Annotated in this window: 54 protein-coding genes and 1 other annotated feature (2 of these 55 cut by a window edge); of the genes, 17 read left to right on the forward strand and 37 right to left on the reverse strand. The window is 66.6% G+C overall.

Going from position 1 to position 55,851, the window contains the following annotated elements; translation table 11 throughout:
- From ftsA to ACK41U_RS00580, 13 genes are all read right to left on the reverse strand, one after another.
- A protein-coding gene (gene ftsA, locus ACK41U_RS00520; protein WP_409674387.1) for a cell division protein FtsA crosses the window boundary here: on the reverse strand, nt 1–746 show its 5' portion. The gene continues 589 nt to the left of window position 1, outside the view; 746 of the gene's 1,335 nt are visible here — the first part of the coding sequence; its start codon is at nt 744–746; its stop codon lies beyond the left edge, outside the window.
- Nucleotides 747–765: 19 nt separating this feature from the next.
- Nucleotides 766–1,704 carry a cell division protein FtsQ/DivIB gene (locus ACK41U_RS00525; protein WP_409674389.1) on the reverse strand — a complete coding sequence of 313 codons (939 nt, stop codon included), beginning with the start codon at nt 1,702–1,704 and terminating at the stop codon, nt 766–768.
- Nucleotides 1,692–2,627, reverse strand: coding sequence for a D-alanine--D-alanine ligase (locus tag ACK41U_RS00530; RefSeq protein WP_409674391.1), 936 nt, complete (start codon nt 2,625–2,627; stop codon nt 1,692–1,694). The genes ACK41U_RS00525 and ACK41U_RS00530 overlap by 13 nt, the downstream gene beginning before the upstream one ends.
- A gap of 145 nt (nt 2,628–2,772) precedes the next feature.
- A complete protein-coding gene (gene murB, locus ACK41U_RS00535; protein ID WP_409674393.1) occupies nt 2,773–3,705 on the reverse strand; it encodes a UDP-N-acetylmuramate dehydrogenase in 933 nt (310 codons plus the stop codon).
- Between the two features lie 52 nt (nt 3,706–3,757).
- On the reverse strand, nt 3,758–4,609 hold the full coding sequence (locus tag ACK41U_RS00540; RefSeq protein WP_409674395.1) for a universal stress protein: 852 nt from the start codon (nt 4,607–4,609) through the stop codon (nt 3,758–3,760).
- A gap of 11 nt (nt 4,610–4,620) precedes the next feature.
- Complete coding sequence (locus ACK41U_RS00545; protein WP_409674397.1) at nt 4,621–6,117, reverse strand: SulP family inorganic anion transporter; 1,497 nt, start codon at nt 6,115–6,117, stop codon at nt 4,621–4,623.
- Nucleotides 6,118–6,183: 66 nt separating this feature from the next.
- Nucleotides 6,184–6,239 (reverse strand) — a sequence feature (sul1 is cis-regulatory element that is thought to sense ions involved in sulfur or methionine metabolism; They are found in Alphaproteobacteria).
- Nucleotides 6,240–6,341: 102 nt separating this feature from the next.
- Nucleotides 6,342–6,689 (reverse strand): hypothetical protein, encoded by a 348-nt coding sequence (locus tag ACK41U_RS00550; RefSeq protein ID WP_409674399.1) that lies wholly within the window; start codon nt 6,687–6,689, stop codon nt 6,342–6,344.
- A complete protein-coding gene (locus tag ACK41U_RS00555; protein WP_409674401.1) occupies nt 6,686–6,952 on the reverse strand; it encodes a DUF2484 family protein in 267 nt (88 codons plus the stop codon). Before ACK41U_RS00555 ends, ACK41U_RS00550 begins: the two co-directional genes overlap by 4 nt.
- Nucleotides 6,949–8,376, reverse strand: a complete 1,428-nt coding sequence (gene murC, locus ACK41U_RS00560) for a UDP-N-acetylmuramate--L-alanine ligase (protein ID WP_409674403.1) — start codon at nt 8,374–8,376, stop codon at nt 6,949–6,951. Before murC ends, ACK41U_RS00555 begins: the two co-directional genes overlap by 4 nt.
- Nucleotides 8,373–9,458: a UDP-N-acetylglucosamine--N-acetylmuramyl-(pentapeptide) pyrophosphoryl-undecaprenol N-acetylglucosamine transferase gene (locus tag ACK41U_RS00565; protein ID WP_409674405.1), complete on the reverse strand. Its 1,086-nt coding sequence runs from the start codon at nt 9,456–9,458 to the stop codon at nt 8,373–8,375. Before ACK41U_RS00565 ends, murC begins: the two co-directional genes overlap by 4 nt.
- Nucleotides 9,458–10,621, reverse strand: coding sequence for a putative lipid II flippase FtsW (ftsW, locus tag ACK41U_RS00570; RefSeq protein WP_409674407.1), 1,164 nt, complete (start codon nt 10,619–10,621; stop codon nt 9,458–9,460). The genes ACK41U_RS00565 and ftsW overlap by 1 nt, the downstream gene beginning before the upstream one ends.
- 214 nt (nt 10,622–10,835) lie before the next feature.
- Nucleotides 10,836–11,579 (reverse strand): cytochrome c biogenesis CcdA family protein, encoded by a 744-nt coding sequence (locus ACK41U_RS00575; RefSeq protein ID WP_409674409.1) that lies wholly within the window; start codon nt 11,577–11,579, stop codon nt 10,836–10,838.
- A gap of 121 nt (nt 11,580–11,700) precedes the next feature.
- The gene (locus ACK41U_RS00580; protein WP_409674411.1) at nt 11,701–14,250 is read right to left on the reverse strand and encodes a ribonuclease E/G; all 2,550 of its coding nucleotides are present in this window, start codon (nt 14,248–14,250) and stop codon (nt 11,701–11,703) included.
- Between the two features lie 604 nt (nt 14,251–14,854).
- On the opposite strand from ACK41U_RS00580, the gene ACK41U_RS00585 reads away from it, so the two are divergent.
- The gene (locus tag ACK41U_RS00585; RefSeq protein WP_409674413.1) at nt 14,855–15,772 is read left to right on the forward strand and encodes a hypothetical protein; all 918 of its coding nucleotides are present in this window, start codon (nt 14,855–14,857) and stop codon (nt 15,770–15,772) included.
- Here the strand turns inward: ACK41U_RS00585 and ACK41U_RS00590 are convergent.
- Both ACK41U_RS00590 and ACK41U_RS00595 read right to left on the reverse strand, forming a co-directional pair.
- Nucleotides 15,748–16,380 (reverse strand): inner membrane-spanning protein YciB, encoded by a 633-nt coding sequence (locus ACK41U_RS00590; RefSeq protein WP_409674415.1) that lies wholly within the window; start codon nt 16,378–16,380, stop codon nt 15,748–15,750. The two genes, ACK41U_RS00585 and ACK41U_RS00590, sit on opposite strands and share 25 nt — an antisense overlap.
- A 153-nt stretch (nt 16,381–16,533) precedes the next feature.
- Nucleotides 16,534–17,580, reverse strand: a complete 1,047-nt coding sequence (locus ACK41U_RS00595) for a DUF1223 domain-containing protein (RefSeq protein ID WP_409674417.1) — start codon at nt 17,578–17,580, stop codon at nt 16,534–16,536.
- Nucleotides 17,581–17,853: 273 nt separating this feature from the next.
- Here ACK41U_RS00595 and acnA point away from each other — a divergent pair, with 273 nt between their 5' ends.
- Nucleotides 17,854–20,634 carry an aconitate hydratase AcnA gene (acnA, locus tag ACK41U_RS00600; RefSeq protein ID WP_409674419.1) on the forward strand — a complete coding sequence of 927 codons (2,781 nt, stop codon included), beginning with the start codon at nt 17,854–17,856 and terminating at the stop codon, nt 20,632–20,634.
- A gap of 184 nt (nt 20,635–20,818) precedes the next feature.
- On the opposite strand, the gene ggt is transcribed toward acnA, so the two are convergent.
- The 11 genes from ggt to ACK41U_RS00655 form a co-directional block, all read right to left on the reverse strand.
- Nucleotides 20,819–22,621, reverse strand: coding sequence for a gamma-glutamyltransferase (gene ggt, locus ACK41U_RS00605; RefSeq protein ID WP_409674421.1), 1,803 nt, complete (start codon nt 22,619–22,621; stop codon nt 20,819–20,821).
- A gap of 81 nt (nt 22,622–22,702) precedes the next feature.
- Nucleotides 22,703–23,245, reverse strand: a complete 543-nt coding sequence (locus ACK41U_RS00610) for a DsbE family thiol:disulfide interchange protein (protein ID WP_409674423.1) — start codon at nt 23,243–23,245, stop codon at nt 22,703–22,705.
- Nucleotides 23,238–23,390 carry a heme exporter protein CcmD gene (gene ccmD, locus ACK41U_RS00615; RefSeq protein ID WP_409674425.1) on the reverse strand — a complete coding sequence of 51 codons (153 nt, stop codon included), beginning with the start codon at nt 23,388–23,390 and terminating at the stop codon, nt 23,238–23,240. The genes ACK41U_RS00610 and ccmD overlap by 8 nt, the downstream gene beginning before the upstream one ends.
- Nucleotides 23,387–24,112, reverse strand: coding sequence for a heme ABC transporter permease (locus tag ACK41U_RS00620; RefSeq protein ID WP_409674427.1), 726 nt, complete (start codon nt 24,110–24,112; stop codon nt 23,387–23,389). The genes ccmD and ACK41U_RS00620 overlap by 4 nt, the downstream gene beginning before the upstream one ends.
- 41 nt (nt 24,113–24,153) lie before the next feature.
- Nucleotides 24,154–24,810 carry a heme exporter protein CcmB gene (gene ccmB, locus ACK41U_RS00625; RefSeq protein ID WP_409674429.1) on the reverse strand — a complete coding sequence of 219 codons (657 nt, stop codon included), beginning with the start codon at nt 24,808–24,810 and terminating at the stop codon, nt 24,154–24,156.
- A gap of 10 nt (nt 24,811–24,820) precedes the next feature.
- A complete protein-coding gene (gene ccmA / locus ACK41U_RS00630) occupies nt 24,821–25,450 on the reverse strand; it encodes a heme ABC exporter ATP-binding protein CcmA (protein ID WP_409674431.1) in 630 nt (209 codons plus the stop codon).
- Complete coding sequence (locus tag ACK41U_RS00635) at nt 25,447–25,800, reverse strand: Mth938-like domain-containing protein (RefSeq protein ID WP_409674433.1); 354 nt, start codon at nt 25,798–25,800, stop codon at nt 25,447–25,449. Before ACK41U_RS00635 ends, ccmA begins: the two co-directional genes overlap by 4 nt.
- Nucleotides 25,800–26,789 (reverse strand): protein translocase subunit SecF, encoded by a 990-nt coding sequence (gene secF, locus ACK41U_RS00640; RefSeq protein WP_409674435.1) that lies wholly within the window; start codon nt 26,787–26,789, stop codon nt 25,800–25,802. The genes ACK41U_RS00635 and secF overlap by 1 nt, the downstream gene beginning before the upstream one ends.
- 1 nt (nt 26,790) lies before the next feature.
- Nucleotides 26,791–28,455, reverse strand: a complete 1,665-nt coding sequence (gene secD / locus ACK41U_RS00645; RefSeq protein WP_409674437.1) for a protein translocase subunit SecD — start codon at nt 28,453–28,455, stop codon at nt 26,791–26,793.
- Nucleotides 28,456–28,470: 15 nt separating this feature from the next.
- Nucleotides 28,471–28,803 (reverse strand): preprotein translocase subunit YajC, encoded by a 333-nt coding sequence (gene yajC / locus ACK41U_RS00650; protein ID WP_409674439.1) that lies wholly within the window; start codon nt 28,801–28,803, stop codon nt 28,471–28,473.
- Nucleotides 28,804–28,949: 146 nt separating this feature from the next.
- Nucleotides 28,950–30,116 carry a M20 aminoacylase family protein gene (locus ACK41U_RS00655; RefSeq protein WP_409674441.1) on the reverse strand — a complete coding sequence of 389 codons (1,167 nt, stop codon included), beginning with the start codon at nt 30,114–30,116 and terminating at the stop codon, nt 28,950–28,952.
- A gap of 63 nt (nt 30,117–30,179) precedes the next feature.
- Between ACK41U_RS00655 and mazG the strand changes: the two genes are divergently transcribed.
- A complete protein-coding gene (mazG, locus tag ACK41U_RS00660) occupies nt 30,180–30,998 on the forward strand; it encodes a nucleoside triphosphate pyrophosphohydrolase (protein ID WP_409674443.1) in 819 nt (272 codons plus the stop codon).
- A 4-nt stretch (nt 30,999–31,002) separates the two neighbouring features.
- Here mazG and ACK41U_RS00665 read toward each other — a convergent pair whose 3' ends face one another.
- Nucleotides 31,003–31,812, reverse strand: coding sequence for a sulfite exporter TauE/SafE family protein (locus tag ACK41U_RS00665; RefSeq protein ID WP_409674445.1), 810 nt, complete (start codon nt 31,810–31,812; stop codon nt 31,003–31,005).
- Nucleotides 31,813–31,821: 9 nt separating this feature from the next.
- Entirely contained in the window at nt 31,822–32,820 is a 999-nt protein-coding gene (gene dusA / locus ACK41U_RS00670; protein ID WP_409674447.1) for a tRNA dihydrouridine(20/20a) synthase DusA, read from the reverse strand.
- A gap of 529 nt (nt 32,821–33,349) precedes the next feature.
- Here dusA and ACK41U_RS00675 point away from each other — a divergent pair.
- The gene (locus ACK41U_RS00675) at nt 33,350–34,036 is read left to right on the forward strand and encodes an MOSC domain-containing protein (protein ID WP_409674449.1); all 687 of its coding nucleotides are present in this window, start codon (nt 33,350–33,352) and stop codon (nt 34,034–34,036) included.
- 13 nt (nt 34,037–34,049) lie between these two features.
- A complete protein-coding gene (gene pdxY / locus ACK41U_RS00680; RefSeq protein ID WP_409674451.1) occupies nt 34,050–34,898 on the forward strand; it encodes a pyridoxal kinase in 849 nt (282 codons plus the stop codon).
- A gap of 148 nt (nt 34,899–35,046) precedes the next feature.
- On the opposite strand, the gene ACK41U_RS00685 is transcribed toward pdxY, so the two are convergent.
- Complete coding sequence (locus tag ACK41U_RS00685; RefSeq protein ID WP_409674453.1) at nt 35,047–35,412, reverse strand: DUF983 domain-containing protein; 366 nt, start codon at nt 35,410–35,412, stop codon at nt 35,047–35,049.
- 159 nt (nt 35,413–35,571) lie between these two features.
- Complete coding sequence (locus ACK41U_RS00690) at nt 35,572–36,942, reverse strand: PLP-dependent aminotransferase family protein (protein ID WP_409674455.1); 1,371 nt, start codon at nt 36,940–36,942, stop codon at nt 35,572–35,574.
- Between the two features lie 252 nt (nt 36,943–37,194).
- On the opposite strand from ACK41U_RS00690, the gene ACK41U_RS00695 reads away from it, so the two are divergent.
- The 8 genes from ACK41U_RS00695 to ACK41U_RS00730 are packed head-to-tail and all read left to right on the forward strand — an operon-like array spanning nt 37,195 to nt 43,656.
- Complete coding sequence (locus ACK41U_RS00695; RefSeq protein WP_409674457.1) at nt 37,195–37,677, forward strand: MSMEG_0572/Sll0783 family nitrogen starvation response protein; 483 nt, start codon at nt 37,195–37,197, stop codon at nt 37,675–37,677.
- A gap of 34 nt (nt 37,678–37,711) precedes the next feature.
- Nucleotides 37,712–38,710, forward strand: coding sequence for a Nit6803 family nitrilase (locus ACK41U_RS00700; RefSeq protein ID WP_409674459.1), 999 nt, complete (start codon nt 37,712–37,714; stop codon nt 38,708–38,710).
- Nucleotides 38,703–39,827, forward strand: a complete 1,125-nt coding sequence (locus ACK41U_RS00705) for an MSMEG_0568 family radical SAM protein (RefSeq protein WP_409674461.1) — start codon at nt 38,703–38,705, stop codon at nt 39,825–39,827. Before ACK41U_RS00700 ends, ACK41U_RS00705 begins: the two co-directional genes overlap by 8 nt.
- A complete protein-coding gene (locus tag ACK41U_RS00710) occupies nt 39,824–40,363 on the forward strand; it encodes an MSMEG_0567/Sll0786 family nitrogen starvation N-acetyltransferase (protein ID WP_409674463.1) in 540 nt (179 codons plus the stop codon). Before ACK41U_RS00705 ends, ACK41U_RS00710 begins: the two co-directional genes overlap by 4 nt.
- Nucleotides 40,363–41,334, forward strand: a complete 972-nt coding sequence (locus tag ACK41U_RS00715; RefSeq protein WP_409674465.1) for a sll0787 family AIR synthase-like protein — start codon at nt 40,363–40,365, stop codon at nt 41,332–41,334. The genes ACK41U_RS00710 and ACK41U_RS00715 overlap by 1 nt, the downstream gene beginning before the upstream one ends.
- Nucleotides 41,327–41,605: an MSMEG_0570 family nitrogen starvation response protein gene (locus ACK41U_RS00720; protein WP_409674467.1), complete on the forward strand. Its 279-nt coding sequence runs from the start codon at nt 41,327–41,329 to the stop codon at nt 41,603–41,605. The genes ACK41U_RS00715 and ACK41U_RS00720 overlap by 8 nt, the downstream gene beginning before the upstream one ends.
- A gap of 12 nt (nt 41,606–41,617) precedes the next feature.
- A complete protein-coding gene (locus ACK41U_RS00725) occupies nt 41,618–42,862 on the forward strand; it encodes an MSMEG_0569 family flavin-dependent oxidoreductase (RefSeq protein ID WP_409674469.1) in 1,245 nt (414 codons plus the stop codon).
- A complete protein-coding gene (locus ACK41U_RS00730) occupies nt 42,859–43,656 on the forward strand; it encodes a Pnap_2097 family protein (RefSeq protein WP_409674471.1) in 798 nt (265 codons plus the stop codon). Before ACK41U_RS00725 ends, ACK41U_RS00730 begins: the two co-directional genes overlap by 4 nt.
- A gap of 49 nt (nt 43,657–43,705) precedes the next feature.
- Here ACK41U_RS00730 and ACK41U_RS00735 read toward each other — a convergent pair whose 3' ends face one another.
- From ACK41U_RS00735 to ACK41U_RS00750, 4 genes are read right to left on the reverse strand one after another with little or no spacing between them, the layout of a single operon-like run.
- Entirely contained in the window at nt 43,706–44,791 is a 1,086-nt protein-coding gene (locus ACK41U_RS00735; protein WP_409674473.1) for an ABC transporter ATP-binding protein, read from the reverse strand.
- 4 nt (nt 44,792–44,795) lie between these two features.
- On the reverse strand, nt 44,796–45,722 hold the full coding sequence (locus tag ACK41U_RS00740; protein ID WP_409674475.1) for a carbohydrate ABC transporter permease: 927 nt from the start codon (nt 45,720–45,722) through the stop codon (nt 44,796–44,798).
- Nucleotides 45,715–46,608, reverse strand: coding sequence for a carbohydrate ABC transporter permease (locus ACK41U_RS00745; protein WP_409674477.1), 894 nt, complete (start codon nt 46,606–46,608; stop codon nt 45,715–45,717). Before ACK41U_RS00745 ends, ACK41U_RS00740 begins: the two co-directional genes overlap by 8 nt.
- A gap of 56 nt (nt 46,609–46,664) precedes the next feature.
- On the reverse strand, nt 46,665–47,891 hold the full coding sequence (locus ACK41U_RS00750; RefSeq protein WP_409674479.1) for an ABC transporter substrate-binding protein: 1,227 nt from the start codon (nt 47,889–47,891) through the stop codon (nt 46,665–46,667).
- A 299-nt stretch (nt 47,892–48,190) separates the two neighbouring features.
- On the opposite strand from ACK41U_RS00750, the gene ACK41U_RS00755 reads away from it, so the two are divergent.
- Nucleotides 48,191–49,843 carry a glycoside hydrolase family 3 protein gene (locus ACK41U_RS00755; protein ID WP_409674481.1) on the forward strand — a complete coding sequence of 551 codons (1,653 nt, stop codon included), beginning with the start codon at nt 48,191–48,193 and terminating at the stop codon, nt 49,841–49,843.
- Between the two features lies 1 nt (nt 49,844).
- Here ACK41U_RS00755 and ACK41U_RS00760 read toward each other — a convergent pair whose 3' ends face one another.
- On the reverse strand, nt 49,845–50,552 hold the full coding sequence (locus tag ACK41U_RS00760) for an alpha/beta fold hydrolase (RefSeq protein ID WP_409674483.1): 708 nt from the start codon (nt 50,550–50,552) through the stop codon (nt 49,845–49,847).
- A gap of 82 nt (nt 50,553–50,634) precedes the next feature.
- Nucleotides 50,635–51,627, reverse strand: a complete 993-nt coding sequence (locus ACK41U_RS00765; RefSeq protein WP_409674485.1) for a Bug family tripartite tricarboxylate transporter substrate binding protein — start codon at nt 51,625–51,627, stop codon at nt 50,635–50,637.
- 302 nt (nt 51,628–51,929) lie between these two features.
- Between ACK41U_RS00765 and ACK41U_RS00770 the strand changes: the two genes are divergently transcribed.
- The 3 genes from ACK41U_RS00770 (at nt 51,930) to gcvA (ending at nt 54,370) form a co-directional block, all read left to right on the forward strand.
- Nucleotides 51,930–52,655, forward strand: a complete 726-nt coding sequence (locus ACK41U_RS00770; RefSeq protein WP_409674487.1) for an alpha/beta fold hydrolase — start codon at nt 51,930–51,932, stop codon at nt 52,653–52,655.
- Entirely contained in the window at nt 52,655–53,350 is a 696-nt protein-coding gene (locus ACK41U_RS00775) for a substrate-binding domain-containing protein (RefSeq protein WP_409674489.1), read from the forward strand. The genes ACK41U_RS00770 and ACK41U_RS00775 overlap by 1 nt, the downstream gene beginning before the upstream one ends.
- Before the next feature lie 126 nt (nt 53,351–53,476).
- The gene (gene gcvA / locus ACK41U_RS00780; protein ID WP_409674491.1) at nt 53,477–54,370 is read left to right on the forward strand and encodes a transcriptional regulator GcvA; all 894 of its coding nucleotides are present in this window, start codon (nt 53,477–53,479) and stop codon (nt 54,368–54,370) included.
- A gap of 9 nt (nt 54,371–54,379) precedes the next feature.
- Here the strand turns inward: gcvA and ACK41U_RS00785 are convergent, their stop codons facing one another.
- Nucleotides 54,380–55,851: the 3' portion of an acetate--CoA ligase family protein gene (locus ACK41U_RS00785; RefSeq protein ID WP_409674493.1), read on the reverse strand. Its footprint extends 592 nt past the window's final position; 1,472 of the gene's 2,064 nt are visible here — the last part of the coding sequence; its start codon lies beyond the right edge, outside the window; the stop codon is at nt 54,380–54,382.

A 55,851-nucleotide genomic window follows, 5' to 3' on the forward strand; every position in this document is an offset into this window, starting at 1 on the left:
ATCGTGACGCCGGTGCCACCGCCTCCGAAATCGACACAGGCGGCGCCCAGCTCCTGCTCATCCTCGACCAGCGAGGCGCGGCCCGAGGCATAGGGCGCCGAGGCGATCCCCGCCAGCTCCAGATCGCAGCGCCGGATGCAATGCACCAGGTTGCCGATCATGTCGCTGTCGGCGGTCAGCACATGCATGTCGCAGAACAGCTTGTTGCCGACGTGATCGCGCGGATCGACCAGGGCCGAGCGGTTGTCGACCGCGAAATTCACCGGCTGTGCATGCAGCACCTCGCGACCGCGGCCGAAATCGGGCGTGTCGCAGGCGGCCAGCACCGATGCGACCTCGTGATCGCCGACCTTGCCTGCGGGCAGCGAAATCTCGCCCGCCAGACCGTAAGAGGCAGGCCGCCCCCCCGACATGCAGGCGATGACGTGATCGACCCGCACACCGGCCAGCTTTTGTGCGGCGGCAACGACGGTGCGGATGGCACGCTCGGTCTCGGCCATGGTCTCGATCTCGCCGCGCCGCATCCCGCGCGAGCGGGTCGAGGCGGCGCCGATCACGCGGAAATTCACCTGCCCCGCCATGGGGCCGACGCCATCGGTTTCCCGGAACGTGCCGGTGCCGTCAAAGCGCAGGACCAGACAGGCGATCTTGGAGGTGCCGATGTCCAGAATGCCGATCACGCCGCGCTGCAAGGCGGCACGGCGCATGTTTCGCATTGCGCGCTGCGTCTGATACAGGTCAGTCATTCGCCCTTGCCTCCTTGTCTCAGCTTTCGGTGTCCGGCAGTACATTCCCGTCCGGCCCCAGCAGGGGCTGGTTGCGTGCCTCGCGGATCGTGTTGCGGGCATCAACGCCCAGCCTCAGCACCGGGCGCGAGGGCGTGCGCAGATCGACCACGGCGATGTCGCGGCCCAGCATGTCCTCGGCCCGGTCCAGTGCGATGGCGGCCTCCAGCGCGGTCACGGCGCCGGTCTCGGGCAGCAGGATGCGCTGGTCGAAATCCAGCACCAGATCCCAGCGCCGTTCACCACGCCGCACCAGACCGCGCACACGCGGCAGGATCGGGCCTGCCGCATCGAACAGGGCCAGCGCCTCGGCAATGACCAGATCGGCCCCCTCGCCCGTGACCAGCGGCAGTTCGGGCCGCACCTCGCGCGAGGTGACGCTGGCGACGCGGTGGCCGCCCTTGTCCAGAATCTCGATCCCCCGCGCGTGGCGCCACAGGATCGCCGGTTCGCGTTCCTTGACCACCGCCGACAGGATTCCGCCGGGCTTGATGCGCAGATCAATGCTTTCCACCGCATCAAGCTGCATCACCTGCAGCCGCAGCGCGGGCAGGTCGATGTCAAAGCTGGAGGCGGGCAGATCCACCGGCAGCATGGCGCGCAGGGCGCGGTCGACCACGGGCGAGGCGCCCTCGATCGTCATCATGCGGACCTGAAATTCATCGCGGCTCTGGATCTGGGCCACGACCGAGGTGACGCTGCCGGTCAGCCGGGCGCGGCGATCCTCATCGGCCAGCCACAGCCCGGCGATCATCGCCAGTGCGAACGCGGGCAGCCCCACGCGCACAACGCGGCGATACAGCGGCGTCAGCCACATCCGCTGCAAGCGATAGGTCAGCCGCGAGGGTGCGGGATCGCGCCGCTGAGGGGGCGCGGCGGGCGGGGTGCGATTGGGCCTGTGGTCGATCACGACCGGCACAGCGCGTCCTCCACCATCCAGGCCATCAGCGCGGGAAAGTCGATCCCCGCATGCGCCGCCTGTTCGGGCGCCAGCGAGGTGGGCGTCATGCCGGGCTGGGTGTTCACCTCAAGGATGATCAGCCCCGCCAGCCCGCGCGCCTCGTCCCAGCGGAAATCGGTCCGGGTCAGGCCGGTGCAGCCAAGCGCCTTATGCGCGCGGCAGGCCATGTCCAGACAGGCGGCGCGGATCTGGTCGGGGATGTCCGCCGGGACCACATGGCGCGAGCCGCCGACCGTGTATTTGGCGGCATAGTCATACCAGCCGTCGGTCAGGATCTCGGTCACGTCCAGCGCGCGGGCGCCCATCACGGTGGTGGTCAGTTCGCGCCCCGGCGCATAGGTTTCCACCATCACCCGTGCAGGCATGTCGGGCGACAGATCGGGGGGCGCATTGGCGCCGTCATGCACGATGTAGACGCCGACCGAAGACCCCTCGTCATTGGGTTTCACGACATAGGGCGGCGGGATCACATGGCGGCGGCGCACCTCATCGGCATCCGCGATCACGCTTTCCACCACCGGCAGGCCGGCGGCGCGAAAGGCATCCTTGGCGCGGGTCTTGTCCATCGCCAGCGCCGAGGCCAGAACCCCCGAATGCGTATAGGGCAGGCCCAGCCATTCCAGCAGGCCCTGAACGCAGCCATCCTCGCCCCAGCGGCCATGCAGGGCGTTGAACACCACATCGGGCGCAGCCGCCGTCAGGCGCTGAACGATCTGATCGCCGCGCGCCTTGTCCAGCACGATTTCGGTTACTTCATAGCCCGCCACCCGCAGCGCATCCGCGCATTCGCGCCCTGACGACAGCGACACCTCGCGCTCGGCCGAGGGTCCGCCCATCAGAACAGCGACCGAGTGGGCTGTCCTGCTCGACCTGCCCGCCACGTTTTCGCCTTTCGCGCCCGGTTGTTCCGGGCTTTGTCCGTCTCGCGCAGCCTTGGTTGGCCGCATCCTGTGGCGGGAAGATACAGGCAAAGCGCCAACCGCAAAAGTGATAATTCAGCGCGCTGCACCGATTGTTGCGGCGGGCCTATTCCTCGGGCGCCGGATCACCGATGCGGATGACCTCCCATTGCAGCTCATGGCCGCTGTCTTCCAGCACCCGGCGACGCACCAGCTCGCCCAGGGCTTCCAGTTCGGCAGCCGTCGCGCCGCCGGTATTGATCAGGAAGTTGGGATGCTTTTCCGACATCTGCGCGCCGCCCCAGCTATGGCCGCGCAGGCCCGCCGCGTCGATCAGCGACCATGCCTTGAGGTCATGCGTGTCATCGGCACGCCCGGTCGAACTGAACCCCGCCGGGTTGCGGAATGTCGATCCGGCGCTGCGTTCCTTCGTGGGCTGGCTTTCGTCGCGGCGGGCCAGCTGGTCGGCCATGCGGGCGTGCAGCGCGTCGGTATTGCCGGGCGCGGCGCGCAGCCGGGCCTGCGTGATGACCCAGTCGTCGGGAATGTCGGAATGCCGATAGCCAAAGCGCAGATCGGCAGGGGTCAGCGTCACGCGGCGCCCGTCGCGGGTCACCGCCTCGGCGTCGATCAGGTGATCGGCGATATAGCTGCCATAGCAGCCCGCATTCATCCGCACCGCACCGCCGATGCTGCCGGGAATGGTGCGCAGAAAGGTCAGGTCGCGCCCGGCCTCGGCGGCGCGGCGGGCCACCTGCGCGTCCAGCGCGGCGGCGCCTGCGGTGACGATGTCACCCTCGACCTCGACGGTGTTGAAGGCGCGGCCCAGACGGATCACGACGCCCCGGATGCCGCCATCGCGCACGATCAGGTTGCTGCCGACGCCCATGGGAAAGACCGGCACATCACCGGGCAGATCGGCCAGAAACGCCGCCAGATCCTCGGCATCGGCGGGCTGGAACAGCCAGTCGGCAGGGCCGCCCACCCGCAGCCATGTCAGGCTGTCAAGCGCACGGTCGGGGATCAGGCTGCCACGGGGGGTCGGAAGGTCAGGTGTCATTCCCGACTGGTAGCCAGCAGAGCGGGGGCCGTCAACCGGCCCCCGCCCGGCCTTACCGATACAGCAGCACCGGAATGCTGGCGGCCTGAATCATCGCCGTCGTGGTCGAACCGATGATCAGGCTGCGGATCCGCGAATGGCCGTAAGCGCCCATCACCAGCAGATCGAACCCTTCGTCAACGACCAGCGCGCGCAAAGCCTCGTCCGGCTCGCCCGGCACCACCCGCAGCATGACCCGCAGGCCGGAAGCCGTCAGCTCCAGCATCGCCTCGTCCAGCCGCGTGCGGATCGCGGGCTTGTCCTCGCCCACATGAAGCAGCGTGATCTCCAGCCCCTGAAAGACCGGGCTTTTCGCCATGCGCTGCACCGCCATGCGGGCCGAGGGGCTGCCGTCAAAGGCCAGCAGCACCCGCCCGATCGGCCTGAACGCGCGCGAGGCGACGAAGACCGGCACTTTCGAGGCGCGCACGATCCGTTCGAGGTTCGAGCCCAGATGACCGCTGGCGAAATCCGCAGCCTCGCCCCGCTTGCCGATGACGATGGCGCGCAGGTCGGGCTCGATCTCGCGGACGGCTTCCAGAATGTCGCCCTTGCGCAGATGGGTGCCCACCTCGGCCACGCCCGCCTGTTGCAGGATCTGCTCCGCATCCTCGAGGATCGCGCGGCCCTGTGCCTGCGCCAGACGCGCGCGCTGTTCATCCGCCGCCGCCAGCTCGGCCAGCAGGGCGGATCGCGCGCCGAGGGTCAGCGCCCCCGACAGGTTCTGCTTGCCGCCCGCCTCGCGGCGGCCCAGCACATGCATCAGATCGACAGACGCGTTCAGGCGCCCCGCGATCCAGGCGGTGTGGTGGCAGACGCTTTCGGAATAGACCGAACCGTCGACCAGTGCGAGTATCTTGTTCATCGCCATCCCCCTCAATGCCCCATCAGCTTGTCAAGTGCGCCGGGCTTGTCATGAATGGCAAGCTTGTCCACCAGCGTCTCGGAGGCTTCATTGAGGCCGATCACCTCGACCTCGGCCCCTTCGCGGCGCAGTTTCAGGATCGCCATGTCCAGCGCCTGAACCGAGCTGATGTCCCAGATATGGGCGCCGCTGACATCAATTACCACCCGCTCGACCGCCTCGCGGAAATCAAAAGCCCCGGCGAAATCTTCGGACGAGCCATAGAACAGCTGCCCCTCGATCACATAGGTCCGGGTGCGGCCATCTGCAGACAGGGTTGAGGACACGCGGAACAGCTGCGCGATCTTGGCGGCAAAGAAGATGCCCGACAGCATGACGCCGACCAGCACGCCGATCGCGAGGTTATGGGTATACACCACCGTCGCCACCGTCGCGATCATCACCACCGAGGACGACCGGGGATGCGTGCGCAGATTGCCAAGCGACGACCACGAGAATGTGCCGATCGAGACCATGATCATGATCGCCACCAGCGCGGGCATCGGAATGATCGCGACAAGGCCGCCAAGGCCCACCACCATGATCAGCAGCGAGACGCCAGCCGCAAAGGCCGACAGCCGCCCGCGCCCGCCGGATTTCACGTTGATGATCGACTGACCGATCATCGCGCAGCCAGCCATGCCACCGATAAAGCCGGTCGCGGTATTCGCCACGCCCTGCCCGATACATTCCTGATCGCGGTTCGATGTCGTGTCGGTCAGATCATCGACGATGTTCTGCGTCATCAGGCTTTCCAGCAGGCCCACGATGGCCACGGCCAGCGAATAGGGCAGGATGATCAGCAACGTATCGAGGTTCAGCGGAATATCTGGGATCAGGAACACCGGCAGCGTATCGGGCAGCGCGCCCATATCGCCCACGACGCGCACGTCCCAGCCCAGGAACGCCACCAGCGCCGTCAGCACGATGATCGTCACCAGCGGCGACGGGATCGTCCGGTTCACGCGCGGGAACAGGTAGATGATCGCCAGACCGGCGGCCACCAGCGCCCATGTCAGCCAGGTCACGCCGGGATTGGCAAAGTCCAGCTCGGGCAGCTGCGCCATGAAGATCAGGATCGCCAGCGCGTTGACGAACCCGGTCATGACGGACTTCGAGACATAGCGCATGTAGCGGCCCAGCTTCAGCAGCCCGGCGCCGATCTGCAACAGCCCCGCCAGCACGGTCGCGGCCAGCAGGTATTCCAGCCCGTGATCGCGCACCAGCGTGATCATCAGCACGGCGGTCGCGGCCGTGGCAGCCGAGATCATGCCCGGACGCCCGCCCACGATGCCCGTGATGACGGCGATCGAGAAGCTGGCATAGAGGCCGACCTTTGGGTCAACGCCCGCGATGATCGAAAAGGCGATAGCCTCGGGGATCAGGGCCAGCGCCACGACAACACCGGCAAGAATATCGCCGCGGATATTGCCGAACCATTGGTGACGGTATTCGGAAAATGAGATCATAAGCTGTCCATCATCCCGCGCCTCTGGCCTGTTGGTGTCGGGCCTGCACGGAATGTTTTTTCAGATGATTGTCCGGCGGGTCAGCGGCCGGAAGAGCCACCCGGATTTTCACCGGGTCCATGCGTTTGGCGCAGCATTAGCCGCAGCAGGCACCAAAGATCAACCGCCGGGTGGTTTATTTCCCGAGAATGCCGTGGATGCGCGTGATGCAGGCAACGCTGCCGCTATAGCAGGAAGGTCAGCACCACAGCCCCTGCCGCCACGGCCAGCGCCAGCAGGCTGAGAAAACCGGGCAGGCTGCGCCAGCCCGCGCGATGCCCGCGCAGATGCGCCAGCCCCAGCCCGACCGCCACGCCCAGCAGCGCCGGGGCGACGGTCAGCGCCTGTGCGACCAGCGCCGCCAGATCGTGCATGCCGCCCTGCCCCCGCGCGGCCAGAAACAACTGCACCGCAATCGCGGCCAGCAGCAGCGACAGCACCAGCAACGGCCAGCGCAGCCGCAGCCGCGCGCAACCCCAGGCGACGAACCCCGCCCCCAGCAGGCAGGCCCCCGCGATCAGCCACAACCTCATGCTTCGGGGCTTTGGCGGTTGACGCGCGCGCTGCGGCGACGGCGCAGCGGCGGGCGGTACAGAACCAGCAGCCCAAGCGCAAAGCCCAGCACGCCCAGGCCCGGCCCCCAGCGCAGTGTCAGCCAACCCAGCAGCGGCACACCCGCCAGCACCAGTACCCAGACCGCCACGCCCCGGTGGGCCAGGCGCAGGCGCGGGATGGCGCAGGCCGCCAGCAGCCACAGCGCCAGTGCCGCCAGTGCAAGACCGGCGGGCAGGCTCATGCGGCCTGTCCCTGCAGGCGCATCGGCAGGTTGTTGGCCCAGGCCGAGATTGTGCCGGCCCCAAGGCAGACCACCATGTCACCCGGACGGGCCTGTTCGCGCACGAGGCGTTCCAGATCATCCTCGGACAGGATGGCGCGGGCGTGGCGATGGCCATGGGCGATCAGCCCCGCCACCAGATCATCGCGGCTGGCGCCGGGGATCGGGTCTTCGCCCGCGGCATAGACATCGGCGATGGCCACGACATCGGCCTCGTTGAAGCAGGTGCAGAAATCCTCGAACAGCGACGACAGGCGCGAATAGCGATGCGGCTGATGCACCGCGATGACACGCCCGCTGCTGGCCTGCCGCGCGGCCTTCAGCACGGCGGCGATCTCGACCGGGTGATGGCCGTAGTCGTCGATGATGGTCACGCCGCCGATTTCGCCCACGCGGGTAAAGCGGCGGCCAACGCCTGCGAATTTCTCCAGCGCCTCGCGGATCTCGGCTTTCTTGATGCCCAGATGGCGCGCCACGGCAACTGCGGCCAGACAGTTCGAGACGTTGTGATCGCCCGGCATCGGCAGGGTGCAGCCCTCGATCATCTCGATGTCGCCGGTCTCGGAGGGACCTTCGCCCTGCAGCGCAATGTCGAAATGCGCGATGCCGTTCTGATAGCGCAGGTTGACCGCGCGCACATCGGCCTGCGCGTTGAAGCCGAATGTCACCACGCGGCGGTCGGTCAGCTTGCCCACCAGCGCCTGCACCTCGGGGTGATCGGTGCAGCAGACCGCCAGCCCATAGAACGGAATCCCCGAGGCGAAATTGTAGAAACCCTGCCGCAGCGCGTCAAAGCTGCCCCAATGCTCCATATGCTCGGGGTCGATATTCGTCACGATGGCGATGTCGGCGGGCAGGCGGTTGAAGCTGCCATCGCTTTCATCCGCCTCGACCACCATCCATTCGCCCGCACCGGCCCGCGCGTTGCTGCCATAAGCATGAATCACGCCGCCATTGATGACGGTCGGGTCCAGCCCGCCCGCGTCCAGCAGCGTGGCAACCATCGTGGTCGTGGTCGTCTTGCCGTGGGTGCCTGCGATGGCGATATTCGATTTCATCCGCATCAGCTCGGCCAGCATTTCGGCGCGGCGGACGACGGGCAGGCCACGACGGCGGGCCTCTTCCAGTTCGGGATTGCCCTTCTTGATCGCGGTCGAGATCACGATCACCGCCGCGTCGGCGATGTTTCCGGCCTGCTGGCCCTCGAACACCCGTGCGCCCAGTTTCTCCAGCCGGTCGGTGATCTTGGAGCGCTTCAGGTCACTGCCCTGCACCTGATAGCCAAGCGTCAGCAGCACCTCGGCAATGCCCGACATGCCGATGCCGCCGATGCCCACGAAATGGATGGGGCCCAGCTCTCCGGGCAGTTTTGTCGCTGCGTTCATCGCACAATCTCCTCGACGAGGTCGTAGAGGCGCCGCGCCGCATCGGGGCGGGCCAGTTTCAGCGCGGCGGCGGCCATGGCCGTGGCCTGCGCGGGGTCGGTCAGGATCGCGCGGATGTCGCGCGTGAGGCTTTCCGCGTCAAGCACGGATTCAGGATGGACATGCGCCGCCCCCGCCTCGGCCAGAGCCTGCGCATTGGCGGTCTGGTGATCGCCGGTCGCGGCGGCAAAGGGGATCAGGATCGCGGGCCGCCCGATGACGGTGATGTCGGCCAGCGACGAGGCGCCCGAGCGGCTGATGACCAGATGCGCATCCGCGATCCGGTCGGGCACATCGGTAAAGAAGGGCTGCACCTCGGCGGTGATCCCGGCCGCGGCATAGGCTGCGGTGACGCGGTCCATATCCTCGGCCCGGGCCTGATGGCTGACCGACAGGCGCGCGCGCAGATCATCGGGCAGCGCGGCCACGGCGGCGGGCACGATGCTGGACAGCACCCGCGCGCCCTGACTGCCGCCGATGACCAGCAGGCGCAGCGCGCCCTCGCCCGGCGCCTCATAGGGGGTGGCGGCGCGGTCCAGCACGGCGCTGCGGACCGGATTGCCTGTATGCAGGCCGCTGATGCCCGCAGGCAGATCGGTGGGCCATGTGCCGCAGGCGATGCGGTGGACGCGGGCCGCGAACAGACGGTTCACCCGGCCCATCACGCCGTTCTGTTCATGGATCATGCGCGGCAGGCCCATCATCCGCGCCGCCGTCAGCGCCGGGATCGTCGGATAGCCGCCAAAGCCGATCACCACATCGGGCCGGTCGCGGCGAAAGGCCGCGCGCGCGGACCAAACCCCGGCGGCAATGCGAAACGGAGCCGCCAGCTTGCCCGCGATGCCGCCCCGCGCGGTGGTGGCCGAGGCCACGACCTGCCGTTCCACCGCCTGCGGAAAGGCCCCGGCATAGCGCGCGCCCCGGTCATCGGTGGACAGCTTGACCCGCCAGCCCTCGGCCAGCAGCAGTTCCGCCAGCGACTGGGCCGGGAACATATGCCCGCCGGTTCCTCCGGCGGCGATCAGCGCAAGCCTATCCGCCATCAGCGACCCCGCCGCAGAATATTGGCCAGCTCGCCCTGCGGGCGCGTCCGCGTCAAGGCCAGCAGCATTCCGACCGCGATCCCCGAGGCGATCATGGACGAGCCGCCATAGCTGACGAAGGGCAGCGTCATCCCCTTGGCAGGCAGCAGACGCACCGCCACGCCCATATTGATCAGCGCCTGCACGCCGAAGGCACAGGCAAGCCCGGTGCCCGCGATGCGCGCAAAGGCGTCCCGCTCGCGCAGCAGCCGCAGCAGCGATCGGGTGACGATGGTGCAATACAGCCCGATGATCGCCATCACGATGACAAAGCCGTATTCCTCGGCGGCGACGGCAATGATGAAATCGGTATGCGCATCGGGCAGCGACCATTTCACCGTGCCCTCGCCCACCCCGACGCCGAAGAAGCCGCCCTCCTGAATGGCATTGGTGGCATAGCCGATCTGGGTGCGGGGATCGACTTCCGATTGCAGGAACCCGTCGATGCGGCGGGCGAAATGCTCGGACGAGCCATAGGCAAAGACACCGCCCATGATCGCCATCCCCGCCACGCCCAGCAGCAGCACCATCGGCGCTCCGGCCACGAAATACATGACCAGCCACGAGAACAGCACCAGCGAGGCCTGACCGAAATCGGGTTGCAGCGCCAGCAGCACGACCACGACGCCGGCGGCGATAAAGGAATAGAGCCGTCCGGCAGGCCCGCCGACCTCCTGGCTGGCGGCCATGAACCACGCGCACAGCGCGACAAAACCGGGCTTGAGGAACTCGGACGGCTGGATCGACACGAAGCCAAGCGACAGCCAGCGCGTGGCGCCCTTGCCGAAATCGGTGCCGATAAAGGGCAGCGCCACCAGCAGCAGGAACGAGACCGCAAAGCCCAGCACCCCGATCCGCCGGATCTGGCGCGGCGGCAGCATCGAGACGACCATCATCACGATCAGCCCCAGCCCGCCGAACACCGCCTGACGCTGGACATAGTAGAAACGCGGCAGGTTGTTGCGCTCGGCCAGCGGCACGGATGCGGCCAGCCCCAGCAGGATACCCGTCGCGAACAGTCCGAACACACAGGCCAGCGCCCATTTGTCCAGCGTGCGCCACCAGCGTGGAAGAATCGGGTCGGCCGCCCTTACGGGCGTGGTGCCGAAGACCATCTCGGTCATGAGAATACCGCCGTCACTGCCTCTGTCTGTCCGGTTTTTCCGGATCTGACCGCCAGATTAGCGCGAAATGCCGCGCGGTGCTACAACCGATTCCCCAATGATTTCCGGCGCTGAGGCCCTACACGCAGAATTGTGTTCAACCGGGCTGGGGCAGCTGTGTCGGGCTGGCGACGCGGGACGCGCTTCAAGACCGACAAGGCAAATCGCTCTGCCGTCAGCCCAGTGTCGCCAGCGCCGGGAAGGTTTCCAGCAGCCAGAAGCTGAAGGCCGAGAAGGCGCCGGTGATCAGCATGACCCCCACCACGACCAGCAGCGCACCCATCGCCCGCTCGATCGCCTTCAGATAGGGTTTGATGCGGTTCATCAGCCCGATCGCACGGTCGATGAAAATCGCGGCCAGCAGGAAGGGAATCCCCAGCCCAAGTGCGTAGACCGCCAGCAGCGCAGTGCCGCGCGACAGCTCGCCCCCCGTGGCGGCCAGCGTCAGGATCATCCCCAGTTGCGGCCCGATGCAGGGCGTCCAGCCAAAGGCAAAGGCCAGCCCCAGCACATAGGCGCCAAATGCGCCACCACCCTGCTGACCGGCCTGCAACCGCGCCTCCTGATCCAGAATCGGAATGCGGATGATGTGCAGGAAATGCAGGCCCATCACGATGACCATGACGCCCGCGACCTGCGACAGCGTCTCTTGCCAGGTCAGAAAGGCGCGGCCAAAGGCCGAGGCCGCAAAGCCCATGACCAGAAACACCGTCGACAGGCCCATCACGAAGAACAGCGCCGGCAGGACCGCGCTGCGCTCGCGCTTCTTCAGGCCGTTGACCCCTACCCCGGTCATATAGGCCAGATAGGGCGGCACGATCGGCAGCACACAGGGCGACAGAAAGGACAGCACCCCCGCCAGCAACGCCACGAGGGCGGCAGGCAGAAAGGCGGCGGTGGCGAGTTCGATTCCCAACATGGGCCGCACCTTAGCCGATGGCCGCGCAAAGGACAGGGGGCATTGCGTCACGCCTGCGTGGGCGGCAAAACGAAACGGGGCGCGGCAATGCCGCGCCCCGTTCCCGGTCATCAGAGGTGGCTCAGCTTCCCGAAGACCACCAGCCGCGCCGCTTGGACTGACCGGACTCATCTGCCGGTTCCGGCTGATTGGCGGCCTGCGGTGCCGGGGCGGGTGCCTCGGGCTCGGGCTCGGCATGAACGGCCACCGAGACCTCCAGCACGGGCTCGGGGATCTGCCCGGCTTCCGGCGCCGCAACTGCGGCCTCTTCCGGGGCGGCCTCGACGGCGGGGCGATCATCGACAGCCGCCTGCTCGGGGGCCTCCTGCTGGGTGGCCTCCTGCGCGGCAGGTTCCTCGGCGACTGATACGTCAGCGATGACCGCCTCGGCCAGAGGCGCTGCGTTCAGGCCGGGCAGAGCCTCGGCCCGCGTGCCGTCACTGTCCTCCGACAGATCGACCACTTCGGGCAGCGGCGTATCGCCGGACGAACGCCGCGAACGGCTGCGCGAACGCGACCGGCGACGGCCCGACCCTTCCTGCGCCTCATCCGCCGGGGCATCCGCGCTGTCGGCAGCGGCACTGTCGGCCGCGGCACTGGCGGCAGCAGGCTGGCTGGCGGGCGCGTCCTGCGCCTCGTCCTGACGGTCCTGATCGTCCGACATCGCCTCGTCTTCGGGGCGGTCCGAGCGGCGCTTGCGACGGCGGCGACGGCGGCGCGACCGCCCCCCCTCGCCATCGCCATCGCCGTTCTCGTCACCCTGCTCGTCTGCATCCTGCTGGACCGGCGCGGCCCTGGCGGGTGCCGCCTCGGCGACCTCGGGGGCCTCGGGCGTCACCTCGACGGCATCCTCGATCAGATCGTCCTCGTCATCCTCTTCATGGTCGATCTGCGCCATCAGCTCGGCATCCAGCGACAACGGCACATGCGAGACCTCGGGGACCACACGGGTCGCGGTCTTGAACTTCTCGATCGCGTAATCGGGCGAGACGAGGGCCGGATCGGCCTCGACCCGGACCGACATGCCGTAACGGGCCTCGATCCCCGCCACATGCTCGCGCTTGGCGTTCATCAGGAAGTTGGCGACCGCGATGGGCGCGCGGACCAGAACTTCGCGCGACCGCTTGCGGGTGCCCTCTTCCTCGATCGCGCGCAGGATGGTCAGCGCAAGGCTGTCATCGCTGCGGATCAGGCCGGTGCCGTGGCAATGCGGGCAGGGCTGGGTGGTGGATTCCAGCATGCCGGGGCGCAGGCGCTGACGGCTCATCTCCATCAGGCCAAAGCCCGAGATGCGGCCGATCTGGATGCGCGCGCGGTCCGATTTCAGCTTGTCCTTGATGCGCTTTTCGACCGCCGCATTGTTGCGGCGTTCGTCCATGTCGATGAAGTCGATGACGATCAAACCGGCCAGATCGCGCAGGCGCAGCTGGCGGGCCACCTCGTCGGCGGCTTCAAGGTTGGTCTTGACCGCCGTATCCTCGATCGAGCCTTCCTTGGTCGCCCGGCCCGAGTTCACGTCGATGGCCACCAGCGCCTCGGTGATGCCGATGACGATATAGCCGCCCGATTTCAGCTGCACGACCGGATTGAACATCGCGGCCAGATAGCTTTCGACCTGAAAGCGCGCGAAAAGCGGCATCTGATCGACGTAATGCTTCACGTTCTTGGCGTGGGACGGCATGATCATCTTCATGAAGTCCTTGGCCACGCGATAGCCGCGCTCGCCCTCGACCAGCACCTCGTCGATCTCTTTCGAATACAGATCGCGGATGTTGCGCTTGATCAGGTCGCCTTCCTCGTAGATCGCCGCAGGGGCGACCGATTTGAAGGTCAGGTCGCGGATCTGTTCCCACAGGCGCAGCAGGTATTCGTAATCGCGCTTGATCTCGGTGCGGGTGCGCTGGCTGCCCGCCGTGCGGATGATCAGGCCCGCGCCCTTGGGCACGTCCAGCTCGCCCGCGATGTCCTTGAGCTTCTTGCGGTCCGCGATGTTGGTGATCTTGCGGCTGATCCCGCCGCCGCGCGCGGTGTTGGGCATCAGCACGCAATAGCGGCCCGGCAGAGACAGATAGGTGGTCAGCGCGGCGCCCTTGTTGCCACGCTCTTCCTTGACGACCTGCACCAGCATGATCTGGCGGACCTTGACGACCTCCTGGATCTTGTAGCGGCGGGCGCGGGGGCGACGGGGGGCGCGGACCTCTTCGGTCACGTCCTCATCGGCCACCGACTCGATGTCGTCATCGCCGTCATCCGACTGCGCGGTCTCGTCGCCATCCCCGGCGGTCTGGGCTGCGGGACGCTTGCGGCGGCTGCGGTTGTTTTCCTCGGCCTCGGCCTCTTCGGCCTGGGCGCGTTCCTCATCCTTCAGCGCCTCGCGGTCGGCTGCGGGGATCTGGTAATAATCGGGATGGATCTCGGCAAAGGCCAGAAACCCGTGGCGGTTGCCGCCGTAATCCACAAAGGCCGCCTGCAGCGAGGGCTCGACCCGCGTGATCTTGGCCAGATAGATATTGCCAGAAATCTGGCGTTTGTTCAGGGTCTCGAAATCAAATTCTTCGACCTTGGTTCCGTCGACCACGACCACCCGAGTCTCCTCGGCATGGGTGGCGTCGATCAGCATTTTCATTGCCATTTATGTGTCTTTCGCGCAGGCGGATGCCGGGCGGGGCCATCGGCGCCCCCCGGATCAGGCTGCGTTGTGATAATGACACGGGCGCGGCGTCGGACAAGGCATCGGGACCGGCCGGGCGCAATGCCCTCTGGTTGTCCGACTTGCCTTCCTGTGCGCGCGTCATCGCGTCTGTTCCTTCGTAAAACCCGGATTGCCAGAAAGGCCGGCCGGGTCGCTGTCATCTGCACCTTCGCGCGCCAGAGGCGCAGGCGAAGGGCGGGTTTTCCGCGTGGCACATGCTGCCGCCCGCGAATGGGACGGGCAGAGGTGCCGCGCTGCGAAACTGTCGGCGCGTGGCAACCCGTCCAAGGGTCGCGCGGCGCGTCCCTTTACCATAGAGGCGAAGCGCAGCCGGGTTCAATGATAAAACGCGGCCCCCATACAGGGGTCGCGGATTGCAGCGCACAACCTGCGAGTGCATTTTGGATGGACTATTTGCGCGACACCGACGCACAGATCAGCCGCGGCGCGGCATGCGGGCAACGTCACGCAGCATTAACACCACGTTCACGCCCCTGTCGCACCCTTCCCCTAGGCCATGATCGAGGCCAGACAGGAGGTCGGGATGCCGGTCATCAGCGTCAATGCCGGACAGGCTCTGCCCGCGCGGTTGTGGCAGGTTGCCGCCGATCTGCCCGCAGGGGCGCCCATTGTGGTGATGTTGCACGGCTACCGCTATTCCCCCTCGGCCCCTTGTCACGACCCGCACCGCCATATCCTGTCGCTGGACCCGAGGCCGGGCGCCCGGCGCGCGATCTCGTGGCCGCGCGGGCTGGGATTCGGGGCGGGGACGGCCTGCGAAGGGCTGGCCATCGCGCTTGGCTGGGAGGCGCGAGGCCGGTTCGGTCGCGCCTATACCCGCGCGGGCGAGACTGGCGAGGGGTTGGCCCGGCTGGTCAGCGATCTGGCACAGGTGGCGGGCCGGCCGGTGGCGCTGATCGGGCATTCGCTTGGCGGGCGCGTGGCGCTGCAGGCGCTGGCCCATGCCGAGGCGGGCAGCCTGTCGCGGCTGGTGCTGCTGAACGCGGCCGAGTTCCGCGACACCGCCGCGGCCGCACTGATCCGCCCTGCCGGGGCGCAGGCCGAGGTGCTGAACATCACGTCACGCGAAAACGACCTGTTCGATTTCGCGCTGGAGCAGATCATGGCGCGCGGGCGAAGGCGGGCGCTTGGCCTTGGCCTTGAACGCCCCGCGCGCAACTGGGTCGATGTGCAGATCGACGACGACGCCACGCTGGACGGGCTGCGCAACCTGGGCTTTCCGACCGACCGGAACGCGCTGCGCCTGTCGCACTGGACATCCTATCTGCGTGCGGGGCTGTTCGATTTCTACCGGGCGGCGCTGTGCCACTCCTGGGCGCTGCCGATGGGACTGCTGCGCCAGCATCTGCCGCAGCGGCCCGAACCACGCTGGTCGCGCCTGCTGGCGCGGCCCGCAGGTGTCCGGGCGCTGGCCGATCAGGCGCCGCTGTCCCTGCCCTGACCCTCGTCGGACAACGCATGGGCCTTGAACAGGCCCGCATTGCCCATCAGAAAGATAAAGATCAGCACCGGCAGGCCAAAGGTCTTGAACCAGACCCAGCTGGTTTCCGTCATCATCCGCCAGACCAGTTCGTTCGCCACCGCCAGCGCGACGAAGAACAGAGCCATGCGGATGGTCAGGATGCGCCAGCCCTCGGTCGTCATCGGCAATGCCTCGGACAGAACGGCGCCCAGCCAGTTCTTCCGCAGCGCCAGCCCGGTGCCAAGGATCGCCGCAAACAACAGATAGATGATCGTCGGCTTGATCTTGAAAAAGCGCGGATCGTTCAGCCACAGCGACATGCCGCCGAAGACCACAACCAGCACCAGCGTCGCCACCTGCATGGGCGCCAGCTTGCCACTGAGCCGCCACTGGATCAGCGTCGTCGCAACCAGCACCGGGACAAAGATCAGCGTCGCCAGCATGAAGCCGCCATAGGACTGACCCATGAGCGTCACCGTATCGTTGCGATACAGCATGAACACCGCAAAAAACAGAATCAGCGGCCCGAACTCCAGCACCGGCTTGACCCACGGTTTCGCCTGCCTGCCTGCCTTGTCCTGATCCATTCCGCCATCCATTCTGTTGCGCCGCCGCTTTGGGCAGCTAATTCAGCGATCCACACCACCGTCGGCTTGCGACCGCCAGGTTTCCTGCGCCTTTTCGCTCAGCCTGACCCGCCTCACAAGGGCCGCGACCACAGCCGGCAGACGCCCTGCCCCTCAGTCCAGCCGGATCGCCGCCAGAATCGGGCCGGGCAGATCGTAGGCGGGTTGCACCTTCTGCACCAGCAACGCATGGCGGGTGTCGGCGGGGAATTCCGTGCCATTCGTCTCGACCGGGCGCACGGTCAGCCGCAAGGGGGCAAGCCCGTCCCATGCGGCCAGACGCTCCAGCGAGACGACGATGTTCGAATAGGTCACGGTGCGCCCCCGGTTCTCGCCCGCCGTCATGTTGACCTGTCGCTGGGGCAGGTAGCGCACCATCGTGATGTCCACCCGGCCGCCCAGATCGGACAGCGGCAACAATTCGATCGTGCCGTTCAGCCCCTTGCCTTCGCGCTGGACCGAAACCATGGCGGGACGAAAGCGCGCGGCGTCCACCAGCCCCATCAACTGCGCGGGGCCGGGGGACAGCGCAGTATCGCGCCCCTCGATGATCAATTGCGGCGTATAGATCGAGCGTTCGCCCGCAGCGCGGGCATAGGCCTCTTGCCGGGCGGTGAATTCGGGGCGGGCAAAGCTGTCGGCCCATCCCAGATAGTCCCAGTAATCAACGTGATAGGCCAGCGCCAGCACATCGTCATTCTGCGCGATCATCGACAGCATCGCATCTGCCGGAGGACATGATGAACAGCCCTGCGAGGTGAACAGCTCGACCACCACCGGCAGGTCGCCACCGCTTGGAATGCGCGCCATCGACGGCGCAGGCGCGTCCGAGGCCGCAAAGCTGTTCAGCATCGCGCCTTCGCGACCCCCGCCGTCGTGACCCATGGCTGTGGACCCCGGCGCCATCCGCCCCAGATCATCAGGCGCTGCGATGACGGGTGCGCCATAGGCCCCGGCATCGTCCGCGCCGTCGCCATCAGCCGTCCGGTCCTCAGTCGCCCGGTCCTCAGCCATCGGGCGTTCAGCGGTCTGCGCATCGAACCTGTCAACCTGACCCGTCGCCTCGAACTGGGCGGCATCCGAGGGTTCGCCTTCTGACCAGGCAGGCCCCATGCCAAGGCCGAACGCGATCGCCAGCATCGTGGCGCAAAGCCTGTTCACCACACGTCCTGCATCATGGCTGTCTGCAAGCGGCATTGTCTGATCTCTGTCGAATGTCACAGTGAACTCCATAGTCAATGCCCGCCGGAATAGACAATCAACGCTTTGTCAGATGCACGACACATCGCGCTGCGTGCCTCTTGAGCAACAGGCGGCAGTATGGTATGCGATTGCATACAATGCGCGTTGCCGCACTTGCGAAAGCCCCTGTGATGGGGCAAAGCAGGGGCACGCACGCCCGACCCATCCACACTTGCAGACAGGGAGGCCTTGATGCCCATCCAGACCGGAACCGACACCGCCAAGACGCGCCGCACGCTCAGCGCGGGCGGTCAAAGCGTCGATTATTATTCGATCGCCGCCGCCACCGAGGCGGGGCTTGGCGATTTCTCGAAACTGCCGGCCGCGCTGAAGGTCGTGCTGGAAAACATGCTGCGCTTTGAGGATGGCGGCCGGACCGTGTCGGTCGATGACGTCAAGGCCTTCGCCCAATGGGCGACCGATGGCGGCAAATCCAGCCGCGAGATCGCCTATCGCCCCGCCCGCGTGCTGATGCAGGATTTCACCGGCGTTCCCGCCGTGGTCGATCTGGCGGCGATGCGCGACGGCATCAAGGCGCTTGGCGGCGATCCGCAGCAGATCAACCCGCTGAACCCGGTCGATCTGGTCATCGACCATTCGGTGATGATCGACGAGTTCGGCACCCCCCGCGCCTTCCAGCGCAATGTTGAACTCGAATACGAGCGCAACATGGAGCGTTACACCTTCCTGAAATGGGGCCAGAAGGCGTTCAACAACTTCCGCGTGGTCCCGCCCGGCACCGGCATCTGCCATCAGGTGAACCTTGAATATCTGGCCCAGACCGTCTGGACCGACACCGACCAGACCGGCGCCACCATCGCCTATCCCGACACGCTGGTCGGCACCGACAGCCACACCACCATGGTCAACGGCCTTGCGGTCCTTGGCTGGGGCGTGGGCGGCATCGAGGCCGAGGCCGCGATGCTGGGCCAGCCGATCTCGATGCTGATCCCCGAAGTCGTGGGCTTCGAGGTCACCGGCGCGCTGGCCGAGGGCGTGACCGCCACCGATCTGGTGCTGAAGGTCGTGCAGATGCTGCGCAAGCACGGTGTCGTCGGCAAGTTCGTCGAGTTCTACGGCGAGGGTCTTGACCACATGCCGCTGGCCGACCGCGCGACCATCGCCAACATGGCCCCCGAATACGGCGCCACCTGCGGCTTCTTCCCGATCGACGACGAGACCCTGCGCTATCTGCGCCAGACCGGCCGCGAAGAGGACCGCATCGCGCTGGTCGAGGCCTATGCCAAGGAAAACGGCTTCTGGCGCACGGCGGATTACGCGCCGGTCTATTCCTCGACCCTGTCGCTGGATCAAAGCACCGTCGTCCCCGCGATTTCCGGCCCGAAACGTCCGCAGGACCATGTGCCGCTGACCGAGGCCGCGACCGCATTCAGCGACTACATCAAGGGCCTGCGCCCTGCCGCTTCGGTTCCGGCCGAGGAGAAAGCCGAAATGACCGAAGAGGGCGGCTCGCCCTCGCCCGCCCCCGAGGACATCCCCGGCGGCAGCCATGGCCATCTGAACAGTGCCCCGGTGGACGGCGAAGATTATCAACTTCGCGACGGCTCGGTCGTGATTGCCTCGATCACCTCCTGCACCAACACCTCGAACCCCTATGTGCTGATGGCCGCCGGTCTGGTGGCCCGCAAGGCGCGTGCGCTTGGCCTGACCCGCAAGCCCTGGGTCAAGACCTCGCTGGCGCCCGGCTCGCAGGTGGTCGAAGAGTATCTGAAGGCCGCGAACCTTCAGGAAGATCTGGACGCGCTTGGATTCAACCTCGTGGGTTTCGGCTGCACCACCTGCATCGGCAACTCGGGCCCGCTGCAGCCCGAGATTTCCAAGTCGATCAACGACAATGATCTGGTGGCCGTGTCCGTCCTGTCGGGCAACCGCAACTTTGAAGGCCGCATCTCGCCCGACGTGCGCGCGAACTATCTGGCCTCGCCGCCGCTGGTGGTGGCCTATGCCATTGCGGGCGACATGAACATCGACGTGACCAAAGACCCGCTGGCCCATACGCCGGACGGCAAGCCGGTCTATCTGAAAGACATCTGGCCGACCTCGAAAGAAGTCGCCGAACTGGTCGATACCATCGTCACGCGCGAGATGTTCCAGGCCAAATACGCCGACGTCTTCAAGGGCGACGAGCGCTGGCAGGGCGTCGAGATCACCGACAGCGAGACCTATGACTGGCCGGCATCCTCGACCTATATCCAGAACCCGCCCTATTTCCAGGGCATGTCCAAGGATGCGGGCGTGATCCACGACGTCAAGGGCGCGCGCGTTCTGGCGCTGCTGGGCGACATGATCACCACCGACCACATCAGCCCCGCAGGCTCGTTCAAGCCGGGCACGCCTGCCGGTCAGTACCTGACCGAACGGCAGGTCGCGCCGCGTGATTTCAACAGCTACGGCTCGCGCCGTGGCAACCACGAGATCATGATGCGCGGCACCTTCGCCAATATCCGCATCAAGAACGAGATGTTGGATGGCGTCGAAGGCGGCTATTCCAAGGATGCGAACGGCAACGAAGCCGCGATCTATGACGCCGCCATGTCCTATGTCGATCAGGGGACACCGCTGGTCGTGATCGGCGGGATCGAATACGGCGCCGGTTCGTCGCGTGACTGGGCGGCCAAGGGCACGAACCTGCTGGGCGTCAAGGCGGTCATCGCCGAATCGTTCGAGCGGATCCACCGTTCCAACCTCGTCGGCATGGGCGTCATCCCGTTCGAGTTCACCGGCGGCGACAACCGCAAATCCCTGAAGCTGACCGGCGACGAGGTCATCTCGATCGACGGGCTGGCGGGCGCGTTCAAGCCGCTGTCGATGGTGCCCTGCACGATCACCTATGCCGACGGCACGGAAAAACAGATCCAGCTGAAGGCCCGCGTCGATACCGAGGTCGAGATTGACTACCTCAAGAACGGCGGCGTGCTGCACTACGTTCTGCGCAATCTGGCAGCTGCCTGATCGGACCAGGTTTAACAGGACAACCCCCGGCATCTCGCCGGGGGTTTTTTGTTGCGAGGTCGCAAGGTGGATATTTGAGTGAAGAAGAAAGGCAGGCCCGGTCCCCTTCTTCTTCATGAAAATATCCGCGGGGGAATCGCGCATCGCGCGATGGGGGCGGCAGCCCCCTTCCCCGCTCGCCGCGCTAGCCGCCGATCGCAATCCCTTCCCGGCGCGGATCGGCCCCGCCTTCAAGGCCCTCGGGGGTGATCACGATGCCCTGCAGGCCCGAGGTCAGTTCGGTCTCATTCAGTTCGAACCCCATGGCCGCGAGACCGTCAGACAGGGCGGCGGGCAAGCCGGGCTCGACATCCATCGGTCCGAAGCGGTTGACAAGGTTGGGGGCGGCGACCGCCGCCTGAATATTCATGCCCCAGTCCAGATGCGCGATGATCGCGCGGGCGACATAGCCGATGATGCGGCTGCCGCCCGGCGAGCCGATCACCATCACCGGCGCACCGTCCTTCAGCACAATGGCCGGGGCCATGGAAGAGCGTGGCCGCTTGCCCGGTGCCAGGGCGTTGGCAATGGGATAGCCGGACTCGTCATGGGTGGTGAAGCTGAAATCCGTCAACTCGTTGTTCAGCAGAAAGCCCGCCGCCATGATGCGCGCGCCAAAGCCGTTCTCGATGGTCGTGGTCATCGACAGCGCGTTGCCATCGGCATCGACGATCGAGATATGGCTGGTCGAGGGCAGTTCCAGCGCGTGATCCTGGCCCCACAGCATCGCGTGGCTCCAGCCGGGGGTGCCGGGCGCGGTTTCGGGAAGGCTGTCGTCGCCCGCCAGCAATTCGGCACGGGAGGCCAGATAATCGGGGTCGATCAGCCCTTCGGTCGGCATCGGCACGAAATCGCTGTCGGCCATGAAGCGGCCCCGGTCGGCAAAGGCCAGCCGCGAGGCGTCGCCGATCAGCCGCCAGGCATCCGGGCTTTCGGCGTCCATTCCGGCCAGATCATATCCGCCCAGCATCCCCAGAATCTGCCCCACCGTCAGCCCCCCGGACGAGGGTGGGCCCATGCCGCAGACATCATGCGCCCGGTAGTCCACGCAGACGGCCGGGCGTTCCACCACCCGGTAAGCCGCCAGATCATCCATGCCCAGCAGGCCGGGATTGTCCTCTGCGCCGCGCACGGCGGCCACGATTTCCTGCGCGATCTCGCCGCGATAAAAGGCATCGGCGCCGCCTTGGGCCAGCGCCCGCAGGCTGCGGGCATAGGCCGGGTTCTGCAGGGTCGCGCCCTCGGCGACGGGCTGTCCGCCGGGGAAGAAGTAACCGGCCGTCGCGGGATAGCGCGACAGGGCCTCTCCCTCGCCCGCCACCAGCGTGGCAAGGCGGGGCGAGACGGTGAACCCCTCTTCGGCCAGCCGGATGCCGTCCTCGAACAGGCCCGACCAGTTCGCCCGGCCCCATTTGCGATGCACCATCTCCAGCAGGCGCGGCGTGCCCGGCGTGCCGACCGAGCGGCCGCCCACCACCGCATCCATGAAACCAAGGGGCTGGCCCTCATCGTCCTGAAACAGCGTCGGCGTCGCCAGCATCGGCGCGGTCTCACGCCCGTCCAGCGTCGTCACCTCACCCGTGGCTGCATCATACCAGACCAGAAAGGCGCCGCCACCCAGCCCCGAGCTCTGCGGCTCGACCAGACCCAGCACCACCTGCACCGCGACCATGGCATCGGCGGCGCTGCCCCCGGCCTCCAGCACGCGTGCCCCGGCCTCGACCGCCAGAGGATGGGCCGCGGTGACCATCCAGTCCTGCCCGGTGACCGGGCGCCCCTCGGCCTTGGCCGTCAGCGCGGCCTGTGCGGCCTGCGTCAGCGGGCCAAAGCCCGGCTGCAACGCGTCGGCAGCCGAGGCGCCCTCGGGGGCTATCGCATCTGCCGCCTGCTGCGCACCGGCCATCCCCGCGCTGCCCAACAGCAGCGCCAGCATCAATACCCTCGACATCCTCAGCCCCCCGATCTGCACGACATGCAATCAGTGTGGCGCGGCTTTCGACTGCGATCAAGTCTGCGGGTCAGTCCGGGGTCAATCCTCGGCGGAAAGCGCCCGGTCAAGTTCGGGACGGAAGCGGTTTTCGTAATCGGCCCCCACGATCGGCCCGGCAAAGCGGTAGAGGATGCGCCCCTCGCCGTCGATGATGAAGGTCTCGGGCGGGGCGGTCACGCCCCAGTCGATCGCGGTGCGCCCGCGCGGGTCGTCCCCGATGGCGGCATAGGGGTCGCCGCCCTCACCCAGAAAGGACAGCGCATTGCCGGGCTGGTCGCGCAGGGCTACGCCATAGACGGGGATTTCCTGCGACAGCTCCATCAGGACCGGGTGCTCGACGCGGCAGGGCGGGCACCAGCTGGCCCAGAAATTGACCAGCTTGACGCCCGGCGCGGCCAGCAGATCGGCGGTCAGCTGGGTCTTGCCGGGCAGCGTCGTTTCGGGCACCGGCGGCGCCGCGCGGCCGATCAGCGCCGAGGGCAACAGGTCGGGGTCCTCGCGGTTCATCCCCCAGAGGAAGGTGACAGCCAGCGCGGCAAAGATCGCGGGCGGCAGGATCACCAGCGGCGAGAATTTAGCCATGTTTTCCCCTTTTCTCGTGATCGTCCAGCGCGCGACGGGCGCGCGCATTGGCAGCCAGCGTGTGCCAGATCAGCCCGCCCAGCAGCGCCAGCGAGACGCCGTAGGAGGCCAGCACCGCGAATGCGTATTTCCCCAGATCCATCATGCCCGGATCTCGCGTGCCTGCAGCGCGGCCAGGCGTCGCTTGCGGATTTCGGTGCGGGTGCGGATCAGAAGCAGCGTCAGGAACAGCAGGCCAAAGCCCAGCATCGCCAGATAGAGCGGATAGCGATAGACATGGCTCATCCGCTCGCCCGACTGCACCGACAGGCTGGCGCCCTGATGCAGGCCCTGATTCCAGAACATCACCGCATAGCGCGACAGCAGCGCAAAGACCGAACCGACAAGGCACAGCACCCCGGTCAGATCGGCGGCGCTGTCGGGATCGTCGATGGCTGACCACAGCGCCATATAGCCCAGATAGAACAGGAACAGGATCAGGAAGCTGGTCAGGCGCGGGTCCCATTCCCACCATGTGCCCCACATGGGCTGTCCCCACAGCGCGCCGGTCACCAGCGCGATCAGCGTCATCACCGCGCCGATGGGGGCGGCGGCCTTGGCGGCCAGCGCGCTGACATGGTGGCGGCGGATGATCCAGATCAGCGAGGCGATCAGCATCATCACCCAGATATTGATCGCCATCATCGCGGCGGGCACATGCAGGAACACGATCTTGACGGTCGATCCCTGCCGGAAATCATCGGGCGTCAGAAAACCCCAGACCACGCCGCCCACGCAGCAGAGCACAGCCGCGCCAGCGACCCAGGGCAGCAGCCGGTCGGTCGTGCGCATGAACTTGGCGGGGTTGGCATATTCCCAGATCGACATGGTGGTTCCCTAACCGCGGCGCGGCGGCGGCTCAAGCCCGCTCACCGCAGATTGACCCGCAGCGCGGCGGCTGCGGCGAATGGTATCAGCGCCAGAACACCAAGCGTGATGCCCAGTTGAAAGACCAGCGGCGTCAGAACCGGCTGGCCCATGGCGCCGCGCCGGGTGATCTCGGCGCCGAAAATCAGCGTAGGGATATAGAGCGGCAGCACCAACAGCGACAAAAGCAGCCCCCCCCGCCGCAGCCCCACCGTGATCGCCGCCCCGAAGGCGCCCAGCATCGACAGCGCCGGCGTCCCTGCCAGCAGCGACAGGATCAGCCATGGCATGGCAGCGGGCGGCAGTTGCAGCAGCACGCCGAACAGCGGCGCCGCGAGGATCAGCGGCAGCCCGGTGGTGATCCAGTGGGCCAGCGCCTTGATGGCGACGGCGCCTTCCAGCGGCAGCGGCGCGGTGGCCAGCAGATCAAGGCTGCCATCCTCGTGATCCAGCGCAAAGATGCGGTCCAGCGACAACAGGCAGGCCAGCAGCGCGCCGACCCACAGGATGCCCGGCGCCACCGGTGCCAGCGCGGCGCGATCAGGACCAACCCCGAATGGCACCAGCGCCGACAGGATCAGAAAGAACGCCACACCAAGGCCAAAGCCGCCGCCCGCCCGCACCGCCAGTCGCAGGTCGCGGATCAGCAGCGCCAGCATCGCGCGCCCCTCATGCGAAGGCCTCGTTGAAGCTGGCGGGATGGGCCACGCGGCCCGGCTGCGCGCGAAAGGGCGTCAGGTCCAGCACACGGGCCTCGGGGAGACCAAGGTCGATATGGGTGGCGATCAGCGCCGCCCCCCCGCCCGCCAGATGGGCGCGCAAGGCCGCGCCGAACCGCGCGACCGAGGCTGTGTCCAGCGACACGGTCGGCTCGTCCAGCACCCAGAGGGGCCGACCCGTGACCAACAGCCGCGCCAGCCCGAGGCGACGCTTCTGGCCCGCCGACAACGCGCCCGCGGGCCGGTCGGCCAAAGCCTCCAGATCCATCGTGGCCAGCGCGGCGCCAATCTCCGCGCCGCCAAAGACCCGCGCCCAGAAGGCCAGGTTCTCGGCCACGCTCAGCGCCGGTTTCAGCCCGTCGGCATGGGCGGCATAGGCCACCGCATCCTCGGCCATCCCGATCTGGCCCGCGACAGGGGGCTGCAGCCCCGCCACCGTGCGCAGCAGCGTGGTCTTGCCGATGCCGTTGGGTCCGCGCAGAATCAGCGCCTCGCCCGCGTCCAGCGTAAAGCTGACGCCCTCGACCGCCCGCAGACCGCCGCGCGACACGGTCAGGTCGTGGACGGTCAGATGCCTCACAGCGGGATCAGGGCGCAGGCCACGCGCCGCCCCTCGGAGCGGGTGATGTTGTAGGTGCGCGCGGCGGCGGCCGAGGGCATCGCCTCGGCCCGGATGCCATGCTCGGCCAGCCGGTCGAACAGCCCCCTGGGCGGATAGGCGGGCTGCGCGCCGGTGCCAAAGAACAGCACATCGACCGCGCCCGCCAGCGCGATCAGCGCGGCCTCATCGCCCGGCCCGCCCCATGGGCGCGCCCGGTCCCCCTCGACCAGCACCGGGCCGTGGATCACCTGCCCCGCCACGCGAAAGAAGCCGGGGCCATAGCCCTCGATGACCGCAGCGCCTTCGGCATCGCTGGGGGCAAAAGCCATCAGACCTCCTCGGCGCCTTCAAAGGGCGAGGCGGTTTTCTTCTTCGACTCGGGGTCGTTCTTGTCCCAGTTCCGCTTGACGCCCAGCCACAGCACAAAGTTCTTGGCGACGTAGATCGACGAATAGGTGCCGATCAGGATGCCGAAGGTGATCGCAAAGACAAAGCCCCGGATCACATCGCCACCCAGCACCAGCAGCGCGATCAGCGCCACCAGCGTGGTTCCCGAGGTCATCACGGTGCGCGACAGCGTCTCGTTCACCGACAGGTTCATCAGGTCGCGCAGCGCGCGTTTCTTGTATTTGATCAGGTTCTCGCGCAGCCGGTCAAAGACAACAACCGTATCGTTGATCGAATAGCCCACGATGGTCAGCAGGGCCGCAATGGTCGTCAGATCGAAACGGATCTGGAACAGCGCGAAGATGCCCATGGTAATGACGACATCATGGACCAGCGAGACGATGGCGCCGACCGAAAACTGCCATTCGAACCGCAGCCAGATATAGATCGAGATCGCCACCAGCGAGGCCAGCACCGCATAGATCGCGGTCCGGATCAATTCGCCCGAGACCTTGGGGCCGACCGATTCGACCGAGGGGAAGGTGATCGAGGGCGCGACCTCCTGCAAGGCAGCCTCGATGGCGCGGATCGTCTCGGGGGTGACGGCCTCGGCGCCTTCCTGCGCGCTGATGCGGACCTGCGCCACGTGCTGATCGGCACGGAAGCCCGGATCGAACACCTCGGTGATGGCCACATCGCCCAGATCCAGCGGGCTCAGCGCCGCGCGATAGGCCGCGACATCGACCGGCTGGCTGGCCTCGGTGCGGATCGTCGTGCCGCCGCGAAAGTCGATGCCAAAATTCAGCCCGTTGACGAACAGCAGCACGACCGATGCCAGCATCATCAGCGCCGACAGGCCAAAAGTGACCTTCTGCAGCCGGAAAAAGTCGATCTTGGTCTCGCTTGGGACCAGTTTCAGGCGGAAAGCCATGCTATACCTCGATCGTTTTCGGGCGGGCGCGCTCGAACCACATGATGGTCAGAAGGCGGGTGACAAAAAGGGCTGTGAAGACCGAGGTGACGATGCCGATGGTCAGCGTCACCGCAAAACCCTTGACCGGACCCGAGCCCAGCACGAACAGGATCACCGCAATGATCAGCGTCGTGATATTGGCATCGACAATGGCCGACATGGCCTTTTCATAGCCCAGCTCGATCGCGCGGGCGGGGCCACGGGCGGTTTTCAACTCCTCGCGGATGCGTTCGAACACCAGCACGTTGGCATCGACCGCCATACCGATGGTCAGCACGATCCCGGCGATGCCCGGCAGCGTCAGCGTGGCGCCGATCACCGACAGGATCGCAAACAGCAGCGCCATGTTGGCGGCAAGCGCAACGCTGGCAAAGACCCCAAACAGGCCGTATGACAGAACCACCAGCACGACGACGGCGGCAAATCCCACACCTGCGGCGACCTTGCCCGCATCAATGCTGTCCTGACCCAGTTCCGGGCCGACGGTGCGTTCCTCCAGAAACTCCAGTTCGGCCGGCAGGGCGCCCGCGCGCAGCAGGATCGCCAGCTGGCTGGCCTCATCAAAGCTCATCGAACCGGAAATCTGCCCCGAGCCCGTCGTGATGGCCGAGCGGATGACCGGGGCCGAGATGACCTCATTGTCCAGCACGATGGCGAAGGGCTGGCCGATATTGGCCGAGGTATAGGCGCCGAACGCCCGCGCCCCGGTGGGGTTGAAGCGGAAATTGACCGAGGGCTGGCCGTTCTCGTCGGTGCCGGGCATGGCATCGACCAGATCCTCACCGGTAACGACGGGGCTGTCTTCCAGAATATAATACAGGCCCTGCTGATCCAGCGAGGGCGCGAGGAACTGACCCACGCCCGGCGTGGCCTGCGCGTCCGAGGTCGAGCCCAGAACCGGGTTGAAGGTCATCTGCGCCGTCGTGCCGATCAGCGCCTTCAGCTCATCAGCCGAGCCGATACCGGGCACCTGGATCAGGATGCGATCCTCGCCCTGACGCATGATCGTGGGCTCGCGGGTGCCGACCTCATCGACGCGGCGGCGGATGATTTCGAGGCTTTGCTGAATGGTGCGGTCATCGGTCACAGCCTTTTCGGCATCCGACAACTGGATCGACAGCGTCGCGCCCTGCGCGTTGATCGCCAGCGATTGCTGCCCCGCACCGGTCAGGGTGGTGACGGGGGTGGAAAAGCCGCGCGCAATCTCGACCGCGCGGGCCAGCTGATCGGGGTTGCCGATCTCGACCGTCAGCACGCCATCGGGCGATTGCACACGGCGCACCGCGCCGACCGTCTCACGCTCGGCGGCCAGCGCGCGGCGCAGTTCCGGCCAGATCGCATCGACGCGGGCCTTGTAGACCTGCTCGACCTGCACCTCACCCAGCAGATGGGCACCGCCGCGCAGGTCCAGCCCCAGATTGACCAGACTGGAGGGCAGCCAGTTCGGCCAGCCATCGACCGCCGCCTGCAATTCGGGCGTGGTGACGCCGGTGGCCGCGATCTGGGCCCTGGCATCATTATGCGCCTCGACGCGGGCGTAAAAGGCGTTGGGCATCGCATATAGCAGCCCGAGAAGACAGATCCCGAAAATCAGGACGCGCTTCCAGCGGTCGATCTGAAGCATCTTGGCTTAGGCCTTTCAGGTATTGGCGGCGACCGGCTCGGTCTTGTTCACAACCTGAGCGACGGTGCTGCGGACGACGCGCACGCGCACGCCCTGCGAAATCTCGACCTCAAGCTCGTCATCACGCACGCTGGTGACCTTGCCCAGAATGCCGCCCTGCGTGACGACATGATCGCCCTTTTTCAGCGCGCCGACCATCTCGCGGTGGGTCTTGAGACGTTTCTGCTGCGGACGGATCATCAGGAAATACATGATCGCAAAGATCAGGATCAGCGGGATGAACTGCGCAAACGCGGCGGCACCACCGGCGCCTCCGGCGGCTTGGGCATAGGCGGGGGTCACGAACATGCACGTTCCTTTCGTCTGATGGGCCGGCACCCCATGGCGCCCGCCTCGTCTGAATTGGCGCGCAACCTATCTGCGCCGCCCGCCCTTGGCAAGAAAGCGCCGCCTGCCCCGGACACAAGGCCGGGAAACGGCTTCGTGATGACGTTTCAGCGCGCCAGCGGCTGCGCACGTTCCACCAGCCGGGCGAAGAAGCTGGCCCCGACCGGCGCCACGGCATCGTTGAAATCGTAATGCGGATTGTGCACGCCCGGCCCCTCGCCCTGTCCCAGAAACAGATAGCAGCCGGGGCGCGCCATCAGCATATAGCTGAAATCCTCGGCCCCCATCTCGCGGCCCGTTTCGGCATCGACGCGGTCCTCCCCGGCAATCTCGCGGGCAACTTCGGCGGCAAAGGCGGTCTGGCCGGGGTCATTCACGGTCGCCGGATAGCCCTGCTGATAGTCCAGCCGGACCTCGACCCCATAGGCCACGCCAGCCCCCTCGCTGATCTGGGTCATGCGGCGGCGGACCATATCGCGGACATGCGGCTGGAATGTGCGCACCGTGCCGCAGATCCACGCCGTATCGGGCACGATATTGTCGGCGCTGCCGGTGTGGATCTGGGTGACCGAGACGACCAGATCCTCAAGGGCATAGTGGTTGCGGCTGGGAATCGTCTGAACGGCAGACACGATCCCCACCGCCGCCACGATGGGATCGGCGGTCAGATGCGGCATCGCACCGTGCCCGCCCTCGCCCATGACATGGATCTCGAACGTGTCGACCGCGGCCATGATCGGACCGGGCGTGGTGTTGAAGCGGCCCTGCTCTTCGCCGGGATTGTTGTGCAGGGCAAAGACACGGGCGATGTCGAAGCGGTCCATCATGCCCTCGGCCACCATCGCCTCGGCGCCGCCGCCGTCTTCTTCGGCGGGCTGAAAGATCAGCGCCACGCGGCCCGCAAAGTTGCGCGTTTCCGCCAGGTATTTCGCCGCACCCAGCAGCATCGTCGTATGCCCGTCATGGCCGCAGGCATGCATCCGCCCCGGCACTGTGGATGCCCAGTCCAGCCCCGTCGCCTCTTCCATCGGCAGCGCGTCCATATCGGCGCGCAGGCCGATGGTCGGACCGTCCGACTGCCCCCGGATGATCCCCACGACGCCGGTGAAGGCGACGCCCTCGTGAATCTCATCCACGCCGAACTCGCGCAGACGCGCGGCGACAAATGCGGCGGTTTGGTGACATTCAAAGCCCAGTTCGGGATGCTGATGCAGGTGACGGCGCCATGCCGTCATCTCGTCCGCGAAATCTGCGATGCGGTTCAGGACAGGCATGTGGACTTGGACCTTTCACTATGTCAGTCGATGGATATGTTCCGCCATGCGAAGGGAATTACAATGTACAAATCTTCGTCCCCGCGCCGCGATTCCGCAGCCGAGATTACACGTCTCATCGACATCATGGCTGCCCTGCGCGACCCGCAGACCGGATGCCCCTGGGACATCGAGCAGAGCTTCGCCTCGATCGCCCCCTATACGATCGAAGAGGCGCACGAGGTCGAGGATGCGATCCAGCGGCAGGCCTGGGACGAACTGCCGGGCGAGCTGGGCGATCTGCTGCTGCAGGTGGTGTTTCACGCGCAGATGGCGTCCGAGGACGGCATGTTCGATTTCGCCGATTGTGCCGCAGCGATCAGTGACAAGCTGATTTTCCGCCACCCCCATGTCTTCGGCGACGAAAACCGCGACAAATCCGCCGAACAGCAGGTCCGCGACTGGGAAGCGATCAAGGCGGTCGAGCGTGCGGGCAAGGCCGAACGCGGCACCTTGGACGGGGTGGCCCTTGGCCTGCCGGCGCTGACGCGGGCGGTCAAATTGCAGAACCGTGCCGCGCGGGTGGGGTTCGACTGGCCGGGGGCGGCTGATGTTCTGGACAAGATCACCGAAGAGACCGCCGAACTGGTCGAGGCCCGCGACAGCCTTGGCCCCGACGCGCTGGAGGAAGAGTTCGGCGATCTGATGTTCGTCATGGCCAATCTGGCCCGGCATCTGAAAATCGACCCCGAACTGGCGCTGCGGCGGGCCAATGCCAAGTTCATGCGCCGTTTCCAGTCGATCGAGGCCGCTTTGGCCGCCGAAGGTCGCAGCCCCGAGGACAGCGACCTTCCCGAAATGGACCGGCTGTGGGATCAGGCCAAGGCGGCTGAAAAGGGCTGACTCTTCAGCCCATCAGCGCCTTGCGCAGCATGTTCAGCCCGACCAGCAGCAGGAAGAAGGCGAAATAACGCTTCAGCCGCTTGGGGTCGGTGCGATGCGCCAGCGCGGCCCCCATCGGCGCGGTGATCAGCGTCATGGCGATGGTCAGAAAGAACGCCGGCAGATTGACCGATCCCAGCGTATAGGGCGGCGGATTGGGCAGCGGCATGAACAGGAACAGCGCGACCGAAGGCACCGCGATCAGCACCCCGAACCCGGCGGCGGTGGCCACCGCACGATGGATCGGACGCCCGTGCAGCGTCATCAGCGGCACGCCGATGCTGCCCCCGCCGATCCCCAGCAGCACCGAGACAAAGCCCGTGAACGGCGAAAAGATCCAGCGCCACAGCCCGCGCGGCATCTCATCGGCCAGCCGCCAATGGGCGCGCGACACCGCCATATAGATCGCAATGACCGAGATGAGCACGCCGAAGATCATCTGCAGAACCTCGGTGCGCAGCGCGCCGACGGTCATCGCCCCCAGCAACGCCCCCAGCGCGATGCCCGGCGCCCAGTTGCGCAGGATGTCCCAGTCCACCGCGCCCTTGCGCTGATGCGCGCCGACCGAGCGTGCCGAGGTGATGATGATCGTGGCCAGCGAGGTCGCAAGACACATCTGCATGACGCCCGCGCCGCCGAAACCCGCGGCGGTAAAGACGTAGAAATAGGCAGGCACCAGCACGATGCCGCCACCGACGCCCAGCAACCCGGCCAGAATGCCCGCAAAGGCTCCGGTCGCGGCAAGGCCCAGGATGGGAAGGATCAATTCGCTCATCCGCCTTCGTTAGCGTCTGGCGCACGCCTGCGCCAGAGCCTCTGGTGTGACCTGCGCAAGGGCCGCGTCATAGACCTCGATCCCGCCCTTTGAAGCGCCCTCGGACAGCACCCGTTTCCAGCCGCGCGCACCGGGCAGGCCGTGAAACAGCCCCAGCATGTGCCGCGTCATCTGATGCAGCCGCCCGCCCTGCGCCAGATGGTCAAGGATCAGGGGCCGCATCGCCTGCGCCGCCTCCAGCGGATGGTCGAAGGGCGGCTCTGCCCCCCACAGCGCATCGGCCGCGCCCAGTATCTGCCACGGCTGGTGATAGGCCGCGCGCCCGACCATCACGCCATCCATCACCGCCAGATGCGCGCGCACCTGATCCAGTCCGGTGATGCCGCCGTTGATCGAAAGATCCAGATCGGGAAGTTCCTGCTTCATCGCGTGAACCAGCGGATAATCCAGCGGCGGGATTTCGCGGTTTTCGCGCGGCGACAAGCCCTTCAGCCACGCCTTGCGGGCATGGATGGTCAGGCGCCGGACGCCCGCGTCGCGCAGGGTGGCCAGAAAGCCGGGCAGCACCTCGGCCGGGATCTGGTCGTCCACGCCGATGCGGCATTTCACGGTCACCTCGACCGGGCTGACCGCCTGCATCGCGACCACGCAATCGGCCACCAGACCGGGCGTTTTCATCAGCACCGCCCCGAAACAGCCCGATTGCACCCGGTCACTGGGGCATCCGACATTCAGGTTGATCTCGTCATATCCCCAGTCAGCGGCGATCCGGGTGGCCTCGCGCAGCTCCGCCGGGTCCGAGCCTCCCAGCTGCAGCGCCAGCGGATGTTCGGCGGCATCGAAGTCCAGCAGCCGCGCCCGGTCGCCATGGATCACGGCGGGGGCGGTGACCATCTCGGTATAAAGCAGCGCATGCCGCGACATCAGCCGGTGAAAGCGGCGGCAGTTGCGGTCCGTCCAGTCCATCATCGGCGCCACGGACAGTCTATGCGATTTGTTTTTGTTCATCTTCATACTACCGCAAGCACGCGGCGCGACGGCGTGCACTCCATTCCATCACCGGCGACGCCCCGGTTCCGCCACGCCTCGACCGCGTCCGGCACCTCGATGAACCCTCTGGGCTCCTGCCGGGTTCGGCACCGAGGCAACAGAAGCGACGCCGCCAGGCCTTCCTGCGTCGCAAAGATCGGGGCGACGGTCGCCCGGGGCAGGTGGACCGGGGCTGACCCATACACTCTCGAAGGACCACGGCCAAGGTCTTTGCTGACGCGCTCGACCTGCACGGACTGGCCCGCTCTGTGGCCGCGTTGACAAGAATGCTCTGAGGTTTCCCCGGACCGTGATCGCGTCAGGTTACACGACTGCGGCACAATCGCCTGGCCACCCGCCCGTGACGTTCCCATGAGGTGATCTGGCCGGGACTGCGCTGGCAGCGCTTATGGGCATGACCGGACCGCATGTCTCGCGATTGTCTTGAAATCGGGCCATCTTACAGGTCATTTCTTCGTCGGACCGCGTGAAAGGCAGGAGGCCCCGCATGACAAACCCCGAAGTCATCCTGCTGACCGGGCGTGCAGCCGCCCTGCCCGGCAGCGACGCCCTGAGCGGAATCGTGAAGGCGCCTGTGGACGGCCCGCTGGCGCTTGGGACCGAGGGGCTTGAGGGCGACGAGCAGGCCGACCGGCGTGTGCATGGCGGCATCGAAAAGGCCGTGCATCACTATCCGTTCGATCACTATGCCGCCTGGCAGGCCGAGCTGGGCGCCCTGCCCGCGCTGGCAGGGCCGGGCGGGTTTGGCGAGAACATCTCGACCTCGGGCCCAAGCGAGGCGACCGTGGCGGTGGGCGACATCTTTCGGCTGGGCACGGCGCTGCTGCAGGTCTCGCAGGGGCGGCAGCCCTGCTGGAAGCTGAACCGACGGTTTGGCACCCCGGACATGGCGCGGCGGGTGCAGCAAAGCGGGCGCACCGGCTGGTATTACCGCGTGCTGGCGCCCGGCATCGCTGCCCCCGGCGACCGGCTGGAACTGGTGGACCGCCTCGCCCCGGACTGGACGCTGCACCGGCTGTGGCATGCGCTCTATGTTGACCGGCTGAACCGGGGCGAACTGCAAGGCATTGCCGCGCTTGACGTTCTGGCCGAAGGATGGCGCAAATATGCCGTGCGACGCCTGAGCAGCGGCCGCGTCGAGGACTGGACCCAAAGACTGGATGGCACCGAATGATGCAGGTTTTTTCATGACGCGGGCCCCCTTCGTGATCTCGATCCAGAGTCAGGTGGTTTTTGGCCATGTCGGCAATTCAGCCGCGCTGTTCCCGATGCAGGCGGCCGGGCTGGAGGTGGCGGCGATCCCCACCGTCCTCTTTTCCAACACGCCCCATTACCCCACCCTGCGCGGCCGGGCGCTTGACCCGGGGCTGTTTGCCGATCTGCTGCTGGGCGCGCGCGAACGCGGGCTGCCCGAACGCGCCGACTATATCGTCACCGGCTATATCGGCTCGGTCGAGGTCGCCCGGCTTGCGGCAGATTTCGTGGCCGAGGCAAAGGCGGCGAACCCAAGGCTGATCTATCTCTGCGATCCGGTGATGGGCGATGCCGGGCCGGGGCTGTATGTGCCCGAGGCGATTGCGGATGTGATGCGCGACCGGTTGCTGCCGCTGGCCGATATCGCCACGCCCAACCCGTTCGAACTGTCATGGCTGACCGGGCAGCCGATCACCACGCTGAACGATCTGGCGACCGCCCGGCACCTGCTGCCCCTGCCACCGCAGGCGCGGCTGATCGTGACCGGTTGCGCGCTGGACGACACGCTTCCCGGCCGGATCGAGAGTGTCCTGCTGGGGCCGGACGGCACCAGCCGCCACCCGACGCAGCATCTGCCCGTCGCGCTGTCGGGCACCGGTGATCTGTTCGCCGGGCTGATTGTGGCGGGGTTGGCGCGCGGGCTGGACCTGCCCCGCGCAATCGCGACCGCGCAACACCTGACGTCGATCGCCCTGAGCCATGCGCAGATGCTGGGCGCGCGCGAGGTGGTGCTGACCGATCCCGAATTCCGCCGGGCGCTGCTGACGCTCAGCCCGGACTGAGACGGCCTTGCGCCTGATCCGGCGTGTTGCCCGGGGATCTGCCGCGCAATGCCGCATATCACCCAGCAGACAGGCCCGCCGACCGGCAGCATCATCCGTTGCCCCACCCAGGGCCATTGCCGGTGCGCGCCGTGGTCGCAGCACGTGGTCAGGCGCCGCGGTCACGCTCTTCATGGGCCCAGAGATAGGCGACGAACGCACTTTTGATCGGGCGCAGCAACAACAGAGTGATCGCGGTGGTCACCACCGTCAGGACGAGGAAAAAGATGAAGGGGTCCGACCCGAACAGCGTCCAGCCAAAGCCGATCATGGGGATCAGCAGCAACATGACGATCGTGATCGTGAAAAAGGCCGGGCCATCCGCCGAGGGGTATTTGCCCAGAGGCTCTCCGCAAGACGCACATTGCGGCACGACATGCAGGTAACCGCGCAGGATCTTGCCCTCGCCGCATTTCGGGCAACGGTTCATTGCGCCCTGAATCAATGCCACCTTCGGGTCGCGTATGTCGATCATCCTGTACTACCCCTTTTCGCACCAGCAACAGATGTGGACGGCACTGCAGATCCGGCGTCGACAGCGGACAGGAATCATACAATGATGGGTCATTATCTAAGTCATCCATCCATACATTGTAAGGCATTCACCCGTCATTGCGTCAAATTGACCTGACCGCTACCCCATCCAGCCTCCGCCCAGCAGCGTATTGTGCATGAAATTCAACCCGGTGCGCAGTTCGTCACGGCTGATCGCGCCCCCCAGACAGATGCGGATATGCTCGCCGGGATCGCCGTCCACGGTGAATGCGTCCGAGGGCATCAGGCCGATATGGCGCCCCGTCATCCGCCCCATCATCTCGGCGCGCCCGGCACCGGCAGGCAGCTTGAGCCAGATGTTGAAGGCGTTCGTCTCAGTCTGGAACTCCATCCCGCTCAGCACACCGGCGGCGATCTGCTGGCGCACGGCAATCTCGGCCCGGATGAAATGGCGGATGCGGTCGGCGGTGCCATCCTCGATCCAGCGCGTCATCAGCGCCGTGGTCAGCGGCGAGGGCATGACCGCAATCGCCCGCAGCGCCTGCGCCAGCGCAAAGGCCGCACGCGGATCGGGCGCGACGGTATAGGCCAGGCGCAACCCCGCGCCGATGCATTTGGCCAGACCCCCGATATGCCATGTCTGGGCCGGTGCCAGCACGGCAAAGGGCGGTGGCGCCGATTGCGGAATAAAGCCATAGGCGTCATCCTCGATCAGCGGCAGGCGGCGGCGGGTCACGATCTCGGCCAGTGCAATCCGGCGATCCTCGGGGACAATCAGCGTCGTGGGATTGTGCAGCGTCGGGTTCAGGTACAGCGCCTTGGGCGAATGGCGCGCGATCGCCGCCTCCAGCGCGTCAGGCGTGACGCCGTGGTCATCCATCTCCAGCCCGATCAGGCGCAGGTTCAGCCGCGCGGCAATGGCACGCAGGCCGGGATAGGTGATCCGCTCGCACAGAACCGTATCGCCGCCCTGCGCGATGATCGACAGGATCGCCGTCATCGTCGCATGCGCCCCCGGCGTCACCGCAATCCGGTCCAGATTGGGGACCATGCCGCGCTTGGACAGCCAGCTTGAGGCGGCCATCCGGTCCTGATCGCCCCCGGTCGTCGCCTGATAGCGCAGCAGCGACACGAGGTTCGCCGACACGACATCCAGCCCCTCGCGCATATAGTCCAGCAATTCGGGGTCAGTGACCTCGGGGGGCATGTTCATCGACAGATCGGCCTCGCGCAGGCGACGGGGATCGGCCGTCTCGGCGGGCCGGGCTGTCTTGCGCACAAACGTTCCACGCCCGACATGGCTTTCGGTCAGGCGTCGGGCATGCGCCTCGGTATAGGCGCGGCTGACGGTGGTAAAGTCGATGCCCAGCCGCTCGGCCAGCTTGCGCTGCGGGGGCAGCTTGTCGCCGGGCTTCAGCGACCCCGCCCGGATGCCGGCCTCAATCGAATCGGCGATCTGAAGGTAACGCGGCGGGCCGTCTTCGATCAGTTCAGGAGTCCAGGCAATCATTTCATTTCCAGTAGGGAGGTCGGTCACGCCGATTGTATGTATCTTGACCTCAGAGACAAGGCCGAATGGCGAATCGGACGCGATGCCCGTCTCAATTCTGCCTGATCATCCGCCACAGCGCTGCCAATTCCAGCAGGTCTTGCCCTGAGCGATGCAGGCGATGCCAATAATTGTATGCAAATTAAACTGATTATTGAATGCTTCAATGTCGCAGCTTCTCATGGGCTCACCACTCGCAAACAGGAGAAGATCATGCCCGCAGTCACCAAAGAGGCCCATAAGGACGGCGACTATTTCGTCGATTACGAATCCAAGGTCTTCGAAGATGTGAAGGCCGACGAGGGCGAAAAGGCGCTTGTCACCTTCCACACCGTGGCCTTTGAAGGCTCGATCGGTCTGGTCAACATCCTCAACGCCATCCGCCTGCAGCGCAAAGGCTACGAGACCTCGATCCTGCTCTATGGCCCCGGCGTCACGCTTGGCATCCAGCGCGGCTTTCCGACGCTTGGCGATGAGGCGTTTCCGGGCCATCTGAACTTCAACAAGAACCTCGAACGCTTCATGAAAGAGGGCGGCAAGGTCTATGCCTGCCGCTTCGCCCTGCAGGCGCTGTACGGCCATGGCGAGCCGTCGCTGATCCCCGGCATCATCCCGATCCAGCCGCAGGACGTGCTGGACTGCATCCTGCTGCACAAAAAGGCCAACGCCGTCATTCTGGACACCTGGACGGTCTGAGCCTGCAACGCCCCCTTGTCGAAAGGCCCAACAGATGAGCACACCCACCGCCCGTTCCACCACCGTCCGCGCCGCCGCCGTCCAGATCGCCCCCGATCTGACCTCGCGCGCGGGCACCGTCGAACGTGTGCTGAACGCCATTTCCGAGGCCTGCGACAAGGGGGCCGAGCTGATCGTCTTTCCCGAGACTTTCGTGCCGTGGTATCCCTATTTCAGCTTCGTGCTGCCGCCCATGCAGCAGGGCGCCGAACATCTGCGCCTGTATGAAGAGGCCGTCACCGTGCCCTCGCCCGAGACGCGGGCCGTGGCCGATGCCGCGCGCAAACGCGGCGTGGTGATCGTGCTGGGCGTGAATGAGCGTGACCACGGATCGCTGTACAACACCCAGCTGATCTTTGACGCCGATGGCAGCCTGAAACTGAAACGCCGCAAGATCACGCCGACCTATCACGAGCGCATGATCTGGGGTCAGGGCGACGGCGCGGGCCTCAAGGTGGTCGAGACCGCCGTGGGCCGCATGGGCGCCTTGGCCTGCTGGGAGCATTACAACCCGCTGGCCCGCTATGCGCTGATGGCCCAGCACGAGGAAATCCACGCCAGCCATTTCCCCGGCAGTCTGGTCGGCCCGATCTTTGGCGAGCAGATCGAGGTCACCATGCGCCATCACGCGCTGGAATCGGGCTGCTTTGTCGTGAACGCCACCGGCTGGCTGACCGAGGATCAGATCGCCTCGATCCATCCCGACCCCGCCTTGCAGCGCGGTCTGCGCGACGGCTGCATGACCTGTATCATCACCCCCGAAGGCCGCCATGTCGTGCCGCCCCTGACCGAGGGCGAGGGCATCCTGATCGGCGATCTGGACATGCGCCTGATCACCAAGCGCAAGCGGATGATGGATTCGGTGGGCCATTACGCCCGCCCCGAACTGCTGCGGCTGATCCATGACACCCGCCCGACCGCCCCCCGCGAAACGCCCTTTCCCGACGCGCCGATGATCGAGGCGCCCGAGCCGCACGAGGTGCAAGATGCGTGACCTGACCGATCTTTCCGACGCCGAACCTGAGCTGATCAACGAATTGCAGACACGTGGCATGCGGCTGGTCGATCCGAGCGCGGGTCATGAAAGCCGCAGGGGTGGCGCGGGCCCGTCCGACCACAAGGCGGTCAGCTTTGGCGATCAGACCGTGATGATCCCGGTCCATACCGCGCCCAGCTTTGACAGCCCCTATCTGGTCGAGGCGCCCGACGCCGCTGGCCGCTCGCGCATCACCCGCGACGGGGCCGAGCTGGCGCGCATCCGCTTTCCCAACCGCCCGCGCTTTTACGATCTGAAGACCGAAGACGGCATCCCCTACAACCAGATCGCGGTGCTGCATTCGCGCGACGTGCTGGCCACGACCGTCTTGCAGACCTGCATCCGCTATGAGAGCCGCAAGAAGACCTGCCAGTTCTGCGCCATCGGCCAGAGCCTTGCCGCAGGCCGCACCATCGCCCGCAAGACCCCCGCCCAACTGGCCGAGGTCGCCCGCGCGGCGGTCGAGCTGGACGGCATCAAGCACATGGTGATGACCACCGGCACGCCTGCGGGCAATGACCGTGGCGCGGCAATTCTGGCCGACAGCGCACGCGCCATCAAGGCGGCGGTCGATCTGCCTATTCAGGCGCAGTGCGAGCCGCCCGAGGATGACCTCTGGCACCAGCGCATGAAGGATGCGGGCGTCGACGCGTTGGGCATGCATCTTGAGGCGGTGACCCCCGAGGTGCGCGCGCGGATCATGCCCGGCAAGGCCTCGGTGCCGCTGGACAAGTATTTCAGCAGCTTCGAGGCGGCGGTGAAGGTCTTCGGGCGCGGTCAGGTCTCGACCTATATTCTGGCGGGGCTTGGCGACACGGCGGACGCGATTTTGCAGATGTCGCAAAAGCTGGTGGATCTGGGCGTCTATCCCTTTGTCGTGCCCTTCGTGCCGATCTCGGGGACGCCGCTGGAAAGCCACCCGGCCCCCTCGTCCGATTTCATGGCCTCCGTGCTGCGGCCCCTGTCGGGCATCGTGCTGCGGGGCGGGTTGCGGGCCGCCGACATCAAGGCGGGCTGCGGCAAATGCGGCGCCTGCTCGGCCCTGTCCACCTATGAAAAGCGGGGGACCGCATGAGCAGCCTGAGCCCCCAAGCCTTCATCAGCCCCGAATTCCTGATCCGCGAGGCCCGCGAGATCTGGGAGATGACGGGCGCCGCCCGGTTGCGCCAGCAGGTGTTCGTCACCGAGCAGGGGCTGTTCACCGGCCATGACCGCGACGCCACCGACCAGATCGCCACGCCGCTGGTCGCCCTGTCCACGCTGGCCGGTGAACCCGCCGAGGTGGTGGGCTGCGTCCGCATCCACCAACCCGCCCCCGGAATCTGGTGGGGCACGCGGCTGGCCGTCGCGCCCGATTACCGCCGCGTGGGCCGCCTTGGGGCCGAGCTGATCCGGCTGGCCGTCAGCACCGCCAACGGGCGCGGCTGCACCGAATTCCACGCCCATGTGCAGATCCAGAACGTGCCCCTGTTCCGCCGGTTGCACTGGACCGTGCTGGATGAGGTCACCCTGCACGGCGCGCCCCATGCGCATATGACGGCCTCGCTGCCGCACTATCCGGCGATCCCCGACCCCGGCATCGGCTGGTCGGCCCGCGCGCGGAGGGCGTGATGGACCTGACAGCCCTTGCCGCGCGTCTGGCCGCGCATCCCTCGATCCGGGGCAAATTGCAGATCGCGGATGCCACCCGCGCGCTGGCGCTGGATGCCACCTCACCCGGTGCGCCCGGCGATGATGCCGCAGCCCTGCCGCGCCCGGACGGAGGCTGGGATCTGCTGGCGGGCGAGGGGTTCATGCCGCAATTCGTGGCCGACGATCCGTGGTTCGCGGGCTGGTGCGGGGTGATGGTGAACCTGTCGGACATCGCCGCGATGGGGGGCCGGGCCACGGCACTGCTGAACGCGGTGTGGGCGCCGGACGCGGCCACCGCCGCGCCGCTGCTGGCGGGTCTGCGCGATGCCGCCCACGCCTATGGCGTGCCCATCGTCGGCGGGCATACCAACCTTGGCGCGCCTGCGCTGAACCTTGCCGTGTCGGTCACGGGGCGGGCGGATCACCTGATCTCCAGCTTTGCGGCGCGGCCCGGCGATGCGCTGATCGCCGCCATCGACCACCGGGGCAGCTATCGCCCCAGCTTCGACAACTGGTGCGCGGCCTTGGACGCCCCCCACGCGCGGCTGCGCGAGGATCTGACCCTGCTGCCTGAACTGGCCGGGGCGGGGCTGGTCGATGCGGGCAAAGATATCAGTCAGGGCGGCATCGTCGGCACGGCGCTGATGCTGGCCGAGTGCTCGGGCTGCGGGTTTAACATCGACACAGGCGCCATCCCCCTGCCCCCCGACGCCGATCTGGAACGCTGGCTGCGCAGCTTTCCCAGCTTTGGCTTTCTGCTGTCGGTCCGCCCCGATCGCGCTGCCGAGGTCTGCGCCCGCTTCCATGCCCGCGACATCAGCGCCGCCGTGATCGGCAGCGCCACCGACACCCCCCGGATCACCCTGCACGACGCCGCGCAGACGGCCACGTTCTGGGATTACCGCCACCAGCCCTATCTGGGCCTGACCAAGGACCCCGCCCATGCCTGAGGTTCGTTTCACCATCCGCTGGCCCGACGGGTCCGAGGAGGGCTGCTATTCCCCCTCGACCGCGATCCACCAGCACCTGACCGCCGGTGCCGCCTATCCGCTGCCCGAATTCCTGACCCGCGCGCGGGCCGGGCTGAACGCCGCCTCGGACCGGGTGGCCGCGAAGTTCGGCTATGCCTGTTCCTCGGCCATGGACCAGCTCGCCCGGATCGAGGCGCGCGCCGCCACCCAACCGCCAGACGGGCAGGTCACCTGCCTGCGGCTTTCCTGAAAGGCCACGCCCATGAGCATCCCCCATCTTCCCGTCATCATCATCGGCGGCGGTCAGGCCGGCCTGTCGGTCAGCTGGTATCTCTGCGCCGAGGGCATCGAGCATCTGGTGTTCGAACGCCACCGTCGCTTTGAAAGCTGGCGCAACAACCGGTGGGACAGCTTTTGCCTCGTCACGCCGAACTGGCAATGCCGCCTGCCGGGCTGGCCCTATCGCGGAAGCGACCCCGATGGCTTCATGCTTAAGGATCAGATCGTCGATTATGTCGACGGCTTTGCCGACAGCTTCGATCCGCCGCTGCGCGAGGGGGTCGAGGTCACCCGAGTCTGGCAGCAGGGCGGCATCTATCACCTGACCACCACCCTCGGCGCCTTCACCGCCGATCAGGTCGTGGTGGCGACGGGCGGCTATGACAGCCCCATCGTGCCGCCCTATGCGGCGCAGATCGACCCGGCCATCACCCAGATGCATTCGCGCGATTACCGCCGCCCCGCGCAGCTGCCCGCAGGCGGCACGCTGATCGTGGGCACCGGCCAGTCGGGCGTGCAGCTGATGGAGGATCTGCACCGCGACGGGCGCGACGTGCATCTGGCCGTGGGCCCCGCGCCGCGCAGCCCGCGCAAATATCGCGGGCGCGACGCGACCGACTGGCTGCATGATGCGGGCCATTACCAGATCACCATCGACCGCCATCCCGACCCGGCCAAGGCCCTGTCGCAGACCAACCACTATATGTCGGGCCGCGATGGCGGCAAGGAAATCGACCTGCGCCGCTTTGCGCTGGAGGGGGTGCGGCTTTACGGGTCCATGTCCGGGGCGTCGGGGACGAAAGCGCAGTTCCTGCCCGATCTGGAGAAGAACCTGGACGATGCCGATCGCAGTTATGTCGGCATCCGCACCCAGATCGACGCCTGGATCGCCGCGCAGGGGATCGACGCGCCAGTCGAGCCGCCCTTCGTCAAGGTCTGGCGCCCCGAACGCGAAGTGACCGAGGTTGATCTGGCCGCAGAAGGCATCACCTCGATCCTCTGGGCAATCGGGTTCCGACCCGACTATGGCTGGCTGGAGCTGGACTGTTTCGACGATCACGGGCGGCCGCAATATCAGCGCGGCGTGACGCAGGTGCCGGGGGCCTATTTCATCGGGCTGGGCTGGCTGAACACCTGGGGCTCGGGGCGGTTTCTGGGCATCGACGAGGACAGCCGCCATCTGGCGGGCCACATCGTCGCCCGCGACCGGCAGCTGCGCGCGGCATGACCCCTGCGCGCGCCCTGCCCGCCCCCCATCCGCGCCTGCACGAGGACCATATCCTCGGCATGGCCGAGATGGGGTTTGCGGGCCTGTCGGAACAATGGCTGATGCGGCGGGCGGGCGATCTGCACTGGCGGCTGATCGCGCAGGCGATGGGCCAGCGGCGTGCGGTGTTCACCTGCGCGCAGGGCCAGCCGCTTTACGCGGCCTTCTGCGCGACCAGCCTGCGGTTGCGCGCGACGCCCGACCTTGGCGATACACTGTCCTTGTCTGGCACGCTTGGCCAGTTGGGGCATGGCCGTCTGGCCTCGGTCCAGCAGATCGAGGCCGGGGGGCGGCGGATCGGGCGAATCATCCTGATCTCGGTCTTTGTGGGGCGGACGGACCCGGCCTGCAATCACGGCATCGTGCGGCGCGCGCCGCGTATGATGGCCCTGCCCGCCCCCGCCCCGCGCGTGGCGCAGAAACTGGCGCAGCACGCCGCCCGGATTGCCCGCGCCCGGCCCGTGATCGACGGCCCGCGCACCCGCCTGCTGCCCTGCCCCGCGCTGGATTTCAACGCAGCCCGGCTGATGTATTTCCCCAGCTTCGCCGCCCTGTCCGAGCGCGCGGATTTCGCGCTTGGCGCCCCGCATGCCCGCCGGATCGTGGCGCGCGACGTGGTCTATCAGGGCAATGTCGCGCCGGGCGAAGAGGTTGAGGCGACGCTCTGCCGCCAGCCCGCCCGGACCCTGTGCCAGCTGGCCACGCCCGACGGACGCCCCCTGGCGCTGATGCGCAGCCGTTATATCGCAATATGAAAAGGGCCGGTCGATCGACCGGCCCTTTCGCGTGATGGTGGCGGGTCGCTCAGACCCGCAGCTCATCCGCCTGATCGAAGATCGAGGCGCGTGCCGGGTCCAGACCCACCGGCAGCACATCACCCGTGGCCACCCGCACCTGCCCGTCCAGCCGGATCTTGAAGGGCACGCCTGCAAGGCTGCTCCAGACCAGCGTTTCGGCGCCCATCGGCTCGACCAGTTCGGCGCGCAGATCAAGGCGCACCGGGGCCTGGGCCGCGGCATCGCCGGTCAGCACATGTTCGGGCCGCATGCCGAACCAGACCGGCCCCGCATGGCCGGGGCGCGCAAAGGCATAGCCGTCCAGCGGGATCACCAGATCGCCCACCCGGACCACGCGCGGCCCGTCGCTGTCGATGCGGCCCGCGACAAAGTTCATCGGCGGGGCGCCAATGAAATCGGCCACGTATTTATGCGCGGGCCGGTTGTAGATCTCATCGGGCGAGGCCAGTTGCAGCACCACGCCGCCGCGCATGATGGCGATGCGGTCGGCCAGGGTCATCGCCTCGATCTGGTCGTGGGTGACATAGATCATCGTATTGCCCAGCTGCTGATGCAGGCGCTTGATCTCGACCCGCAATTCGGCGCGCAGCTTCGCATCAAGGTTGGACAGCGGCTCGTCGAACAGGAACACATCCACGTCGCGCACCAGCGCCCGGCCGATGGCCACCCGCTGACGCTGACCGCCCGACAGGGCGGCGGGCTTGCGCTTCAGCAGCGGCTGGATCTGCAACATCTCGGCGGCACGATCCACGCGGCGCCTGATCTCATCGCGGGGCAGCTTGGCGTTCTTCAGGCCAAAGGTCAGGTTCCCCTCGACCGTCATCTGCGGGTACAGCGCATAGGACTGGAACACCATGCCGATGCCACGTTCGGACGGCTCGGCCCATGTGACGTTCGTGCCGTTGATGAAGATGCTGCCATCGGTCGGCTCCAGCAGCCCCGCGATGCAATTCAGCAGCGTGGACTTGCCGCAACCGGACGAGCCCAGCAGCACCAGAAATTCACCCTTGCCGATGTCCAGATCCAGATCCTTGAGGACCGAGACCGTACCGTAATCCAGACGCAGGTTCCTGACAGAGACATTCGTTTGCATGTGCTTACCCCTTCACCGCGCCAGCGGCGATGCCGCGCACGAAAAGTTTTCCCGAAATCAGATAGATGGCCAGCGGGACCAGACCCGACAGCAGCGTGGCCGCCATATTGACGTTGTATTCCTTGACCCCCTGAACCGAGTTGACGATGTTGTTCAGCTGCACCGTCATCGGATAGTTCTCGGGGCGCGAGAAGATCACGCCGAACAGGAAGTCGTTCCAGATCGCGGTCGTTTGCAGGATCACCGCGACCACCAGAATGGGCAGCGCCATCGGCAGCATGATGCGGAAATAGATCGCCCAGAACCCGGCGCCATCGACGCGGGCGGCCTTGAACAGTTCCTCGGGCACCGACGAGAAATAGTTGCGGAACAGCAGCGTCAGGATCGGCATGCCAAAGATCGTGTGCACCAGCACCAGCCCCGCCAGATCGCCATAGATGCCGATTTCGCGCAGCAGGATGACCATCGGATAGATCATCACCTGATAGGGGATGAAGGCACCGATGATCAGGATGGTGAAGAAGACATTTGCCCCCTTGAAGCGCCACAGCGACAGCGCATAGCCGTTGACCGAGGCAATCGCGATCGAGAAGAACACCGAGGGCAGCGTGATCTTGATCGAATTGAGGAACCCACGCGACAGCCCGTCGCAGTTCAGCCCGGTGCAGACGGTGGACCATGCCTTGACCCATGGCTCGAAGGTCACCTCGGTCGGCGGGGCAAAGATATTGCCCATGCCGATCTCGGGCATGCCCTTCAGCGAGGTTACGACCATCACATACAGCGGCAGCAGGTAATAGACCGCCAGCAGGATCAGCACGCCATAGATCATGATATTGCGGCGCGACAGCGCGCGGCGGGGCCGGGGCCCGGCGGCATCGACGGGGTGCCCACGCAGCCGGGTCACCGGAAAGGCGGTTGCCTCAGCCATGTTTCTTGCCTCCGAATTCCAGATAGGCCCAGGGGATGATGACGACGATCACCGCGACCAGCATCATGGTCGAGGCCGCAAAGCCCTGCGCCAGATTCTGCGACACGAACATTGCGTCAAAGACGAACTTGGCCGGCACCTCCGAGGCGATGCCCGGACCGCCCCCCGTCTGCGCGATGACCAGATCATACAGCTTGATGATCCCGGCGGTGACCAGCACCAGCGTCGTCACCAGAACCGGGCGCATCATCGGGATGACGATGAAGATATAGGTCTTCCATGCCGGGATGCCGTCGACGCGGCTGGCCTTCCAGACATCCTCGTCGATGCCGCGCAGCCCGGCCAGCATCAGGCACATGACCAGACCGCTGCCATGCCACAGCCCCGCGACCAGCACCCCATAGATGACGATGTTCGGATCATAAAGCGGGTCCAGCGTAAAGCTGCTCCAGCCCAGACCGCGCACGGCCTCCTGCAGCCCGTATTGCGGGTCCAGCAGCCATTGCCAGACCAGCCCGGTGACAATGAAGCTGAGCGCGTAGGGATAGAGGAAAATGGTGCGGAACCCGGATTCAAAGCGGATGCGCTGGTCCAGCAGCGCCGCCAGCAGAAAGCCGATGACAAAGGACAGAAGCAGCATCAGCCCGCCATAGATGGCCAGATTCTCGATCGAGATCAGCCAGCGGCGCGAGGCCCAGAGACGCTCGTACTGCGCCAGCCCGACCCATTCGGTGCTGGGCAGCATGCGCGAGTTGGTAAAGGAATAGACGACGGTCCAGATCGAAAATCCCAGAAAGACGACGACCGAGGTCAGCATCATCGGGACAGCCGCGATCTTGGCATTGATGTTCTTGAACAGCCGCGAGGGTCTTGCGGTGTGGGACATGGCTCGGTTCCCCGGCTCGGGACGTGGCAGAGGGGCGCCAGGGCGCCCCGTCTGCGTCAGTCGGCGGTGGCGATGATGCGGGCGAATTCTTCTTGCGCCTCTTCGGGCGAGAAGCTGGGATCGCTGAAGAATTCGACCGCCAGATCGGTCACGCGGCCGACCGTGTCGGGCGAGACCAGCGTGTTCACGCTTTCGATCACATTGCCGGATGCCAGAATCTCCAGCCCACGCGCCATGCAGGGCGAGACATTCGACATGTCCACGTCCGAGCGCACCGGCAGCGCGCCCTTGACCATGTTGAATTCGACCTGCACCTCGGGCGAGACGATGGCATTGGCCAGCGCGTCCTGCGCCTCGATCTTGCCGGGATCGTCGGTGGCGGGGAAGAAGAACGCATCCCCGGTGGCGGTGATGTATTCGTTCACGCCCAGACCCGGCAGGCAGGCGATGTCCTCGCCTATGACCATGCCCGCCTGCTCGAACTCGCCCTGCACCCAGTCGCCCATGATCTGGCCCGCCGCGGCGCCGTCGATGACCATGCGCGCGGCCAGGTTCCATTCCTGCACGTTCGAGCCGGTCATCAGCTCGCGCGCTTCGGCTGCGGCCTGAAAGATTTCGGCCAGTTCCGGGCCTGCGGCGAATTCGGCGTCCAGATCGTCATAGATGCGCAGATACAGCTCTGGCCCGCCCAGACCGACCATCAGCACATTGAGGGTGATCTGCTGCTGCCAGGCCTGACGACCCTGCGCCAGCGGGATGATCCCCGCCTCGCGCAGCGCCGGACCGGCGGCGGCGAATTCCTGCCAGTTGGTCGGCACGGGCAACCCGTTCTCCTCGAACACTTTGGTGTTCAGCCACAGCCATTGCTGCGAATGGATGTTCGAGGGCACGCAATACAGCTTGCCGTCCAGCGTGCAGCTGTCCAGCAGCGAGGGCGGAAAGATCTTGTCCTTCCAGCCGCCCTCTTCGGCCAGCGCGGTCACGTCGCGCATGAAGCCCGCGCCGATCAGCTCGTTCATGGCGTTGGAATGGGTGAACTGGGTGGCGCCCATCGGATCGCCGCCGGTGATGCGGCTGGCGATCAGCGGACGCGCCACCCCGCCCGCGCCCGCAATGGCGCCGTCGATCCAGCGATGGCCGCTTTTCTCGAAGGCGGTGGCGATGACGCGGATCGCCTCGGCCTCGGAGCCCGAGGTCCACCAATGGGTGACCTCCAGATCGGCGGCGTGGACGGATCCGGCCAGAACGGTCAGGCCCAGCAGCATGGGGGTCAGGTGTTTCATGTTACGCTCCCTAGGATAAGTGATGGCAGGGCATCTGGTGGTGGACGCCGCTTATTGTTTGTTACATTGCGTCAAATTGATTGCAGCTTGCTTCCCGGTCAACATCATCCAGGTTGGTCATTGCCTAATGAATTATTCACGCCCTTGTAAAACCGTCATATTTGCCTCTGTTAGCGTATGAAATAAGTCGGCGCTGCCTTGCCATCGCGCAGGGCGACTGGATTAATGGCATACAATGTGCAGGTAATTGTCGGACGCCCGGCCCGATTGAACGCCATCCCAGCCCGACAAGAGGACGCATGCAGCACGCCCTGACAGACGATCACCTTCGCGCGGCCCCCTTCCATCTGGACCCGCAGGCGCTGGCCTGGGTCCGCCGCAGTTTCGACAGGCTCGATGATGAGGGCAGGCTGCGCCAGCTGCTGATCCCCATGTGCCGCGACCTGTCGCCCGAGGCGCTGCGCGATCTGGCCGCCCGCAATCTGGGCGGCATCCACCGCTTTCCCAGCTTTTCTGAGGACGAATTGCGCGACTCGGCCCGTCTGCTGACCGAAGGCGCTGCGATCCCGCCGCTGATGACCGCCGATCTGGAGCTGTCGGAAAAGGCCAGCGTCAGGGCGGGCACGGTCTTTCCCAACCAGATGACGGTCGCGGCGACCGCCGATCCGCAGAACGCCTGGCGCATGGGGGCGCTGGCCGCGCGCGAGGCCGGGTATCTGGGCTTTCACGTCTCATGGACGCCGGTGGCGGATCTGGCCCTGAACCCGCGATCGAATGTGGTGAACACGCGCAGCTTTTCGGACCGGGTCGATCTGACCCGCGATCTGGTCTGCGCCTATATCGACGGCATGCAGGCCCATGGCATGGCCGCCTGCGTCAAGCATTTTCCGGGCGACGGGCTGGACGACCGCGACCAGCATTTCGTCACCACGATCAACCCGATGGACATGCCGCGCTGGCAGGACAGTTTCGGCCGCATCTTTGCCGCAGCCATCGCGGCCGATGTGCGGGTGATGATGGCGGGCCATATCAGCCTGCCCGCGCATGATCCCACGGGCGCGCCTGCCTCGCTCAGCGCGCCCTTGTTGCAGGGGTTGTTGCGCGGCGATCTGGGCTTCAACGGCGTGATCGTCTCGGATGCGACGCTGATGAACGGGTTCGCCCAGCAAGGCCCGCGCGACCGCATCGTGCCCGCCTGCATTCAGGCCGGCTGCGACATCCTGCTGTTTCCCAAGGATATTGACGCCGATCTGGACCGCCTGCGCGCGGGGCTGGCCTCGGGCGCGCTGAGCCGCCAGCGGCTGGATCAGGCGGTGCTGCGGATTCTGGCGCTGAAGGCCTCGCTTGGCCTGCATCTGGGGTCAACGCTGCCCGATCCGCAGGACCGGCCCGCGCGGCTGGGTTCCGACGAACATCGCGGCTGGTCCGAGGGCATCGTGCGCGGCGCCGTGACCCTGTTGCGCGACCGCCCGCAGATCCTGCCGCTGGACCCGGCCCGCCATCGCCGCATCCTGCTGGCCGAGGCGGTGGGGCGGCGCAGCCCCTCATCCGCCCTGCCCGACCTGCAGATCGCCGCGATGCTGGAAGAGGCGGGCTTCACCATCACCCGCCACCAGCCCGGCCAGCCCATTGACGCGGAAAATCACGACATCGGCCTCTATCTGATGGCGGAAGAGGGGCTGTCGGGCAAAGAAAATCTGGGCCCGCAATGGGAGCGCCTGCACGGCGCCTTCCCGGCCAGCATGGAGCGGCTGTGGCATCACCTGCCGACCGTCTATGTCTCGCTCGGCACGCCGTTTCTGCCGTATCACATGCCCGACTGCCCGAGTTTCATCAACGCCTACTCACCCATCCTGCCGATGCAGCGGGCGGTGGTGCAGGCGCTGACCGGGCGCATCCCCTTTGCGGGGATCAGCCCGGTCGAGGCCACGGGCGGGCTGATGCCCGGCTAGGTCAGAGAGCCAACCGGCGCCGGGTCAGCCAGTTGTCGATGGCCTGCGCCACCTCGGCGGGTTTCTCGAAGGTCAGCAGATGGCCGCCGCCGGGAATGACCTGCGAGTCCGCATCGGGCAGGGCGCGGGCGATTTCGGCATGGACCGGCTCGGTCGACAGGTGATCCTCAGAGCCGGTCAGCAGCAGCACGGGGAAATCAAAGCCGCCAAGATAGGCGAAGGCATCGGGCCGGTGCAGCAGCGCAAGGTTCTGGCGTTCGTGGACCTCGGGCGGGCAGTCGGTCACCATCTGGCGCACGCGGGCCAGCAGCGCCCGGTCCTGCGCGCCCGCCCTGGACAGCACCTTGGGCGCCCAGCCCTGCGCATAGTCGGCCATCCCGGCATTGGCCTGCGCGATGCGGGCATGGCGATGGGCGGCCTCATCGGGGCCTGCGGGTTCGGCGGCGGTGCTGGACAGGATCATCGCGCGGATGCGGCCGGGGGCCTGACGCCCCATCTCCATCGCGATGCGGCCGCCCATGGAATGCGCCATGATGACCAGATCGCCCGACACGGCCTCCAGCGCGCGCGCGGCCATCCCGGCCAGCGTGTCATCCGAGGCGGTGTCCGCGACATGGATCGCGGCAAAGCGATGGGTCATGGCCTCGGTCACCGGCGCCCATGTCCGCGCGTCGGACATCACGCCGGGAATGGTGATCAGGGTCGTCATCTGGTCTTCCTTTGCTTTCGTGGTCAGAATGCGTGACGGGCAGGGCCGCAGCCCCGCCCGGTCAGGTGTCGGTCAGTTCAGCTCACTCGCCCGGCGCGACCGCCTGCAAGCCCTTGACGGCCATCTCGTCCAGCATGCCGATATAGGCCGTATAGTCTTCGAGACCCATGAAACGGCTGTCGGCACCCGACACGGCCTCGAAGGCCTTGAACTCTTCGTCGGCGATGGCGGTCTCGAAGGCGGCGGCGATGGTGGCCTGCACCTCATCCGGGATGCCTGCCGGGCCGAAGATCCCCCGGATCTGCTGCCATTCCGTATCGGCTTCCAGCCCCTGCTCGGCGAAGGTCGGCACATCGGGCAGGGCGGCGCTGCGCTGATCGGCCAGAACACCCAGCACCCGCACGCGCCCCGATTCCACAAAGTCGATCAGCGGCCCCGGATTGCCCGAGCCCACCTCGACATGATCGCCCAGCACGGCGGCCACCGTGTCCGAGGTCGCGCTGAAGCTGACCCAGTTTTCCTCGGCGCCCGCCGCCTCCATAATGATGCGGGTGGCGATGTTCTGGGGCGAGCCGATCGGGCCAAAGCCGCCGATGTCGATCGAGCCGCCGCGTTCCTGCGCGAGGCGGGTCACGTCCTCCATGGTCTGGATCGGGCTGTCGGCATTGACGAACAGCAGAAAGCTGTCCTGCTGGACCATGGTGATCCAGTCGAAATCCTCGACCGCAAACACGCCCTTGAGGTTCGACTGCATCGAGGTGAAATGCGACAGCGTGTTGACGCCAAGCGTATAGCCATCGGGCGCCGCCGACCGCAGCGCCGCCATCTGCGTGGCCCCGCCGCCGCCGGGACGGTTCACGACGATCACCGGCTGGCCCAGGGCCGGCTCGACCGCGCGGGCCAGATTGCGGGCGAAAATATCGGATGCGCCGCCCGGCCCGGTCAGCACGACCAGCTCGACCGGGCGCGTGGGCCAGTCATCGGCCTGCGCGACAGCGGGCGCCAGACCGGCGGCCAGCAGGGACATGGCCAGCAGGGACGTGCCCAGCATCGGCGCGGTGACAAACTGTTTCATCTTGGTCCTCCCATTGTATGGTTTTTGTAGCATTCATTTGCTTTTCTTTTCGAAGCATTCCCAAGGGTGACCCATAGGCAGCTCACATGAAAGACCGGTGAGGTTTTGCAAGAGCAGACGATAAGTTGGTCACCCGCGCCAGACAAGCGTTGCTGCAATCAATGAGGGTTGGCATTGTAGCAGACACAGGGCTTGCGCCCGGATCCGACAGTGCTGCGCAAACATTGACTGCACCATGATCGGATCAGAATTACCGCGCTCTGCCCGGCAGAGCTGGTCAATCACAGCAAAAGGAATGCGACATGTCCAACAGCACACCCGCGCGAAACTTTGTTCTGGTCCATGGCGCGGGCCATGGCAGCTGGCTGTGGTCGCGCGTCCGCGACCGCCTGACGGCCCAGGGCCACCGCGTCTTTACGCCCACGCTGACGGGTCTGGGCGACCGCTCGCATCTGCTTGGCGCCGATGTGACGCTGGACACCCATATCAAGGACGTCGTGAACCTGTGCCTGTGGGAGGATCTGACCGATGTGATTCTTGTCGGCCATTCCTATGCGGGCTGGGTCATCTCGGGCGCGATCGAACAGCTTGAGGATCGTCTGTCGGCCATCGCCTATGTCGACGCCTTCCTGCCCGATGACGGGCAGAAGGGGATGGATTTCCTGAACGCCCAGCAGCTAGAGGCGTTCGAGGCCGCCCGCGCGCGCGGCGATCTGGCCCGTCCCGGCCCCAGGGCCGAAGCGCTGCGCATCCAGTCGCCCGAGGATGCCGCATGGGTCGACAGCAAGATCACGCCCCAGCCCATCGGCGTGTCGCTGGACCCGGTGGTGCTGACCGGCGCGCGCGAGCGGATCGCCCGCAAGCTGTATGTCCGCACGCCGCTGTTCCCGCAGCCCCGCTTTGACGCCGCCTATGAGCGTTGCAAGGCCGATGACGGCTGGCAGGTCGCGGTGATGGAAAACTGCGGCCACGATCCGATGATCGACGACCCCGACGCGCTGTGCGATCTGCTGCGCGGCCTGCTGTAATGGCGCCGGGCCTGCATATCATCGCCCCCGCCGCCTTTGCCGATGCCTTCCGCGCGCTGGGTGCCGCATGGCCCGATGGCGAGGTGAGCTTCACCTTTGGCCCGGCGGCGGGAGACCGGCCCGACAGCCTTGTGTCGCGGCTGGCCGCCGGGGAGGTGGCCGATCTGGTCGTGCTGCCCCGCGCGCTGTTTCAGGCGCAGCAGCAGGCGGGCCGGATCGCCGGGGATGTGCAGGCAGCATTCGCCGTCTCGCGCACCGCGTTCTGCCTGCCCGAAGGGGCCGCCTTGCCCGACCTGTCGACCGAAAGCGCCCTGCGCGCGGCGCTGCTGGATGCCGGGACCGTCGCCCTCTCGACCGCGGGCAGCGGCGTCTATTTCACCACCACATTGCTGCCCGCGCTGCGGCTGGCGCCGGATCAGGTCGCGACCCTGCAGCGATCCGACCGGCCCGTGGCCGAGGTGGTCGCCGCAGGCGAGGCCAGGATCGGCTTTCAGCAGCGCGCCGAGCTGACCGGGCAGCCCGGCGTGCAGGTGGTCTGCGATCTGCCGCCACTGGCGCAGCACGGCACCGCGCTGATCGCAGGGCGTCCGCAGACCGCCACCGCGCAAGCCATTGCACAGGCCGACGCTTTCCTGCGCTTTGTCGCCTCGGCGGCGGGGGTGGCGGTGCTGGACCGCTTTGGCCTTGACAGCTGAGACGACTGGCCGCACGCGCTGAAAGGCTTGAGCTTTTCGCGCCGGTGCGACAGTGTTGTGACGCAGCGTCGTCACGTCCGGGTGCCGGATGTTTGCGCAGTTGCGACATAATCGAACAGGCGCGCGATGACCCAACAGCTTCCCCCCCTGAACCCGCTGAAAGCCTTCGAGGCGGCGGCGCGGCTCAACAGCCTGACCCTGGCAGCCGAGGAGCTGAATGTCAGTCAGGTGGCGGTCAGCCGTCAGGTCAAGGTGCTGGAGGAATATCTGGGCGTCGCCCTGTTCCGCCGCCTGCATCGCGGCATCGAGGTCACGCGCGAGGGCCAGCGCCTGTACGAGGGGGTCACGCAGGCATTCTCGGACATCAGCGCGGCGGCGCGGCTGGTCTCGCGCCGGGGGCGGCGGGATATTCTGTCGATCCAGTCCTATACGACATTCTCGCAGCGCTGGCTGATCCCGCGGCTGGCCCAGTTCCACGACGCCAACCCGCGCATCGAGGTGCGGCTGTCCTCGTCCACCGCGCCGGTCGATTTCGAGACGCAGAATCTTGATGCCGCGATCCGGTCGGGGCGCGGCGACTGGGACAGCCTGCATTCGGAAAAGCTGGCGCAGATTGATCTGGTGCCGGTCTGCTCGCCCGGTCTGCTGGCATCCGGCAACCTGCGCGCACCTGCCGATCTGGCCAAGGTCCGGCTGCTGCATTCGATGGCCCGGCCAAGTGACTGGGCCGCGTGGATCAGCCATGTCCGCGCGGGCATCGACCCCACGCCCGGCATCCGGTTCGAGAATTCGGCACTGGCCTATGAGGCCGCGCTGCTGGACATCGGCGTGGCGATCGCCATCCGCCCGTTTGTCACACGTCAGATTCAGTCGGGGGCGCTGGTCATGCCCTTCCCGGAAAGCTGCCTGACGACCGAGGGCTATTACATCACCTGGCCCAAGAATGTCGCGCCCTCGGCGCCGCTGGTGAAGTTTCTCGACTGGATCAAGGCGCAGATGGCGACCGAAGCCGCCATCTGACTTTCAGGTTCAGGACAGAACCACCAGCCCGTCGGCGGCGCGTGCGCCCTGCCCCTGCGGCAGCACGAACAGCGGGTTGATCTCGGCCTCTTCCAGCCGCCCGTCCAGCGCACAGGCCATGTCAGAGAACGCCAGCACGGCATCGGTCAGCGCCTCGATATCCGCCGCGGGCCTGCCCCGGAACCCGGTCAGCAAGGCCGCGCATTTCAGGCTGTGGATCATCTGCGTGGCCCCCGCCCGGTCCAGGGGCAGCAGCCGCAGCGCCACGTCCTGATACAGCTCGGTCGTGACACCCCCCGCGCCCAGCAGGATATAGGCGCCCAGCTGCGGATCGCGGTTATAGCCCAGGATCATTTCGACCCCGCCGCTGATCAGCTCCTGCACCAGAAACCCGTCGACCGCCGCGTCGGTGTGGCCCTTGACGCGGGCCAGCATTTCGCGACAGGCCTGCGCCACATCGCCGGGCTGGATGCCCACCGCAACGCCGCCGACTTCGGTCTTGTGCAGGATTTCCGAGGACAGGATCTTGATCACCACCGGCCCGTCAAAGGACGCCGCCGCCTCGCCCGCCGCTTCGGGCGTGGCCGCCGTCACCTCGCGCGTGACCGGCACGCCGAAGCGGGCATAGAGGTCTTTCGCATCCGCCTCGTTCAGCGCGCCCGCTGCCAGATGGGCGCTGTCAAAACCCGCGACCGGGCGGGCATCCGCCGTGACAGCCTCGCGCGGCAGCAGCGCCGACAGGGCCGAGGCGCAGCTTTCGGGCGCGCCGTAAGCGGCGATGCCGTTGCGGTTCAGGTGGCGCACGATATTGGGCGCCTCGGGGCTGACATAGACCATCAGCGGCTTGTCGGTGATCGACATCGCCTCTTGCACCGCGTCCGAGACCAGCTCGGGCTGCGCAATGGACGACGAGCCCGCCACCACGATGATCGCGTCATAAGACGCGCTGTCAGCCAGGATCCTGAGGATCGAGCGGAACAGGTCGGGGCGGATGCCCGCCAGCGTCACGTCGATCGGGTTGCGGTCCAGCACCGCCTCGGGCAGGTCCAGCGCCAGCAGTTTGGCCGCAGTGTCGGCATCGGGGGCGGGCATCTCCAGCCCCGACAGGCCGACATTGTCGGCAACCACGGTGGCCGCACCGCCGGTCGAGGTGACGATGGCTACCCGGTTGCCTTTCAGCCTGCGCCCCGCAGCCAGCGCTGCCGGGATGTCCAGCAGATCGGCAAAGGTCTGCGCGCGGATGATGCCCAGCTGGTGAAACAGCGCGTCATAGACCTCATCCGCACCGGCCAGCGCGCCGGTATGCGACACTGCCGAGCGTGCCCCCGATTCCGACCGGCCGACCTTGTAGACGACGATCTGCTTGCCCGCCGCCCGGACCTTCTCGGCCGCCGCGCGGAAGGCGGTCACGTTGCGGATGGTTTCCAGATACATGGCGATGACGGTCGTGGAGGGGTCATCGGCCAGCGCGTCCAGAAAAT

Origin of the sequence: Paracoccus sp. (in: a-proteobacteria) (assembly GCF_046289755.1) — a bacterium.
Taxonomy (GTDB): domain Bacteria; phylum Pseudomonadota; class Alphaproteobacteria; order Rhodobacterales; family Rhodobacteraceae; genus Paracoccus.

Excerpts from the sequence above, each read along its gene's own strand:
- murB (WP_409674393.1), bottom strand. The coding sequence starts at position 3,705 with ATGACACCTGACCTTCCGACCCCCCGTGGCAGCCTGATCCCCGACCGT.
- ACK41U_RS00540 (WP_409674395.1), bottom strand. The coding sequence starts at position 4,609 with ATGAACAAGATACTCGCACTGGTCGACGGTTCGGTCTATTCCGAAAGC.
- ACK41U_RS00545 (WP_409674397.1), bottom strand. The coding sequence starts at position 6,117 with ATGATCTCATTTTCCGAATACCGTCACCAATGGTTCGGCAATATCCGC.
- ACK41U_RS00550 (WP_409674399.1), bottom strand. The coding sequence starts at position 6,689 with ATGAGGTTGTGGCTGATCGCGGGGGCCTGCCTGCTGGGGGCGGGGTTC.
- ACK41U_RS00555 (WP_409674401.1), bottom strand. The coding sequence starts at position 6,952 with ATGAGCCTGCCCGCCGGTCTTGCACTGGCGGCACTGGCGCTGTGGCTG.
- murC (WP_409674403.1), bottom strand. The coding sequence starts at position 8,376 with ATGAACGCAGCGACAAAACTGCCCGGAGAGCTGGGCCCCATCCATTTC.
- ACK41U_RS00565 (WP_409674405.1), bottom strand. The coding sequence starts at position 9,458 with ATGGCGGATAGGCTTGCGCTGATCGCCGCCGGAGGAACCGGCGGGCAT.
- ftsW (WP_409674407.1), bottom strand. The coding sequence starts at position 10,621 with ATGACCGAGATGGTCTTCGGCACCACGCCCGTAAGGGCGGCCGACCCG.
- ACK41U_RS00575 (WP_409674409.1), bottom strand. The coding sequence starts at position 11,579 with ATGTTGGGAATCGAACTCGCCACCGCCGCCTTTCTGCCTGCCGCCCTC.
- ACK41U_RS00580 (WP_409674411.1), bottom strand. The coding sequence starts at position 14,250 with ATGGCAATGAAAATGCTGATCGACGCCACCCATGCCGAGGAGACTCGG.
- ACK41U_RS00585 (WP_409674413.1), top strand. The coding sequence starts at position 14,855 with ATGCCGGTCATCAGCGTCAATGCCGGACAGGCTCTGCCCGCGCGGTTG.
- ACK41U_RS00590 (WP_409674415.1), bottom strand. The coding sequence starts at position 16,380 with ATGGATCAGGACAAGGCAGGCAGGCAGGCGAAACCGTGGGTCAAGCCG.
- acnA (WP_409674419.1), top strand. The coding sequence starts at position 17,854 with ATGCCCATCCAGACCGGAACCGACACCGCCAAGACGCGCCGCACGCTC.
- ggt (WP_409674421.1), bottom strand. The coding sequence starts at position 22,621 with ATGTCGAGGGTATTGATGCTGGCGCTGCTGTTGGGCAGCGCGGGGATG.
- ACK41U_RS00610 (WP_409674423.1), bottom strand. The coding sequence starts at position 23,245 with ATGGCTAAATTCTCGCCGCTGGTGATCCTGCCGCCCGCGATCTTTGCC.
- ccmD (WP_409674425.1), bottom strand. The coding sequence starts at position 23,390 with ATGATGGATCTGGGGAAATACGCATTCGCGGTGCTGGCCTCCTACGGC.
- ACK41U_RS00620 (WP_409674427.1), bottom strand. The coding sequence starts at position 24,112 with ATGTCGATCTGGGAATATGCCAACCCCGCCAAGTTCATGCGCACGACC.
- ccmB (WP_409674429.1), bottom strand. The coding sequence starts at position 24,810 with ATGCTGGCGCTGCTGATCCGCGACCTGCGACTGGCGGTGCGGGCGGGC.
- ACK41U_RS00635 (WP_409674433.1), bottom strand. The coding sequence starts at position 25,800 with ATGGCTTTTGCCCCCAGCGATGCCGAAGGCGCTGCGGTCATCGAGGGC.
- secF (WP_409674435.1), bottom strand. The coding sequence starts at position 26,789 with ATGGCTTTCCGCCTGAAACTGGTCCCAAGCGAGACCAAGATCGACTTT.
- secD (WP_409674437.1), bottom strand. The coding sequence starts at position 28,455 with ATGCTTCAGATCGACCGCTGGAAGCGCGTCCTGATTTTCGGGATCTGT.
- yajC (WP_409674439.1), bottom strand. The coding sequence starts at position 28,803 with ATGTTCGTGACCCCCGCCTATGCCCAAGCCGCCGGAGGCGCCGGTGGT.
- ACK41U_RS00655 (WP_409674441.1), bottom strand. The coding sequence starts at position 30,116 with ATGCCTGTCCTGAACCGCATCGCAGATTTCGCGGACGAGATGACGGCA.
- mazG (WP_409674443.1), top strand. The coding sequence starts at position 30,180 with ATGTACAAATCTTCGTCCCCGCGCCGCGATTCCGCAGCCGAGATTACA.
- ACK41U_RS00665 (WP_409674445.1), bottom strand. The coding sequence starts at position 31,812 with ATGAGCGAATTGATCCTTCCCATCCTGGGCCTTGCCGCGACCGGAGCC.
- dusA (WP_409674447.1), bottom strand. The coding sequence starts at position 32,820 with ATGAACAAAAACAAATCGCATAGACTGTCCGTGGCGCCGATGATGGAC.
- ACK41U_RS00675 (WP_409674449.1), top strand. The coding sequence starts at position 33,350 with ATGACAAACCCCGAAGTCATCCTGCTGACCGGGCGTGCAGCCGCCCTG.
- pdxY (WP_409674451.1), top strand. The coding sequence starts at position 34,050 with ATGACGCGGGCCCCCTTCGTGATCTCGATCCAGAGTCAGGTGGTTTTT.
- ACK41U_RS00685 (WP_409674453.1), bottom strand. The coding sequence starts at position 35,412 with ATGATCGACATACGCGACCCGAAGGTGGCATTGATTCAGGGCGCAATG.
- ACK41U_RS00690 (WP_409674455.1), bottom strand. The coding sequence starts at position 36,942 with ATGATTGCCTGGACTCCTGAACTGATCGAAGACGGCCCGCCGCGTTAC.
- ACK41U_RS00695 (WP_409674457.1), top strand. The coding sequence starts at position 37,195 with ATGCCCGCAGTCACCAAAGAGGCCCATAAGGACGGCGACTATTTCGTC.
- ACK41U_RS00700 (WP_409674459.1), top strand. The coding sequence starts at position 37,712 with ATGAGCACACCCACCGCCCGTTCCACCACCGTCCGCGCCGCCGCCGTC.
- ACK41U_RS00705 (WP_409674461.1), top strand. The coding sequence starts at position 38,703 with ATGCGTGACCTGACCGATCTTTCCGACGCCGAACCTGAGCTGATCAAC.
- ACK41U_RS00710 (WP_409674463.1), top strand. The coding sequence starts at position 39,824 with ATGAGCAGCCTGAGCCCCCAAGCCTTCATCAGCCCCGAATTCCTGATC.
- ACK41U_RS00715 (WP_409674465.1), top strand. The coding sequence starts at position 40,363 with ATGGACCTGACAGCCCTTGCCGCGCGTCTGGCCGCGCATCCCTCGATC.
- ACK41U_RS00720 (WP_409674467.1), top strand. The coding sequence starts at position 41,327 with ATGCCTGAGGTTCGTTTCACCATCCGCTGGCCCGACGGGTCCGAGGAG.
- ACK41U_RS00725 (WP_409674469.1), top strand. The coding sequence starts at position 41,618 with ATGAGCATCCCCCATCTTCCCGTCATCATCATCGGCGGCGGTCAGGCC.
- ACK41U_RS00730 (WP_409674471.1), top strand. The coding sequence starts at position 42,859 with ATGACCCCTGCGCGCGCCCTGCCCGCCCCCCATCCGCGCCTGCACGAG.
- ACK41U_RS00735 (WP_409674473.1), bottom strand. The coding sequence starts at position 44,791 with ATGCAAACGAATGTCTCTGTCAGGAACCTGCGTCTGGATTACGGTACG.
- ACK41U_RS00740 (WP_409674475.1), bottom strand. The coding sequence starts at position 45,722 with ATGGCTGAGGCAACCGCCTTTCCGGTGACCCGGCTGCGTGGGCACCCC.
- ACK41U_RS00745 (WP_409674477.1), bottom strand. The coding sequence starts at position 46,608 with ATGTCCCACACCGCAAGACCCTCGCGGCTGTTCAAGAACATCAATGCC.
- ACK41U_RS00750 (WP_409674479.1), bottom strand. The coding sequence starts at position 47,891 with ATGAAACACCTGACCCCCATGCTGCTGGGCCTGACCGTTCTGGCCGGA.
- ACK41U_RS00755 (WP_409674481.1), top strand. The coding sequence starts at position 48,191 with ATGCAGCACGCCCTGACAGACGATCACCTTCGCGCGGCCCCCTTCCAT.
- ACK41U_RS00760 (WP_409674483.1), bottom strand. The coding sequence starts at position 50,552 with ATGACGACCCTGATCACCATTCCCGGCGTGATGTCCGACGCGCGGACA.
- ACK41U_RS00765 (WP_409674485.1), bottom strand. The coding sequence starts at position 51,627 with ATGAAACAGTTTGTCACCGCGCCGATGCTGGGCACGTCCCTGCTGGCC.
- ACK41U_RS00770 (WP_409674487.1), top strand. The coding sequence starts at position 51,930 with ATGTCCAACAGCACACCCGCGCGAAACTTTGTTCTGGTCCATGGCGCG.
- ACK41U_RS00775 (WP_409674489.1), top strand. The coding sequence starts at position 52,655 with ATGGCGCCGGGCCTGCATATCATCGCCCCCGCCGCCTTTGCCGATGCC.
- gcvA (WP_409674491.1), top strand. The coding sequence starts at position 53,477 with ATGACCCAACAGCTTCCCCCCCTGAACCCGCTGAAAGCCTTCGAGGCG.